The sequence below is a fragment of the Ignavibacteriales bacterium genome (genome assembly GCA_016709765.1).
In the GTDB taxonomy this organism is placed as follows: Bacteria; Bacteroidota; Ignavibacteria; order Ignavibacteriales; family Ignavibacteriaceae; genus IGN3.
The window spans coordinates 288,357-346,027 of sequence record JADJMD010000014.1; the positions used below are offsets into that span (position 1 = coordinate 288,357).

The following is a 57,671-nucleotide window of genomic DNA, read 5'->3' on the forward strand; positions in this document are numbered from 1 at the left end:
AATGTGAGCCTGGACGGTGCTACAGGAAAAACTGAAGTAAATACAGCAGGAGGAAACATTAGTCTTAGAAATGTTTCTGGTTCAATTGAAGCAAATACTGCAGGCGGAAACATAAATGCTGATTTAATTTCTGCAAGTAATTCAAAAAGTGAATTAAACACTGCGGGTGGAGATATTAATCTATCTATTCCAGCTGATTCTAAAGTGAATATAGTTGCAACAGTTTATGTGGGTAAACACGCCAGTGACCCGGATGTTGAAAAGATGATTAAATCGGACTTTGAACCAACAACTGTTGATAAAAGTTCAAAAAATCTTATTAAGAAATTTATACTTAATGGCGGTGGTTCGATGATTGAGTTGAATACTGCAAGTGGTAAAATCAAAATAAATAAGAAGTAATTAAAAATATTTTCCGCCTGGCGATGAATACTTAAAAATTGCCAGGCGACATCATTTATTATAAACCGTTCATCATTCATCATTACCACTTCTAAGAATTATCGGAATAAAAAACTTAGAATAAATTAATATTAGTTTGAACAAATAGATCAATTAACTGGTATATGATATTTCTAGAATAACTTAACCATTAAGTTCTCTGATAAGCCAAAGTCAAAATGTTAAACTAAAAATTGATAGAATTATGAAGTTTTTTACACTATTACTTTTTTTGTTAGTCTTTAATGCAACATATTTTGCTTCATCCAAAAACGATTCTACTAAAGCTCTTATTTCCTATAAGCTTGATGAACCGCTTATATTGGATGGAGTTTTAAGTGAGCCTGTTTATTCTAAGCAACCCATTACCGCATTTACACAAAAGGATCCTGATGAAGGCAAATTTGCTACAGAAAAATCAGAAGTTTGGATTTCCCATGATGCTGATAATATATATTTCAGCGGGAGATTTTATGATTCCAACCCTGATTCTATTGATGTAACATTGATGCGTCGTGATAATTTTATTGAGTCAGACTGGTTTTGGATTTATCTTGATCCTTACAACGATGATAGAACCGGATTTTATTTTGCTGTAAATCCCGGCGGTTCTATTGCCGATGGAACGCTGTTCAATGATGGCGGAATGGATGAATCATGGGATGGGATTTGGCAATCTAAAACTACCGTTGATGAGAGCGGATGGAATTTGGAAGTAAGAATTCCATTTACGCAATTAAGATTCAAAGATGCAGAAAAAATGATTTGGGGTGTTAATTTAAATCGTGATATAAAACGTAAACACGAAATGTCTTTTTATGTTTTAGTTCCCAAAAAAGAAAGCGGCTTCGTATCAAAGTTTGCAGATCTAATTGGATTGGATGGTATAAAAGCCAAACATCGATTTGAGATACTTCCCTACTTTGTACAAAAAGCGCAGTATTTAGTTCACGACGTAAACGACCCTTTCTATAAGTCAAATCAATACAAAACATCCGTAGGTGCGGATATTAAATTTAGCATAGGCAGTAACTTAAATGTAGATGCAACTATAAACCCTGATTTTGGGCAAGTAGAAGTTGATCCAGCGATAATAAATCTTTCCGAATTTGAAACTTTCTACAATGAAAAGAGACCCTTTTTTATCGAAGGAGGAAATATTTTTTCTTTTGGTTATGGTGGAGCAAATAATAATTGGGGATTTAATTTCGGTGTACCAGAATTAATTTATTCAAGAAGAATCGGAAGATCACCGCAGGGCAATGTTACAAAAAACGGTTATGTTGATTATCCAAACGAAACAAGAATTCTTGGCGCTGCAAAGCTAACCGGTAAAATCGATGAAACCTGGTCAATCGGGGCACTCAGTTCATTAACTGAACGAACATATGCAACTTTACGACAAGAAATAAGCGATACATCGATTGAAGTAGAACCGTTTACTCATTATGGCATCTTTAGAACTCAAAAAGAGTTTAACTCCGGTAAGCAAGCAATTGGTATAATATTCACTTCTGTAAACAGAGACCTTAGTAATGAGAATCTAAAAAATTTATTAAGTAATCAAGCTTATACTTTTGGTACAGATGGATGGACTTTTTTAGATGACGATGAAACTTATGTTGTAACTGGTTCAGTTATTGGTTCTTATACTTCCGGCACTAAAAAGTATCTAAAAAGATTGCAGGAGCAACCATACAGGTATATGCAACGACCAGATAAAACTTACATGCCAATTGATACTAATCGAACCTCAATTGCAGGATACTTTGCCCGCGTTTCCTTAAATAAACAAAAGGGAAATTTTTATGTTAACGCTGCAATTGGAATTATTTCACCCGGATTTGAATATAATGATCTTGGTTCGCAATGGTTTGCAGATAGAATTAACGGGCATCTTGTAACTGGTTACAGATGGTTTGATCCGGACGATATTTTCAGGAGAAAAAGTGTTTACCTTGCATATAACAGAACCTCTGATTTTGAAAATAATATTGAAAGAAGTGGATTCTACTTAACATCTTCTGCTCAATTTTTAAATTATTGGGGAATTAATGCCCAAGTTTCAAATAATTTTAAATCTGTTTCCAAATCATTAACGCGGGGCGGACCTAAACTTAATATCCCATCAAATTATTCCTTTAATATTAGTGCATACACTGATAGCCGTGAAAAAATAATCGTTTCACCCGGTATTGGTTATTGGCGAAATGAAATTGGCAGTAATGAGTTTGCTACCGAAATAGAGATCGAATGGAAACCAAGCTCTAGAATAAGTTTTTCTTTTGGCCCAGAATACGCAACTAACAATACTTCGTTTCAATGGGTTAGAGATATTTCAGATCAAACAGCTGTTCGCACGTATAACACTCGGTATGTTTTTGCAGATTTGGATCAAAAAACTTTTTCTGCCAACATAAGATTAAACTGGATTTTTACTCCAACTCTTAGTTTACAATTGTACATTCAACCACTTATCTCAGTTGGCGATTATGAAAATTTTAAAGAGATAATTAATCCACCAACCTTAGAAGTAAAACAATATGGTCTTGAAGGATCGCAGATCAGTTATGATACGGAATCAGAAAATTACTCAGTTGATCCAGATGCAGAAGGACCAGCTCCATCATTTGATTTTCATAATCCTGATTTTAATTTTAAATCCCTGCGAGGCAATTTAGTTTTAAGATGGGAAGCATTACCAGGATCAGTTTTTTATTTTGCTTGGACAAACAGCCGTATGAATTTTGAAAATCCCGGTGAGTTTAATTTTAAAAATGATTTTAGCAGTCTATTAAAATCAGAAACAGATAATATATTTTTGGTTAAGTTTTCTTATTGGATAGACATTTAGACAAATCAATTTTTAAGGATACCTAAAAGTAATTCTAATAATTGATTTTTTAAATATGGTTTTGAGATGTACTGATCAAATCCGGCTTCAAGAAACTTTTCTTTATCACCAAGCATTGCAAAAGCGGTAGCGGCAATAATGGGAATTGATTCGTACCCGGCAACCTTTCTTATTTTTTCCGCTACTTGAATTCCATTTATTCCAGAACCCAGATTTATATCCATAATAATTAAATCGTATTTAGAATCGCTAATAGCTTTAAGAGCTTTCTCACCATCTACTGCAAATGCAACATCATATATTTTTTTTATGAAAAGTTTTACTATATCGCGAGTAGTTGAATCATCTTCAACAACCAAAATTTTCTTTTTAATTTCATTTACTTCCGGCTCAGATTTTAGGTATTTGTTTTCTACTTCAATAGTTTCACCAACTACATTTTGGACCTTGTCAGAATTTTCAAAATTTTCTTTTAATATTTCTTCTGTGAATAAGGGAATTTGGAAAGTAAATTCTGATCCTTCTTTCAGTGTGCTTTTAACTGAAATCCGTCCATTCAATAACTCAACATACTTTTTACATATTGTTAATCCCAAACCTGTACCTTGAAAACCTCTTCCCAGTCCTTCAGACACTTGTCTGAACTCTTCGAATATCAAATCTAAACTCTCTTTGGGAATTCCAATTCCTGTATCTTTTATATTAATTATAAAATTTCTATGAAATACTTCAAGGGATATAAATACGCCGCCATCGTTTGTAAATTTTAGAGCATTGTTTATTAGATTGTTCATTACATCTCTTAACATTCTCGGATCGGTTTTTGCAATTACATCGTAAGACGGTAGTGCTACTTTCAAAAATAATTTTTTTCTGCCGGCAGCAGCTTCAAAATGAAACTTCACACTTTTAACAAGCTCATTAAGGTTTACAACCTGATAATCTATATTATGTTTATTGGCTTCTAATCTTGAAAGATCTAAAATTAGATTTAATGTATCGATTAATCTTTGCCCGCTATCGTGGATTGCCTTCGCCATTTTTTTATGATTATCTTTTTCAACTTCAGCAATCAATAGATCAGAGTATCCTAAAATCCCAATCATCGGAGTCCTTAGCTCGTGGCTCATATTAGCTAAGAATGTAGATTTGAGTTTATTTGATTCGTCAGCTTTTTCTTTTGCTTCAATCAGCTCTTTTTCTTTTAACTTTAATTCTGTTATATCTTCAGCAGAAAATAAAACTCCAGTGATATTTTCGTTTGCATCTCTTAGATAAGTGTTGTGAAAGATTAAAGTTCTAATTTCTTTACCCTTTGTTACCACTTCGCTTATAAAGTATTCAATGGGCGGCATCTTTCCTCTAAGAACATCATAGTGTAATTGTTTATTCTTTCTTTTTATGTTATCCGGAAAACAATTGTCAAACCAATTTTTGCCATTTAGTTCGCCTTGTAAATAACCAAGAACTTCATCGCCTTTTTTATTTATAAGCTGGATGTAACCATCAGAATCAATAAGTGCAATTAACGTACCTGCAATGTCAAGATATTGTTTTGTCTGGTCACGTTCTTTCTGAAGTTCAAGATTTGTAATTGCTAATTCCTCGGTTCTATCTTCAACACGTTTTTCAAGTTCATCATTTAATGTTTCAAGCTCTTCCTGAGTAATTTTTCTAACCTTAACTTCTTCTTCCAGATTTTTTTTCTGATCAAAAAATTCTTTAATAAGATTTGCAAAAACACCATACTCACTTTTTGTATTTATAAGTTTTTTTAATCGTTCAGGTTTGTTTAAAGTAAAACTTCCTATGATGTTAGAGATAGGTCTTACGATTTGTAGAAAAAGTGCCGTGGTAATAGAAAATGAGAGTATAAGGAAAATAAGTATTAGTGTGGAATACTCTTTTTTAGCATCATCGTATTTTTGTTTTAGTACAGTTGATTCTTTTTTTGCAAATAATACCTTTTGCGTTGTTCCGTTTTCATCTTTTAATTGAATAAATACGTAATTGATGTATGGTTTATCTAGAAGATAATTTATTAATAAGTCTGCTTCATCTAAATCGATAATTTTAATTTTGGTTCCTGTACTTAAAGAGATTTTTTCTAACTGATCACTATCTGGTAGAAATTGTGCGCCGCTTTTCTGGGCAGGTAAATTATTAATGATAGATGTTTTTAATGATAAGTTTCTCTCTTCAGATAGTGACTTAATTATATTATTCTCACTAACTTTTAAATAAATAATTGTTCCGGCAAATACTATTAGCACAAAAACAATAAGAATGATTAGACGATTTTCGATTTTATGAAACATATCTTTTAAGAGTCTTCATTTTGCAAGTTTGCGGATGAAAAAATACTCATTCACTTTTAATAAAATAAATATTGAATTGACCAATTGAGTGATGAAACCGGAAGTGAAATACGATATGCAGCAGAACTGAAATTAGCTTTCAACAATAAATAATCAATAATTCATTTAATCCGACAAACACAATTCAAATCAATCAATTGCACTCTTAATTATCGGAATAAAGCTAAAATACTTTATCTTTTTTGAAGCAAATCAGTTTAAATTCTTAAAAATAATATGCCTTAATTGCTTTTGATTAAAAGGTTTTGCCAAGAAGCCTGAAAACCCTTCTTTTAAGAATGTATCCTGATCCATAGAAGATGTGTAACCTGTTATTGCGATGATCGGGGTTTTACTGTAAGAATCTGTTTTTCTGATTTCTTTCATCAATTCTAATCCACCAATACTGTCTTTAAGGTTTATATCCATAAGAATAATATCATAAGAAGTCTGGCGAATTGCTGTTAGTGTGTCTTCGTAGTTTGTAGTATGATCCATAGTTGCAATATCATTAAGAAAATACCGCATAATATCAACGTTCATCAAGTAATCTTCAACAATAAGAATATTTGGACTTTTTGCCTTAGCACTTAATTCAACGTTTTCATCTAAATTAGTGTCCTCTTCCAATAAATCTGGATTTATTGGTTTATTCGGTAATGGCAATATAATTGCGAAAGAAGAACCAAGACCCTCTTTACTTTCAACCTCAAGTCTGCCATTTAAAAGTCTTACCATTTTTTGTGCAATTGTAAGACCCAACCCTGTACCTTCGTAACGGCGAGTAACACCTTCACTTATTTGTCGGAAAGCATCAAAGATTACATCAAGATTTTTTTGAGGTATTCCAATTCCAGTATCAATAATTTTTACAATACAGAATTTTCGATCCTCATCATCAATAAATTCATCAGCAATTATTTTTATTGCACCATTTTCAGTGTACTTAATAGCGTTATCTAGAAGATTTTTAAAAATCTGTTCTAATAGTTTTTCATCCGATGAAACTATTGTGTCTTCTTTTAAAATTTCAATCTCAAGAGAAAGCCCTTTTTCTGCGATGATGCTCTTGTAACTATAATCAAGGTATCTAACAAAGTGAGAAAGGTTGATATCTGTGTAATTAACTTTTATTCGTTCGGACTCAAGATCAGAAAGTTCTATTATAGAATTTAAAGTATTAAGCAGCCTGTAGCTAGACTTAATTATCTTATTAGACATTTCTACAACATTTTCATCTTCGGATTCCTCAATCATAATTTGAGAGAAACCAATAATAGAGTTCATCGGAGTTCTTATTTCGTGATTAAGATTGCCCAGCAAATGAGTTTTGAATATGTTGATTCCGTTTGCTTTAGTTAATGCTAATTTTAATTCTATCTCAAGCTCTTTTTGTTGTGTTACGTCCTGCTCGATAAAAAGGTAACGAACAATTTTTCCGTGTTCATTTTTAATTGGGGAGATGGATAATGATGCCCAGTAAGGAACGTGATTTTTTTTGACATTCATTACTTCGCCGCGCCAAACATTTCCTTTTTTTACCTCTTCCCAAATTTTATTAACATCTTTATTATCAATCGGTTTTATTTTTTGTGCTTCTTTACCTGCAATTTCTTCGTAAGTATATCCTGTAAGTTCGGTATATCTTGGATTGGCATATTCAATCAGATTTTTTGTATTGGTTAATAAAACAGAAGAAGGACTTTGCTTTACAATTTCAGATAAGATTCTTAGTTCATTTTCAGTATGTTTTCTAACTGTAATATTTCTATTAATTGAGATGATTGCTTTTTGTCCAAGGAAATCTGTCAGAGAAAAATTCATCTCAAAAAAGATAGAAGATCCATCCTTTCTAAAAGCCTCTATCTCAAATGTTGGAACATCTCTATTATCTGCAACTTCACTAACCATTTCTGTAGCAAATTGAAGATTTGCACAAAGATCAAAAAACGATTTACCTACTAGTTCTAGTTTATCATACCCAAAAGTTTCACAGGCTCTTAAGTTTGAGTTTAGTATTATTCCTCTTACCGGTTCAAAAATGATGATTGGATCATGTGCGTTATCAAAAAGATTTTTATACCCTTGTTCTGAACGTTTTAGTTTATTTTCAGTTAGAATTCTTTCTGATATATCTTCTGCAATACCAATAATATTAGCCTGCCCGGTAACACTATTGTTAGCATTTTTGATCGAAGAACTTATCCATCTTGTTCCTCCATCCGGTCTAACAATACGGTACTCAATCTTTCCTACAAAGTTTTTATTAGATTTTGCAGTTTGAATAGCTTCAAGTAATATTTTACGATCTTTTGGATAAATTGAATTTACCCAGAGAGAAGTATTCTCAATTACTTTCTTACTTTCAATTCCCCAAACCCTACTAAACGCTGGACTAACATATTTTAACTTTTCACCAGTTTCATCACTTGTTAAAGTAAACAACACAATATCAATATTGTCTGCAATTTGTTTTATTCTTTCTTCACTTGTATTAAGCGCTTCTTGTGTGGAAAGTAAATCGGTGACGTCATGGATCGATTCAATAACTTTTGTTACTCTTCCATATTCATCTTTAAGAGGTGAGAAAAGTACATCCACATAAATAGCTGCTCCGTTAGCATTATTGTGTATATGTCTTACAAGTTTTGAGTTCCCTTCTTCAAAAACATTTTTTAATGCGCACTCAGCTCCATTATCACAACACGGAACATCTGAATTATGTACAATTTTGTGGCACTTCTTTCCGATGATTTGGTTAGACCCTTGTCCCGTACGTTTTACTGCGGAATCATTAATATCAATTATGTTATAATCTCTATCGATAACAATAATATCTTCGTGCATGCTGTGTAATAAAGATTTAAAGTATGCTTCACTTTCACTAAGCGCAACATCAGCTAGAATTCTTTCCTTTTCAACCTCAATGCTATTAAGTGCAAAGGCAACGTCCTCAGCAAGTGTTTGAAGCAGTTCAGTTTCAACGGCGTCAAAGGAATATATGTTGTCAGAAAATATTATTAGATATCCATAAAATTTATTACGATACTGTATCGGACTAATAAATACAGATGGATTTTTTATTTTATGATTTTTTAAAACCCTATTAAAAAAATTTAACCCCTCTGTATCTCTAAGCACAATTGGTTTGTGATTTGATAAGTCTTTTTCTAATAAATTATTGATTTTACAGGAAAATATTTGATTATCAATTTGTTCATGACTAGAATTTTTAAATCCATTCGAAATTTCGATTGGACTACGAGCTGGATCATTTTCATTGCTAATCCATGCGGCAATGTAATCTTTAGAATTGATAAGGATATTGCAAGTTTCCGCTAAAAGTTTTTCCGGAATACTTTCTTTAATTATTAATTTATCAATGCTTCTAATTGCAAGTAACAATTGGTTCAAATGTTTAAGCGATCTATCGGTTGATGATTTATAAATTGCCGTTTCAATCATCGCACCTAACTCTTTATCTCTAACAGGCTTGGTTAAAAATCCGTAAGTATGGCTGTCTTTACTTCGTTCAATTGTTTCCTGATCAGCATAAGCTGTTAAATAAATTATAGGAATTTCAGAAGTGTTGTGAATCTTATCGGCAGTTTCAATTCCCGTTAACTCCCCTTTTAATTTTATATCCATTAGAATACAATTAGGTAATTCGCGCAAAGCTAAATCAATGGCTTCTTCACCAGTAGCAACAGGACCAACTGAAGTATAATCCATTTTATGCAATGTGCGTTGCAATTGAGAAGCGACAATCGCATCATCTTCAACAATAAGAATTGTATTTTGTGTTCTATTTGTCTTCATAATCAAAACAGATAGTATAGTTTGTACCCTTATGTCTATCTAGTTTAATCGATCCTGCTAATTGATATTTAACCCAAAAGTTTACAAGCTTTAAACCAAGTGAATCAGTGTTTTCCCAATCATAATTTGCTGGCAAACCTACTCCGTTATCCGAAATAGAAATTACAATTTTCTTTGTTTCATACTTTAAGGAAATAATAATTGTTGGAGTTTTTTCAAACCCATCAGTGAAAGCATATTTTAAAGAGTTAGTAAGAAGTTCGTTAACAATAAGTCCGCATGGCATTGCAGTCTCAACATCAAGTGAAACATTATGTGCATTTACATTAAAACTAATATCTTTATCCAATCCAAAAGTCTGAATAACATTTGAAGTTAGATTATTCAAATATCCATCCATATCAACTTTAGCCAGATAATCAGATTGATAAAGCTGCTCATAAACTAATGACATAGTTCTTGCTTGTTCTTGAAGCTCTCTTAAAAAAATTTGTACTTTTTCATCATCAAGTCTATCAATCTGCATTTCAATCAAATAGATCATTGCTTGCAAATTATTTTTTACACGATGATGAACTTCTCTGAGAAGAACGTTTTTTTCGGCAAGAGCGGCTTGCATTTTTTCTTCTTCTTTTTTTCGCTTTGTGATATCCTGAGAGTGAGCGATTAAAACTTTTTTGCCAAAGTATAAGCCGTTATAAACTTTTATATCTTTAAGTGAAATTGTTCCATCTTTTTTCTTGCCCCAAAATTCAAACTGCTGTGGAACTCCTTTAAAAGCATCTGATATTTTTTTGTTTATAATTTCAAAATTATTTTTATCAGGGGCAGAAAGAAATTCTGCGGTTTGTCCGATTATTTCTTCCTTTGTGTAGCCGTTAATAATTATTGCGCCATTATTAACATCAAGGAAAGTACCTGAATCATCCTGAATATAAATCGCATCTTCAATAGTGTTGAATAGATTTCTATAACTTAAATCACTTTCTACCAATGCTTTTTTAGTTTTTCTATTTTCATCAATATTCTGAAGAAACCCAATTATTTGTTGTGCCTGATTATCGGTACCACGTTTAAATATTGTTAACTTTATCTCAAACCAACAATAATTTCCATTCTTATCTATTAAGGGAATTTCAAAACTTTTTGGCGTGTCTTCATCAGAAGTGTTTAAGTCTATTACGGCATTTAATATAAAATCATAATCCGCCGCATTTAATAATTTTTTTGCTATTTCAAATACACTACCCTGTAACTCATTTGTTGAATATCCTAAAAATTCCTTTTTAGTAAAATTTGAATAAATGATTTGCTGTGTAGAAATATCTGAAACAAAAATTGTTACGGGTACAGTTTCAAGAATTTTTTCTGATAATAGACTCTTAATTTTAAGTTCAGCATCAGTAGATGTTTCTTTGTATATAGTAGTTTTAGTATCGATCATTTTATAAATTTTTGCCTTCAGTAAACAGATAATTTCTATAAATGCATAGTAAATAAGCCACTTTTATGCCAGTTTATATTCTATCCAACACATTTTTAATAATATTCGAAGAATAATTCAAAACAATCTTATAATGGTTTTCAGTTTGATTTTGTGATAAAAACCAACATTTATTTTTAATTATTGGCATTTACAAAAATTGTTTGAGATTACAATTTCAATAAATATGGATTGACTTTTTTTGATCAGGAAAATTTTTCCGCAGAATTAATATTTTTACACCCAACTTAAAGTACTTAGCTATTTTCCGTAGCTATAGCAGGAATTGTAAAGAAAAACTCTGAACCCTTGCCGGAAGCACTCTCAACCCAGATCTCTCCACCATGTTTTTCTACAAAATCTTTACACAAAATCATGCCTAAACCAGAACCTTTTTCATTTGTTGTTCCGGGTGTTGTAAAACTTTTGTTCATTCCAAACAGCATAGATTTTTGTTCATCAGCCATTCCAACACCATTATCTTTAACACAAAATCGAATCATCCTTCCAAACTGGCTTGCAGACAAAACAATTTGCCCGTTTCTATTAGTAAATTTGATAGCATTTGTAACCAGATTGTTAAAAATTGATTGCATCATATTTTCATCTGCATAAACAAAAGTTTCTTTATCAAGCTTGTTTAAGATTGTTATATTTTTTTGTTCTGAATTTGATCTAAGCAATGATACCGTATTTTCTGAAATTGAAAATACGTTAACAGGTTCAGGATTGAATTCTATTCTTCCCGTTTGCAATCGGCTCCACTCTAAAAGATTTGTTAATAACCCAATTGTTTGTTTTGAAATTTCAACAATACTTGATGCAAATTCTTTTACTTCTGATTTCTGAAGTTCATCAATATCATCTGCTAGAATTTCAGCATATCCAATTAACGCTATAATTGGTGTGCGAACATCATGTGCAATGATTGAAACAAACTTATCCTTCGTGTCATTTATCTGTTTAAGATCTTCTGCAATCTTTAGTATCTGTATTTCATTTTGCTTTTGATTGGTTACATCTCTTAACAGCATTAAAACTTCATTCTTATGACTTTTAACAATGCGTGCTTCATAATGTTTTTCTGCATCGTGATTTTGCATTTTAAAATCATAAGTTTTTAAATGCCCAGATGAGTATGATTCTCTTATCATCAATTGAAGCGGTTCGGCTATTGAATGTGGGAAAATATCCCAAATAGTTTTGCCAATAATGTAGGATGGAGAAATCGGAAACTCGGCATTGTTACCGGCTTTAAAGTCTGTAAACTTTCCATCTTCAGAAAGTATAAATAAAATATCGGGCAAAGCTTTTATGATGGCGTAATCACGACCTATAACATCACTAATAAGTTCATCAACTATTTTCTTTTCAGTTACATCTTCTGCAATGCAATCGTAATAAACAGAGCCATCAATATTATCATAACCTTTTTGAACAAACTCATTAACATAAACGGCTCGTCCGTTCCTGTTACGCCATTTAGATTCTACACCTTCTGTATTATTTATTTTAAAGAAGTGTTCTTGATATTTAACAACAGAAAAGTTTTCTCTAAAAGATTCTTCTTTCATATAAACTTCCATCAGTTCATCTAAAGAATTAAAACCGAGCATACGTAAAAAAGTTTGATTAGTATAAACCGGAGCTCCAGAATCTGAAATCCTGTAAAACGCAAAGTGCGGGCTTGCGTGAAAGTTTGAAGAAATATTTTCTTCCTTAATTAGATTTTCTGTTGTTTGCATCAGTTTATTAAATCAATTTTCTACAAAATAGCATGCTCCCTTTCCAACACTTTCAAAAATCGATTGGCTTATTTGATTTGACTCCACCTGAATCTGATATTTGAACTTGATATATTTTACAAGTTAAGTGCCAGCAAGAGAATTGAAAATTCTCAAAATGAATCCCATCCCACTACAATTTTTGACGCTAAAAGTGTTTGTTTAACCTTTAAATTCACATTTCGTTCTTGTATTGATAATACAGATGTGTAAAAAAATCCGATTGGTTAATATTGTGCAGCGATATCAAAACTAAAAAACAATTAACTCAATTTGCAAAATCAGAAAATAAAATTGTTACTGTTGGATTTTCATCACAGGAAAAATAAGTGTAACCTTGGTACCGGTTTGTTTACGACTAACAATTTCGAACAAGCCGCCCATCAATTTTGTTAGTTTGCTAGCGATTGCTAATCCCAATCCCGCGCCCTGATATTTTCTTGTATAGCCTTGCTCTTCTTGCGAAAATGGTTCAAGTAAAAACTTAATATCTTCCTGATTCATTCCTTCACCAGTATCGGTAATAGTTATGTAAGCAAATTGGCTAAACACAAAAGATCGTAAAACAACTTTACCATTAGTTGTGTATTTGATAGCGTTTTCTGTAATTGCAGAAACAATTTTTTCAAGTTTCATCCAGTCAGTTTTTATTACAACTTCCTGATCCGCAAGTTCAAGTACAAGTTCTATTCCTTTTTTGTTAGCTTTTTGATGAAGCTTATTATAAGCTGATTTTAGAACCTGATTACAATTAAGATAGACATAATCAAAAATCATTTCACTCGATTCAATTTCAGACATATCAATTATGTGGTCAAACAAATGTGATACTCTTGATAGAACCTCTTTTACAAGTACAACTAATTCAGAAACAGTTTTATAATCATTTGTTTTGATGCTTTCTTCTAAAATTTCTGCGTAACCGGAAATTGCATTAAACGGTGTTCTAATTTCGTGAGACATATTTTCTATGAATGAAGATTTTAGTTTGTTCAACTGAACTTCTTTTTCATAAGCCGCACTCATTTTATTTTGATAATTTTGTTGATCTGTCACATTGTTAAAATTTATCATTATAAAGGATTCATCTTCAGTGCTAATATCCATTAACGATACTTTACACTGGTAGTGAATCTGATTGTACTTTGCTTTAAACTCAACAAAAGGCAGAGAATCCTGCAAAAGTATTTCTGCGTTTTTAAGAACAAGTTTCAGAAGATCATTTGTAAAAACTAACTTTAAATCCACATCAGCAAGTTTTGTTTTATCCAAATCAAAAATTCTAAAAAAACCATTGTTGCCAGTTTCAAAAAACAGTTTATCTTTATTGCGTTTAATAATAAAAAGTGGATCGCGGATATTATTTATAATCGATTTTAATTTATTCTCAGATTCTTTAACAATGATATTTTTTTGAACATAATCAGTTATATCATGTGCAATCATCATAAAAGTATTTGATGATGTGCCGGCGTTTGAAAAAGGCGTAAGCTGTAATTCTTTAAATAATATTTTACCTTTATCTTTAAACGAAATAATCTTAACCCAGCTTTGCTTTAAAAAGAAAGCCCGCTCAGCAGTTAGCAAATCAGCTTTTGATAAGAAGTTTTCTAACGGAACACAAAAAAACTTTTCGTATAATTCATCAATTGTAAAACCAAGAATGTTTTCCATCGATCTGGATAGAAAAGAAATTTTACCGCTTGCATCAATAGTCATTACAGGAAGGTTGGCATATTCAATTGCTGCGTGAATTGAGTTTATTCTGTTTTCAAGAATAACTTCCCGTTCTGTTAGATGAAAAACTATAAAGAGATATTGTGTGTTATCTAATTCTATTTTTTCAATCTCAGCATCATACTCACCAAAAGATGATTCAGATAAATTTTTAATACGCAAGTTTATACTGATGTTGGAATAACTGCTCTCGTTAAAATCAGAAAGGAGTTCCGCAATATTTGCATCCGTTTGCATTCCGGAAATATTATTAATACTGTTTAATCCAAAAGCTATTTGTGCAGATTGGTTTGAATAGATTATTGAATTGTTTCTGTTTAAAACAATGATGGGTTTACATTCTACCGTGGCATTAATTGGAATGTTTTCCCCGTAATCAGAAATCTCTTCCTGTACTTCAAGTTCTTTATAACTTAACATTTATCTGCTGTATTCTGATTAATTTTTTATCTTCGGGATTATAAACACTAATTCTTAATTCTTTGCTAAATGTTTCGCCAACTATTTTTTCAACAAAGAAAATCACATTTCGATGTATAAGTGAAATTTCATATCGTAAATAATTCTGCGATTCATCAATCAAAAAATCATTAACCTCTGGGCTGTTAGAGTTTTTTGAAATTATGCTATCATAAGAATTGAATCTATCAAACAAACGATTTAGATATTGTGTATCTGTTGCAATAACAGGTTCAGTGTATACTTCAGAATCAAAATCAAAAGAAAGAAGAATTTGATATTTGCGTGTTGATGAGCTTATGAATCCTTCATTGATGATTTTATAAACAATGTTATTTGATCGGCAATCGTGTATGTTTACTTTTGTTTGAAATAAAAAATTGTCGATACCAAATTCTATCAAGAACTCCTCATTCACACTGTGTTCTAAGGATTTTAAATTCCATTTAAGTTGAGATAGATATTTGAAGGCATTTGAAAAACTTAACGAATCAGAAATACTTGATTTGCCACTGGAGATTCCGGGTAAAGTATGTAACCCACCCACAAAACGTGAATTGTTTTTAAATTCCGAAGCGGATGCGATATTTTCGATTTTTTTTAGCATTTTCCCAGTTCTCCACTCTATTATCGAAAATAAAAGAGAATAATTGAGACTGAAAAAAGAAAATTAATCCAATTTTAGCATATTACTATCATCAGAATAATTGATGATTTGGGGGTTTTCTAGGTGTGTTAATTGTTGTACAAAAGTCTGGATTCTTTCAATTGCCTGCTTCATTATTTCAAAATCTTCTTCAGTTTGATCAGAAGATTTGATAGCTGAGGATTCAATTAAGTTATTCATTGCAATTTTAAGGCTGCTTAGAGGATTATTAATTTTATGCCCAATAGTGCATGCAAGTTCTATAACGGCTTTTGAGTGTTCGATGTTTTTGAGTTCTCTTTGCAGATTAAAAATTCTAATTCCAGATCTAATTCTTGCAACAAGTTCCTGGTTTTCAATTGGCTTCATTAAAAAGTCATCCGCGCCAACATCCAACCCTGTAACGCGATCTCTTAACGAAGTACGAGCTGTGAGAATAATGTAATAAATAATTTTTAACTTTTCATTTTGTTTAATCTGATTACACAATTCCAGACCATCCATAATAGGCATAGTCCAGTCAGCAAGAATAACTTTTGGTGTAAATGTTTCAAGAAGTTTAAGAGCTTCTTGTCCATTATTAGCCGTAATAACTTCAAAATTATTTTTGGTTAAAAGTTTTTCAAGAATAAAGCGTGTGTCGCGCTCATCTTCTACAACTAATATTTTATCTTTTTCAATCAACTTGCTAAGTAGTTATTTATTTTTGTTAAAAATCGATTATAATCTAAAATTGGTTTAGTAACTATTTCTTCAGCATTTGTTTCACTTAAAAAATGCCTTAACTGGCTTGATAGCGAAGACGCAGTTACTAAAACTAAAGGTATATTTTTTGTACGTTCATCAGATTTAATTATCTGTGATAATTTAATACCATCAATTTTTTCACCATTAAGATAAGTATTACTTAGGTTTATATCCATAAGAATAAGACCGACCTCTTGCGTTAATAAAGTATCAAATATTTTATCACCATTATCGGTAATTACAGTATCATATCCATTTTTATTAAAGAACATTGAATAAAACTGCTGAGTGATCTTATCGTCTTCAACTACAATTAATTTTTTCACTTTGGCTCCTCTGTAGCAAATTTTATTATTACACTTATTCTTCGGTTTACAAGATTATACGGATCATTCTTATCTGATAATCTTGTATCTGCGTATCCACGCACTTCATCAATTCTTCTGGAATCAAGCCCGCCAGATACAAGAATTCTTCGAGCTGAGTTTGCTCTTTCTGAGCTTAATTCAAAATTTGTGTAACCAATTCCATCGTTGGAATATGGTCTGGAATCTGTGTGTCCTTCGATTATTAATTTATTTGGAATTACAATTAAATTTTTTCCGATTTCTTTTAATAATTTTTGTGCTTCAGGTCGTAACTCAGATGTACCGATTTCAAAAAAAGCATCGTCGTTGGATTCCACCATTTCGATTTTTAATCCCTCATTCACAATTTCCATTTTCACTTGGTCCATCAAGTTTGTGAATTCACCACTTGCAGAAAGATCACTAACTATTGAGTCTTTCATCGCATTAAGTTTTTCAACTTCCAGTTCTCTTTGTTTTATTTTATCAAGCATACTTGTTGCACTATCTGTAGGAAGTTGCATCATTCCATCAAGCACAGAAATAGCTTTCATCTTTTCAGAAAATCCTACAGGGTCTTTAAAATAACCTGCAACGCTTTGAACGATTTTTTCATCTTGTCCTAAAATCCATAACACAATAAAAAGCGCCATCATGGCTGTAACAAAATCAGCATAAGCAACTTTCCAGGCGCCGCCATGGTGCCCGCCGTGCTTATTGATTTTCTTTACAACAATTATATTTTCTTCGCCGCCTTTCATTTATTCTGTTTTGCCTCTCATAAAATTCTCCAATTCACTAAAGGTTGGTCTCTCTTCAGAAAAAATTGTTCGCCTTGCAATTTCAACAGCAATAATTGGTGGATTGCCTTTTGCATAAGCTACAACGCAGGCTTTAATTGTTTCAAGGTATCTCATTTTTTCTTCGAGTCCGACTTCCAAATTTGTAGCTAACGGACCAACAAATCCGTACGCTATTAAAACACCGAGAAAAGTTCCAACCAAAGCGGCAGCAACGTGATGTCCGACTGTTGCGGCACCTTCGTCAATTGAGCCCATTGTTATAATAATGCCTAATACAGCGGCTACAATTCCAAGACCCGGAAAAGCATCGCCCATTTTTGTGATTGCATTTATTGCCGGTTTTGTTTCTGCTTCAAGTGTTCCTATTTCAGCATCGATTAAATTTTCTAATTCGTGAGGTGGTACGCCACCGGAGAGCATTACTTTCATCGTGTCACAGAAAAAGTTTTTTGCTAACTCATTGTGTAAAAATCTTGGGCTTTTTGATAGGATATCACTTTCTTCAGGATTTTCTATATGTTTTTCTATTGCAAGTAATCCATCTCTTTGAGCTAGAAGAAAAAGATCATTAAACGCTTTTAACAGTTCAAGATATTCTTCTTTAGAATATGCGTGTGATTTGAAAACGCCGGGAATTGTTTTTATGATTTTTTTAATAACACCTATTGGCGCAGAAATCAGTAAACTGCCCACAGCGGCACCAACAATTACAATAAACTCTGCGGGTTGAATAAGAAGCACAACATCACCGCCGGCAAACATAAAGCCGCCAACAACCGATACTGTAACAACAACTATTCCTATAATAACAAACATTTTATTTCTCCACGTTTAACTCAAATTGAGTTTTTGGTACAAGGGAAAACAATTTTTCACATTGAGTTATAATAAAGTTCCAATCAACTCTATCGGAAGCGAGGTTAAACTCTAAGTTTCTGCAAATATCGCTTACCATTGGCAAACCAACTGTTTTTCCCACCCCTTTTATTTGGTGAAAGATTACTCTTAATTTATTTCTATCTCTTAAACTCACAGAATCAACAATAATTTTTTTTTGTGATGGAAATGATTCTATAAAAATCTTCTGAAGGTCGTTTACAACTTCATCATGAAAATCAATTGATTGAATTTCAGCATTAATTTTTCTTTCTAATTCAAAGCCAATCAGTTCGTTAACAGCATTAATCAGATCATCTATATTAAAAGGCTTGATAATAACTTTATCAGCTCCATTTTCCATAGCCGCAAGCATATTGCTTTTGTTTACGTTGCCGCTTAGAATGATTACGGGAATATTCTTTAATTCATCAATAACTTTTTTTATCTGTAGGGTTTTTATTCCATCAAGATTTGGCATAAGAATATCAAGAATAATAATATCAGGTTTATGAGAAAGCGCTTTTTGAATACCAAACAAACCATCTTCAGAACTTTCAGTTTTGCAGATGTATTCATCAAACAATCTTGTTAAAGAAGTTCTTGTTAAATCAGAATCATCAATAATTAAAATCAGTGGGTTTTTATTTCTGATCATACATTAATCAATCTTTTTGATTTTGAGTTTTGTTAAATCCGCAGGTATCTCTTTAATGGATTTTATTGCTTTTACAGAACTTTCTTTTACTTTATCGTAAAGCTCAGTTCTAACAATTTGTATATTCTGAGGAGCGTCGATTCCAATCTTAACGGTATTGTCTGATAATGAAATAATCTTTACAGTTATACCGCTGCCGATTTTAATTTCTTCGTTTAATTTTCTGGTTAGTATTAACATTTTTTTAACTTTGATTTTCTTCAACAAAAAGATTGTAGTCAATAGGGTATTTATCGCTATCTATAATTTTTTGAAATCCGCTCTTTGCATCCTGATTAATGTAAACGGGAGCTTTAAGATTTACTTTAACATCAGCTGGATTTTTACTCATAACTACAATTCCAAATGCTTCGTTATCATCTAACACAGGAAATTTTTTATCAATTATTCTTAGCCCGATTAAAGGGAAAGCTATTTCGGGCTCTTCAATAGAGTTGAGCCAGTAGAAAATATCGTCCTCTGGTTTGATAAAAAGATATTTGTGAAGGTTTTCCAATCCGAAAAGGCCTTCTGCAAAACTGATAACCAAATCTTCAGTGTATTCAATTTCGCCAAAATGATATGTCTTTATTTTCATATTCCTAATTTTATTTTATGATTATAATATCTACTCTTCTGTTTGTGGCTCTGCCGTATACTGATTCATTTGAGTCTAAAGGTTTGTACTCCGAAAATCCTACGATGGAAAGTTTTTCCGGATCCAAACCCTGTTCAGTCATCAAATAATAAGCCGTACTTAAAGCACGCGCCACAGATAAATGCCAGTTAGATGGAAACTGTGATGTATTAATTGGGATATTATCTGTATGTCCTTCAATTCTAACATCATTTGGCAATTTCTTAATAATTGCTGCAAGTTGCTGCAAAACAATTTTTGAACTTTTCTTTAATTCTGCACTTCCCGAAGGAAAAACAATATCTTCAAGAATGTGAATTGTAACTCCCCGCGAATTTTCTTCAAGTTTTATTGAACTTGTGTAATTATTTTTTTCTATCAAACTATTTATGTCTGATTTCAAATTTCCCAGTGGCGGTGCAATCGGTACTTCTGAATCTGGAATAACTTTAATAGTTTGAGTTGGTCCACCGAAAACATTACCGATAGCATTTACCATTTTCTCGTACTTTTGTACGTCAAGATTTGACGCTGTATATAGTAAAATAAACAGCCCGAGCAACAGAGTTATAAGATCTGCATACGTAATAAGGTAACGGTCTTTCTCTCCACCTTCAGAAAAAGGTGATTCTTCAAACTCATCTACCTGAATCTTTTTTCGAACTCTCTTTGAGGAAGCATGCTCTCTTGTTCTTTTTGGGATAGCATGCTTACCAATCTTGACTTCACCAAAGCCGGGACTTCCCCACTCTGTAATGCCAAGACCCCCTGTAATGAGAGTTCCATCATTTGTTTCTCTTCTTGATGACATTTTTTTAATTTATCTGCAATTGGTAACCAAATTAAGTTTGCACTAAAAACACCCCAAAGTGTTGCGATGAATGCAGTGGCAATACTTTTAATTAATGAATTGGGATCAGCACCAGCGTGTGAAAGTGCCATTATCAATCCCATAACAGTTCCAAGAATTCCCATTGTCGGCGCGTATCCGCCCATTTTTGTAAAAATAAAAATATTAGAGTAATGTCTTTCCTGCACAGATTTAATTTCAAGTTCAGCTAGATCTTGCAAAGAGTCCGGATCCGTTCCATCAACAGCATTGCGTAATAATTTTTTAGCAAAAAAGTAATCAACTTTATTTATATCTCTATCAAGTGCAAGCAAACCTTCTTTTCTTGCTTTATACGAAAACTGAACAATCGAATTTATTACTCTTTTAGGTTCAAACTTTTGAGGAAAGTACGCAAGCCTCATCAATCTGAACATGTTTACAAAATTTTCATATCCAAAACCGATTATTACCGCTGCAAATGTTCCTCCGAAAACAATAATAATTGGTGGAATTAAGAACAGAGCATTTACAGATCCACCCTCGAGCACAAAAGCCCCAAAGATGGATAGAACTCCTAAAATTAATCCGTTAAATGCGCTGTATTTTTTTATCATATGTAATCAAGTAACGTCTTTTGTAAAATCATTGAACCAAGTTTTTGTGATATTTGTAATAAGTAATCTTGGTTTTGTAAATCAACCACAGCTTTTGCGATATCAACACCATTTTCATTCTGAGCCAATTCCATCAAATTATATGTTTGCTGTTCTAACATACTTTGCAAAGTTGAAATCTGATTTATTGTATTACCAACCTGCGATTGTTTAGATGTAAGACGTGAATTAAAATTTTCAACAGCGGCAATTTGCTCGTTGCTTGGAACAATTCCGTTTCTTAAATCATTGCTAAGCTGTTTAAGTGTGTTAAAAATATTTGTTGGTTGATTTGCACTTAAACTTATACTTGTTGCTGAACTATTTTCTGAAAGTGTTTTAAGATTCATTGTAAACTGAATTCTGTTTGCCGGAACTTCCACTGCAAAAGATAAATCTGAAGTTGATCCATCCACAGAAACTAAGTTTCCGTTTAAGTTGTTAAACACAAGTGTTTTAGCTCCCGGTGGAGCTGTAAATACGGTGGCACCGCCGCCATCAACAATATCATAAGTCATTTGATAAGTATTAGCTGCTGTTTTTTGATAGTTAGTTTGCAGTTGATATTCATTTCCCAAATCATCGTGAATCGTAGAATTAACATTTGTAACCGTTCCGACTACGTCTGCTGTGTTAAAAAATCCTTTTGAGGAAACTATAGTCCCAAATAAATCTAATCCGGGCATATTTATACTTTGCACAACACTTTGTGAAAACTTAACATTTATTTTACCACTCGTATCTGTATTTGATTGATATGATTGATTGTCAGATGAAATTCCATAAGGTTCGCTTGAATAGTCCGTTCCGCCAAAAATATATTTTCCATCGGATTTTGAGTTTGAAGTTTCTAACATAATCTTTAATGAGTTGTCAATCATATCAGCATAAACTTCTAAGTTGGTTTGATTGATTGGGTTTTGAAGTTCAGTTAATTTGCCAACAATACTCATAGCTTCTGATTGCATTGATTCCATTGCAAAAATTGTTTCATCCAAAAATGACAAACTGTTCTGAATATTTTTTTTATAAGTTTCAGTTTGACCCATCTGATCTGAAATCCGGAAAAGTCTGGAAGTACCAACAGGTGAATCGGATGGTTTCTCAATTTTATTTCCACTCATTATTTGTTTATTTAGAGTAGAAATTCTGTCTTTTATTTTGTTTGTATTTCCAATGTAATTATTAGAAATTATTAAATCACTTATGCGCATTTTACACCATATTTAAAATTGTTTGTAACATGTCATCAGCAATTGTGATGAGTTTAGCAGATGCCTCATACGTTCGTTGAAACTTCAATACATTTGTCATTTCTTCATCAACAGAAACACCGGATTGCGAAGCTCTTAATTGACCAAGCTCATCCAGAACCATCTGGTTGGCTTGTGTATAATTATTTTGCAGCATTCCGTCATTGCCAAGTCCGTTAATCATTGAGGCGTAACTTTCCTGTAAGGTGTTACCGTTCAATAATTTTGAATCTGTAAGTTGCGCGATACGTATTGCAATTTCTCCATTACCTTCAGTTCCATCCAATGAAATTGCAATTTTATTTGGATCATCAATAAGTTCAGAATTAATTATCAGTTCGCCGTTTACATAACCTTCAAAGAAATTAAGTCCTGTTTCCTGCGGATCAGAAATTGTGTAACCATTAACGTGTTCGCCGTTTACAGCTTCAACAAGCTTGGCAATTACACCATCAAGTTTTTGCTGGTAGGCCGGAATCTTTTTTGAATAGACTTGGGAGAGTGCATTAAGTTCACCACCGGTTAATACAATCGGGTAAGTCCCATCTTTTACTTTTAAATTTATTTTGCCATTCACCTCTTCAGCAACAAATTCTGCTGAATGCATTCTATCAACAGCAAGAGCTCCACCGATTGAAATTACTGCTGAGTTTGTGTTATCGTAAACCACATTAATATTTACAAGATTACTTAGTTCATCAACCAGAGCATCACGTTTATCCAATAGATCATTAACAGGAACACCATTATAAGCGTTTGAAAATTGCTCGTAATTAATTTGATGTATCTGATCTAAAATCGTATTTACAGAATTTACTTTTTGCTGAAACTCTTGTTTAATATCGCCTTTTAGAGTATTTAATGATTGATTTATAGAAGTTACTTTTGCTGAAAGATTATTTGCAGCATTTAAAACATTCGTTCTTAAAGGTGATGAATTTGGAGTAACAGCAAGTTCATTAAAACTGCTAAAAAAGGTTGTCATCAAATTTGATATGCCAAGATCTGAAGGTTCGGAAAATATTTTCTCTACATCGCCTACTAATTGGCTTTGCCTGTTGCTGTCTGAAAATTTTTGATTTGTACCGATAATATGGGCGTCAACTAACCGATCTCTTACACGCGAAACATCTGCAATCTTTACACCGTTGCCCCAAACTAATCCTGCAGTAAGATTTGAGGTTTCCGTTGCAAGCATAATTCGCTGGCGTGAATAATTGGGATTTGCAGAGTTAACAATATTATGCGACGTCACTTCCAGCGCTCTTCTGTAAACGGCTAAGCTTCGTGAAGATATGTCAAATATTTTTGTTAATGCCATTGTGTTGCTCTAAATTTTTCTATCAAAAAAATTTTCTTTTTTTGTACCAAGAATATTTTTGATTAAGTCGCGTATGAACTGTCTTGAATTACTAATGATTATTTCATTCTGTGAATTCAGTAAAAGAACTTCTTTAACCTTTTCTAATAAAATGGTTCTAACCTGGTTAAACTCTTCAGAAACTTCAGGATCAATCGCTAATAAAACATCGGCTAACTTATCCATGCCTTCATTTTTATCAACTTCAATTTTATAATGCTTTAAAGCCATCGTAACTGCATTAGATCTTCGTTCTTCACAGTCTTTAACGCGATTAAGAATTTTTTCTTCCTTATCAATTGCAATTTCAATATCATCAAGTTCGCTATTAACTATTGATCTTTGCAATAACTTTAACGTATTAATAAAATCACTTAATAAAGTAATTTGTTCATAAGTTAGTTTTAAAATTTCGTCATAGTACATTTTTCGGCTCCTCAAAATTCTTAAGATATCCAATTACACGCTTTACATATGTTTGAGTTTCTGTAAAAGGTGGAATTCCATTGTATTTATCAACATTTCCAGGTCCTGCGTTATATCCGGCTAAAGCAAACTTTAGGTCTCCATTGTATTTTCGAAGAAGTTGGGACAAATATTTAGCCCCGCCCATAATATTTTCTTTTGGATCAAAAACATTGTTAATTCCCAAGTATTGTGCGGTCGAATCAATAATCTGCATCAAGCCTTTTGCGCTTGCAGTTGAAACTGCATTTTCTTTAGCGGAAGATTCTGCAAGTATTACAGATTTAATGATATTTTTATCAACTCCGTAAGTTTCTGAGGCTTGATTAATAATTTCATCATATTTACTTAATCTTGTTAAAGATTGGTTTGATGGTTCAACAACAGGAATTTCTGTACTGCTGCTTGTTACTTCAATCTTTGGTTGATTTTTTAGCGGAGTTAATTTTGGATTTAAAACTTCAGTTGATAAAGTTTCACCTGTTAATCTTTTATAAATTTCATCAGCTACTCCAAGCCCTGTTCCTTTAGAAATCTTATCAGCAATTTCAAACTGAAAAATGGAATCAAAAAAATCTCCGCCAAAATTACTTTCACCAAACATTCCGCCGCTTGTAGTTTGATTCATACTTTTTAGCATCATTGATGTTAATAAACTTTCAAACTGTTTAGAAACATCCGCCATTCTTTGTTTTTCAGAAAGCGAAAGATTTTTTGCTTCCGGTGTAAATGGAATGTGTTTCTGTTCGTTAGTTATTTTTAAACTTAAATCGTTCATTTTAGATGATAACTAATTCTGCTATTAGAGCGCCCGCTTCTTTAAGTGCTTGAAAAATTGCAATAATTTCTTTTGGCGTAACTTTTAATGAATTAAGAGCGCTTGCAACTTCCTGTACATTAGATGCGCCGGAGATTGCAATTGTGTTTGTTGAATCCTGTGTTGCATAAGGCACTAAATTGTTTACCACAGCCGTATTACCGTTTGAAAAAGCACCAGGCTGAGAAACAATTGGATAATTTTCAATAGTAATATTTAAACTGCCGTGTGTAATTGATACAGGTTTTATTTGAACATTTGTACCCGCAACTACAGTTCCTGTTCTTTCATTTAGAACTACCTTTGCAGCATAATCAGTTTCAACATTTAAAACTTCAAGCTCAGCAAGAAAACCTACAATATTAGTTTGCCTGTCTTTTGGGATAGTAACACGAATTTCCGATGCATCAATTGAAGTTGCGGCACTATCGCCAAATGTTGCATTAATAGAATTAGCAACATTGTTAGATGTTGTTAAATCAGGCATTCTTAAATAAACACTTATTTGTTTGTCGATAACAATTTCATTCTCAAGTGTTTCCTTCAAAATGCCGCCTTGCGGAACTCTGCCGGCAAGTGAATGATTTTTTGCAACTCTATTCCCGCTTGAGGTGTTATAATCATATCCGCCAATAGAAATCGAGCCTTGTGCAAAGGCGTAAACTTCACCCGCAATTCCGGAAAGTGGAGTCATCAAAAGAGTCCCACCAAGTAAACTTGTTGCATCGCCCATTGAAGAAACTGTAACATCAAACTTTGCACCTGGTTTGTAATTAGAATTTAGATTTGCGGTTACCATTACTGCGGCAACGTTTCTGGTCTTTACATCTGTTTGCGGAACTGTTATTCCAAATCTTTTTAACATACTTGTTATAGATTGCATAGTAAACTGAGTACGATAGCTATCGCCTGTTCCTGCTAATCCAACAACCAAACCATAGCCAATCACCTGTTCAGAATTATTGCCGGAAATTGTCGCAATATCTTTTATTCTTTGTGAATAGGCTAGTGACGACAAGACAATAAATACTAATATTAAAAGACTAAATCTTTTCATACTTCACCTTAAAAAATCCAATGGAAGAACTTTGTTAACCAGCCTGGCGATTGTGCATCATCTATAAGTCCGCTTCCTTCAAAACTTATTTCAGCATCAGAAATATTATAAGATAGAACGGAGTTGTCGGCTCTAACATCTGTTGCCCTAACAACTCCTTTAATATTTACTAATTGTTCTTCGCCGTTGATAGTAATTTTTTTACTGCCACTTATCAGCATATTTCCATTTTCAAGAACTGATTCAATTGTTGCACTAATTTTTGTTTGAATCATACCGGATGATTCTGTTGATCCGGAACCGCTAAAATCATTGTTGGAACCAACGCCTACATTTACTTCCGGAACATCAGTTGAGCTTACTTTCCCCGCGAGATTAAATCCAAGATCACTTTCTCTTGAGCTATTAGTTCTTGCTTTATTAGTTGCAAGTGAAGATTCCACAACTATAATTGTTATCGCATCGCCTATATTAGATGCTTTTTGATCGGAGAATAATGAGTAGTAAGAGTTTTTTCTCATATTCTGTGGGAATACTGCTGCGATTAGTAAAACAGAAATTAAAATTGCTTTTTTCATTTTATCACTCAACTATTACCTTGGTTGCGTCAATAATTCTTGCTTTAAATATTTTATTACCTGACGATACAAACTCAATTAAATCACCAGCACCGCCGTGTTGCCTTGCAAAAGCTTCCGTCGTCACAGTTACATTTCCATTTCTAACTTCTGCAAATACTTTATCACCTGAACTTATTAAAGGAATTTTTTCAATCTTTTCTTCAAAAAGGATTTCTCCTTTCTTAATAAAAGTTTTTGCACGATAATCTGTTAATGCACAATCAACACTTAATGGATTTCCATTAATTCTAGTTACGTCTAAAACTTTTTCTTCAAATCCTGAATTATGCAACAAATCTTTTCTTTCAAAATCTTTATTAGCCACTAAAAGTTTTTTTAACAATTGAACCTTAACTGAAACAATAGACGCAGAAGTTTTTTTTCCTTTTGTTGCAATAACCGGTATGTATGCAATACCCTTACCAAGGTTAATATTTCGCGTATAGTCAATTTCAATTTCATCATCAGATGAAAAATTTTGCTGAAGTCGTATCTCAATCTTTTGATACTCTGGGAACTCTTTCTGAAGGTATTGAAGAACTTTCTCTTCAAAAGTTTGAGAAAAAACTTGAACACTAAACAATATGAATATTAACAATCTCACTGCTTCTTATCTTTTAAGATTATTAGCCATTGTCATCATTTCTTCAACTGTCTTTACTGTTTTACTGCTTAGCTCGTAAGCACGTTGTGCAGTTATCATAGCAATCATTTCATCAACAACATCAACGTTTGAAGATTCCAGATAGCCTTGATGAAGTTCACCAAAACCATCAAAGCCAGGATTGCCAAGTATTGGTCTTCCGCTTTCAGGTGATTCTGAATATAGATTATCACCAAGCGCTAACAATCCCCCGGGATTTAAAAATCTTACCAATTGAATATTACCTACAGGAACTCTATTTCCATCGGATTGCTGCAGCTCAACGTTGCCATCCCTACTAATTACAACTCCAACAGAATTATCATCAAGAGAAATATCTGGGTCAAGCAAATAGCCTCCTGAAGTACAAAGATTTCCATCAGAGTTTAATTTGAATGAGCCATCACGCGTGTAAACTAGTGTTCCATCAACTTTTCTTACTTGAAAAAAACCTTCACCTTGTATTGCAACATCTAGAGGAGTATTGGTTGCAGTTATATCACCCTGCAAAAAAGATTTTTGTGTTGATGAGGGTTTTACTCCGTTTCCAACTTGCACAGTTCCTGTTCCGGAAGTTGAATTGCCGGGTGTGTTTGAGTTCACAGTATTTACCACAACTTCTTGATACATCAAATCCTGAAACTCAGCTTTACTTTTTTTAAATGCTGTTGTGTTCATGTTTGCCATATTATTCGAGATCACTTCTATATTGATCTGCTGTGCATACATTCCTGAAGCCGCTGTTCTTAATGCTCTGTTGCTCATACTAACCTCTTGTTACTATTTTAAATTCTTCCAAGATCATTTGCTTTTTCTAATGAACTATCTAAGTAATTAACCATCTTATATGCTGTCTCGTAATCTTTCGAAAGGTTAATCATGTTTTCTAATTCAATCATCGGGTTAACGTTTGATTCTTCTAAGTAACCCTGTCTTACTTCAAATTCTGATTCTAGAGCAAAATCCTGAATGTCTTGAGTTGTGTTAAAATTTAATCCCGTTTTTCGTTTTTCATAATCATCAATTTTTACTATAAGCAAATCTGCAACGTGTGTTTCGTTAATGCTAAGCGCACCGCTGTGAGAAATTTTAATATCTGTTTGCGCACCATTCATATATTCTATAAGACTTATTTCTCCGCCCTTGCCCATTACTTTATTCCCTTGTTCATTTACGAGAAATCCATCATCAGATACTTTAAAATTTCCTTTGCGCGTAAATTCATATCCGTTTTGTGATTGGATTGTGAACATTCCTTCACCAACTAATGCAAGATCCATTGGATTTGAGGTTTCAAAAATCTCACCTTGAGTAGTATCAACTGAGCTTCTTATCTGTGAATTTCCTTCGGCTTTTAAAATCTCAGAAAATAGGCCTTCACGTTTAAATCCAACAGTATTAATATTTGCTAAGTTTCCGGAAATCTTTTCCATGTTTTTATTTGCAGCCAAAAGGCTTCTAGCAGATTGATAAATTCCTTTAATCATTTTTGTTCACCGTTAATTAATTACTATTTACTACACATCTGTATTTTTGCGGCTAATAGAATTTCACCCGCTGGCATTTTTAATTTTTTTGATGTATTGATTAGCTGCTTTTGATTAACGTCATCAATATGTTTTGCTTTTTTCAAAAGCTGTTGTCTTTTCTTTTGTAACTTTTTATCGGAATGGATTAATAATTTTTCTTCGCGAAGTAGCCCGACATTGTGTTTAAACTGTGAATCTATATTTCTTTTCGATCCATTTCTCATAAAGAGAACATATGCAATTACAATAAGTAGAATTATAATTGCAGCTACTTTAATTATTAATAATCCTGTAATCATTTTTATTCTCTCATCTTCCTTTTTAATGGGAAAGAAAATATCAAGTTTGTACCGGTTCCGGATTCACTAATAAATCTCATTTCACCTTCGTGTTTATCCATAAGATGTTTTAAAATATTAATTCCAAACTCTTTGTCCTCTTTGGCTAACCCATCAATAGTATCTGTAAAAAGCATTTTAATAATAATTGTTTCGCTGCTGTAACGGCTTTGAATAATAATTCCCCCACCGGTTCCGCGTAATGGGTTTATCAAACTGAATGAATTAATCAATATCTGTTTTAAGCTGTTATAATTACTTAGAATTGATGGAATGTTTTCTTCAAGATCCAGAACGCACTCACACGAATCTGCGCGCAAACTGTGCTCGATAACTTTATAAAAATCATTAATAGCTGTGTTGATTGAACATGAATATAATTTAGGTTTGCTATCACTGTTGTTTATAAAGTTGCCTAAGCGATCGAGAATTTCTTTTATTGTGTGAACCTGGTTCCTGATAAAATCAGTTGCATCTGAATCAAGATCAGGGTTTTCTTTTTGAAGCAAATCGGAATAACTCATAATAACCTGCAGCGGTGAACCAATTTCTTCAATACTCTTGCTTGTTAGTTCGCCAATTGCTGCAAATTTAAAGTCATTAAAAAGTTTTGATTGAAGAATTTGATATTCTGAATATGTTTTATTTAGTTCATCTCTTAATCGAACAAATTCTAATTTTGCAAATGTTTGATTTAATATTGTTAGAAGTGTTCTATACTCAAATGAATCTTCACTTAAATATTTTAGATTTGTAAGCGAAGCCAAAACTCCTGAAAATCTGTTGTTACTAAATATCGGAACAACAAAACAAGTTAACCCTGAATTAACGGCCGCATTATCAACTTCCCAGGGTAAGAATTTTGCATTTTTAGATTCCGCAACCCAATCTAGAATTCCATTTTTTAAGAAGTTTTTTACGTAGTAATAAAGTTTTTGATTACAAGTTTTGTCAATTGGTTTACATTCGCTTGTTTTATCATCAAGAGAAAATATTTCTGCATCCATAAAAAATGAAAGTTTACTTATCTCATCTTTAAATGCAGCAATAATTTGTTCTGATTGATAAAGTGAATTTAGTTTTTCGGAAAACGCTAATAAATCTATCTGAACATTTCCGCCGGAAATTACACTTACCTGTTCACACGCTAGCGGCAAATTTGTTCTTTTCTTTAATTTGTATTTGCCGTCGCTTGCTTTTTCCAGTTGTTCAACCGAATTTAAAAATGGTAAATACGCCCGCCTGTTTTCTTTTAACAATCTCAATTTAAAAACCTTACAAATTCAATTTGATTCCAGAAAATATCTTTGTAACCATCTATAAATCTTTCAACATCAAGTTCTCGCTCAAGATTAAACTTTTGCATTGCAAACGGACTTAGAGTTACATCATTATCCCAAGGGGCGCTTGTAAGTTTTAATCTATTTGTAATGTAATCTGCAAGATTAACTACAGCACTTAAAACCGGACTTGAATTTGTTCCATCGGGTGAGTGATGAGTAAGTATTGGGTCCGATATTTCTTTGGGAAAGTTCCAGCGATCAAGTAAGAAATACCCAACTTGTTCGTGTGTCATTCCAAGTACATCCAATTCAGCTTCTCTGAAACTCATTCCTTTTGTTTCAACAAGTTCTGTAACATTAATAAAACTTGAATGTAAGTATCTATGTATAATTGATATTCCGATATCGTGTAAGAATCCTGCAATAAATGCTTCGCCGGAATTGTTAAAGCCAATATCCGAAGCAAGTTTTTTGCAAGCTGTTCCCGTTAGATAAGAGTGAAGCATAAATTCTTTTGAGTTGAGATATTTGTCTGTTTTATTTCTAAATGCTTCAGCAACAGAAAGAGCAGAGATGATATTTTTTAACTCACGATAACCAAGAACTAAAATTGCATACTCAATAGTTGTTACTTTTCTTTGCAGCCCGTATAAAGGCGAGTTTGCAATCGTTAAAATCTTTGTTAACAAAGCCTGATCTTTAGAAATAACCTTATTAAGCTCACCGGCTGTCGTGTATTTATTATCCAGAAGTTTAATTGTTTCAAACATTACTTTTGGAATTACCGGAAGGTTTACAACACTCGTCAGAACTTTTTCAGTTCTTTCTTTTTTCTGTAGAATGTCTTGAGTATCTGCTATCATTGTCTCCTCGTTAGAATTTAATTGAATCAATCTGAACACGGAATAATTGTTCATAACTTTGAATAAAACTTTCTAAATAACTTTCATCACCAAGATTTAGGATATCTATTATTGCAAGATCAAGCTCATAATTTTCATCCCAGTTCAAATCACCCATTGTAAAACGCTGAGTCATATAATCCGCAAGATGAATTATTGCAGCCATTTCTCTTTCATTTTCTGCTTCGGAAGGTTTATGATGAAAAAGAATTGCATCACCCAGAGAACTTGGCAAATTCCATTTTTCTATTAAAAACTTTCCAATTTCTTCGTGTGAAATTCCTAAAACTTTTTGTTCAGCATTTGTATATCGCATTTGCTGATCATTAACTAAAGCGCAAATCTCTTTAAATCCCTCAAAGAAATATCTTTGAATAACCGAGATTCCAAGATCGTGAAGAAGACCGCAAGTAAATGCTTCTCCGGATTTTCTGTAGCCAAGATCATCAGCAATTCTTTTTGCTGCGCTTGCTGTGATAAGTGAGTGAAGCCAAAAAGCTCTGCGGTTCCAGTTTTTATCTTCTTTACTTTTAAAAGCTTCCATCATAGAAAGAGCAATTACAATATTTTTTATATGATCAAATCCTAAGATTACAATAGCGAATTCTATTGTAGAAACTCTGCGGGGTAACCCGTATAATGGCGAGTTTGCAACACTTAATATCTTTGCAACCATCGCCTGATCTTTACTTATAAGTTTTCCCAAATCCGATGCACCGGTTCTTGGGTTATCCAACATCTTAGAAACTTCTACCATTATGAATGGAACTGAAGGAAGATTTCTGATACCAGTTAGTAATCGCTTATTTCTTTCGCGAATAACTTCTGTATTTTCTAAATAATTAGTCATTTAAAACCAATAATTTTGATTTTAGATCTTTCATAATTCTTGAGTGTATTTGTGAAACTCTTGATACAGTAATTTTCATCAACTCAGCAATTTCTTTGTAGTTTAAATTTTCAAAGTAATACAAACTCAAAAGCAATCTGTCTCTTTCCTGCAGATCTTTTATTGCGCTCATTAAATATTCTTTCATCTCAGTTTTTTCAACAGTAGTTGCGGCTGATTCTGTATCATTGGCGATAACTTCGCCCAACGTGTAACCGTCTTCATCTTCAGGTGATCTGCTAAGTGATACGTTTGTATAGAATGATTCAATTGATGATTCGTTTGAATCATTTTTAAATTTGCTTTGAAGTTTTCTTAATTCATCAATTATTTTTCCGCGTATTCTCTGTATTGCATAAGTTTCAAACTTAGTTCCGTAATCAGGATCAAACCTGTCAATCGCTTCATTCAATCCTTCTATTCCATATTGAAAGTAATCTCTTTCATCAAGAATACTGTTAATTGCAAATTTGGAATGATGAATTACATAATGAACAAGGTTGACGTAATTAAGAATAATCTGTTTCTTTAAGATTGGCGATTGATTTTGTTTGAACTGCTGCCAGAGTTCTGCGTTATTCTTTTGCATTATTCTTTACTCACTTTTTTTTGAATCAACTGGTGAAAGAGTTTCATTTTTATTTATCATCTTAAAAACAGAAAGCACCACTACGCTTAACACGATTGTTAGTGAAATAAAAACTATAAAAGATTTCAGAACAACATCCTGAAGCGGCATTCCTCTTTGACTGAAAAAAATCAGTGAAAAGCAGAAGATTAATAAACCAAATTGTATTAGTACTTTATTCATTTTTTTTACCTTTGCTTAGGTTAGGCAAACCCTGTACCATTAACGTCGGCTAATTAAATGTAAATTTGTTGTGATTAGAAGCTGTTTTTGAAGCTTATTGATGAGTCTTTAATGTCGAGTTGGTTAATATTAAACACTTGATGAATTTTGCTAATCTTACTAACTGAAGTATTTATTGAGCTGATAACTTTGTTGGATTGGCTGATTTCTGCAAAAAGTTTTTGGTCAATTATTGATTTTCTAACTTCAGCCGATTCAGGAATTTCTGTTAAAAATTTTATTTTTGTTTTTAAAAAATGATCAACTGCAGCTTTTAAATTTTGAAATGCCTGTGCTCCGTCTGATTCTTCTCTACATCTATTTATAGCGATGTAAACTCCATCTTCAGTTTTATTATTTTTTAAAAGTTTAATAATCACATACGCATCCATCAATGCTGTTGGTTCAGGGTTTGTGATTATAATTTTTGTTTTTGCTTTTGACAGTACATGGAGATTTTCATCGCTTATTCCTGCGCCCAAATCAAAAACAATCAAATCATACTCAGATGAAATATTATTTATCTCCTTAAATAACCTGTTTATTTGGTTGAAAGAAGGTTTGTCTAAACTTAATGATCCGGCATCACCAAAAATTATATCTAAGTTTGAATTATATTTTGTAATGATTTCATTAAACACAGCGTTGGATTCAAAAAAAGCATTTAATGTTTTTTGTGGATTTGCATTTAGAAGTAAATGCAGATTGGATAAATTAAAATCCGCATCAATCAATAACACTCTGTACGATTTAGAATACTGATAAGAAAAGTTAGCGGCAAAAAATGATTTGCCTGTTCCACCTTTGCCAGAGGTAACAACGACTATTTTTTCAGAAATAGTATTTTCTTCTGAGCTAAATAATTTTTCAAGTTCGCGTATTCTATCAAGCTGTCCCGTCATGATCTAAGTTGACCAGTATAAATTAAATTAGCGATGTAATCTTTGTCAGCCGAGATAATATCATCCGGAATTGTTTGACCGTTAGTTAAAAACGCAATCGGGTTTCCGGTTTTTGTAGTGAGATTAATAATATTTCCGTGAACGACTGCTTCATCAATCTTACTCATAATAAACGCATTATAATCAAATATTTTAAACTTCTTAGCAATCTCAACTAAGTTTCTTGTTGAACTTGTTGCAGATAAAACAAGAAAGGTTTCATCAACTTTTACGGACGAAAGGAAATCAAGGTTAGATTTTAGCTGTGAATCGTTTTTATGATTTCTACCAACAGTATCAATAAAAACAATGTCCTTCTTTGAAAATTTTTTCATTAAGACAGGCATTTCACTTGGCTCATAAGCAACAAGAAAATCAGTATGACTAACATCCGCAAAACTTTTTAACTGATCTATGGCACCAAGCCTGTATGTATCAATAGATATTAACCCAACATCAAGTTTGTGGATAATTTTTGCAATCAAAGCAAGCTTTGCGATTGTTGTTGTTTTACCAACCCCTGTTGGACCAACAAGTGCAATAACTTTATTTTGCTTTTTAACATTTAAATCCAACGTTTTTGTTTGAATTAAAGAACCAAGGCAGGTTTGCACATAATTATCAAGGTTATCCTTTGATAAAAAATTCTTATACTTTTTAAGTTGTTCCATTATAGAAAGCACAACCGATTTTTGAACTTCTTTTTCAGAAAGATTTTTTATGATTTCCTTCATTTGATTATCTTTAACCGGTTTCACATCAACTGGGTTTGTATTCATACTAGCAATTTTATTTTCATCTTTTGGCTCTACTCCATAAACTTGGCTAATCTTTTGTTTTTGATTTTGATTCTGCTGATAAATTCTTGCAGTCATATTTTTCATTTCCTCTGCGAAAGAATTTGTTTGACTAAGATTTTGTTTTATAACCTTCGTTTTAGTTTCTTCTGCTATCTCAAATTTATCCGCACCAGCTGTGATTTCATATAATTTCAATCTGTTGTCGTTTTCATCAGCGACTACTTTAGTACCTAATATCAAGGCTTCAGAGCCTAATTCTAACTTCATTAATTCTGCGGCTTCTTTAAGCGATGTTGCTCTGTATTTTTTAATGTGCATTTGATATCTCCAGATTATCAATAAATTCTATTTCAATTTGTGATGGAAGTTCTGTGTAAGAAAGTACAGTTACATTTTGGAACGATGAATTAATCAATCTATAAAAATAAGGTCTTATTGTTGCCGAGGTTATAAAAACTGGTTTGTACCCAAGGGCATCAAACTTATCTACAATAATTTGCATTTTAGTTTTTAGTTCACTCAGCATTACAGGATTTAAACCTAATGTTTGAACTGCATCTTTTTGATTTTGAAATGAAGCCGTTATAAACGCTTCAAGTTTTTCACTAATTGCCGCAGCGTGAATAATTCCGTTTCCATCTTTGTAAAGATTTGCAATCGTATTGTTTAATGAATGTCGAACATATTCTGTAAGCACATCAATATTCTTTGTAACTTTTGAATAATCAATCAATGCTTCAATTATCTGCACAAGATCTTTTATTGGAATTAATTCTTTAAGTAAATTCTGTAATACTTTTTGTATTGTGCCAAGCGGCAATACATCAACGGAAATATCATCAATAACAGCAGGATAATCTTTTTTAAGGTTTTCAAGTAGTTGTTTTACTGCTTGCCTGCTTAATATTTTATCAAAATTGGTTTTTAATGTCTCCTGTAAATGTGTTGATAAAACTGAAATCGCATCAACAACAGTAAAGTTTAAAAGTTCAGCTCTGTCTTTTTCTTCACGAGTTACCCAGAAACTTTGTAATCCAAAAGCAGGGTCTTTTGTAGGTATTCCGTCCATCTGTTCTTCAACTCCGCCCGGATTCATTGCTAAAAATCTATCCGGATGGATTTCGAATGATGAAACAATATTTCCTTTAATTTTAATTATGTATTCATTCGGAGAAAGTTGTAAGTTATCTCTAACTCTAACTGGCGGAATTAGTACCCCAAACTCAAGCGCAATAAATTTTCTTGTTGTAGATATTTTATTAAATAGGTTCCCACCTTGGGATTCATCTACCAAACTTATTAAACCATAGCCAATTTCAATTTCAATGGGATCGACCTGCAAATATTGTTCAACAACTTCTTCACCTTTTTCATTGCTAATAATTTCTTCTTCAATAACTGTTGCCTGATTTGCATCACTTCTCTTTTTCATAAAAGATGTAACGCCTAAAACTGCACCAATAAACACAAACGGAATCGTTGGCATTCCTGGTAAGAAAGAAAATATTACTACAGTAGTTGCTACAATAGCAAGCACTCTTGGATTAGCAAGCAACTGAGTTTTGATTTGTAAATCCAATGCGGTGCCGGCTGCACTTCTTGTTACAACCATACCTGCTGCGGTAGAAATAAGTAGCGCAGGAATCTGGGAAACAAGTCCATCGCCAATTGTAAGAATTGTGTATTGCTGAAGCGCTTCCGTAATTGATAAATCTCTTTGCCCAATTCCAATAACAAATCCAGCAACGATATTAATTACATTAATAATCAATCCTGCAATTGCATCTCCTTTAACAAATTTTCCTGCTCCATCCATAGCACCATAAAATTCTGCTTCACGGGAAATATTATCACGACGTTTTCTTGCATCAGCTTCAGTGATTAATCCTGTATTTAAATCAGCATCAATAGCCATTTGTTTACCTGGCATTGCATCAAGTGTAAATCTTGCTGCAACTTCAGAAATACGTCCGGATCCTTTTACAATAACCATAAACTGCACGATAAGTAGAATGATGAACACAATAAATCCAACAACATAATTACCGCTAACCACAAACTGTCCAAATGTTTCAATAACTTTTCCGGCATAACCATCAATAAGGATTAGCCTTGTAGAACTTATGTTTAATGATAATCTAAAAAGAGTAGAGATTAAGAGTAAACCGGGGAAAATTGAAATATCTAAAGGTGATTGAATGAAAAGAGATACAACAAATATTAATATTGAAACTGTAATGCTTAATGCAAGAAAAAAATCTAAAAATCCTGCTGGCAATGGAATTAACATTAATCCCAGCATAAAAATCAAAGCAAAAGCTAAAAGGATATCTGTATTTCGACCAAACATTTTCATCACAGTCTACACAATACTTTTCTTTTTAGATTTTTTAAGATTGAAAACATAAGCCAGTACTTGTGCCACAGCTTTAAATAATGACGCAGGAATTTTATCTCCAACCTCACACATTTTATAAAGTGCGCGTGCAAGTTCCCTGTTTTCTTGAATAGGTATGTTATGCTGTTTTGCAACTTCTTTTATTTTTAACGCAAGATTATCAACACCCTTTGCAATAACTTGAGGTGCGGCATCTTTTTGCATATCATATTTAATTGCAACCGCGTAATGAGTTGGGTTTGTAATTACAACATCCGCCTTTGGCAAATCTTGCATCATCCTTCGTTTGGAGGCTTCCATCATTAATTTTTTAATTCTGGATTTTACCTGAGGATCACCTTCAGTCTGTTTCCATTCTTCTTTTACTTCTTCTTTAGTCATCATCATATCTTTATTGAACTTATATTTTTCCCATACAAAATCTGCGGCAGCAATTGCTAGATATACAAGTCCAATTTTCCAGATTAAAGCAAAAGCAGAATCAAGCATAAAAACTAAAATTTCATTTATGCTAAATGATTCTAATTCAGTTGATGATGCGATAAGATCATCAAGCACGAAGTAAGTGAATAATCCCACTAAAATCAATTTAAATAAAGATTTTAAAAGTTCGGCAAATGATTTAGTTGATATTAAATTTTTAATTCCTTTAAAAACATTTAGTTTATCAAACTTTAAAGACATTGCTTCCGGGCTTAGTTTTATTCCTACTTGCCCTATGTTGGATGCAAATACCATGATTATAAGGCCAATCATCACAGGAGCTAAAGTTATAGCAAAAAAAACTGACCAATCCATCATAAAGCTACTGATCATAGAAAGGCGATTTGGAAAAGTATCTAAGGAGTTAAATATTGAGATAGCAAAGTCACTAATTCTACTTCCAATAAAATTTTGGAAGACATAAAGCATAATAAATCCGGTTCCAAAAACAGCGACTGAATTTACCTCACGGCTTCTTGCAACCTGACCTTTGTTACGCGCATCGTCTAATTTTTTCCCGGTCGGTTGTTCGGTTTTTTCTTTGCCGTCTTGTTCTGCCATTCTAAATACCCATTGCTTCTATAAGAGTGTAAAGTTTGCTTTCATAATCCTGCAAAAGATTTTTTATTACATAAAGATATAATGGCGTTGTTGAGGCAAGCATTAAAAGTCCTATACCAATTTTTAACGGTTGCGTTACAAAGAAAACTTGCATCTGTGGAATGATTCTGGAAACGATACCTTCTGCAATATGAATAAGAAAAAAAGAAACCATTATTGGCGAAGCAATCTTAACAGCAATTACAAATATTGAAGAAGCGTAAATAACAATTAAATCATACACCGGTTTTGTTAATGTAAATTTACCAAGTGGTATAACGGAAAAAGAAAACTTGAGTGAACTTATTATGTAGTGATGCCCGTTAATTATAAAAAATATCATCAACGCACCGTAATAGAGAAATTCACCAATTATATTATTGCTTGCATCAGCACTTGGATTAAAAACTTCTGCCATAGTTAATCCCATATCAAATCCAACCAATGTTCCCGCGTATGAAACGCCCCAGAAAACAAACTGAAGCATAAACCCAATAATCAATCCTGTTATTGCCTCTTTGATTGATAGAATAATAATCATATATCCTGTTGGAACTGTAGTGATTACGTTTCTATCAATGGTTAAAAAAACTATGTATGCCAAAACCACTGAAAGAAATAATTTTGGAAGTGTTGGAACTACTTTGCTGCCGAAAATTGGAGATGTAATTAGTGCAGTAGAAATCCTTATGAAAATTAGAATAACTATTATAAAATCTACTATACCAAACATCTTCATCTTACCAGTGTGATAAACATTGTAAAATATTTTTCAGTAAACGTTACCAGCGTGTCTATTATCCATGGTAAAAGAATAACAATTGTTAGAACAGTAAAAAATATTTTTGGTACGAAAGTTAAGGTCATTTCTTGTATTGATGTGGCGGCTTGAAATATCGAGACTACAATTCCAACAAACATTGCAACCGCTAGAATTGGAAGTAGAATTAAAAACGCGGTACTAAATGCGTCTTTCAAAATTTCAACAAGTAGTTCTTCTGTCATTTAAGCAAAACTCCTTACAACAGAACCGATTATTAGATTCCATCCATCAACAAGAATAAAAAGCAATATTTTAAATGGAAGTGAAACAAGCATCGGCGGAAGCATCATCATACCCATAGACATTAGAATACTTGAGATGATCATATCAACCATTAGAAACGGAATGAACAAAAAGAATCCTATTATAAATCCAGTTCGTAATTCGCTTATAACAAAAGCAGGGATTACAATATAAGTTGGAAGTTCATTTCGATTCTTGGGTCTTGTCATATTAGCTAGTGAAATAAAAAGTCCAAGATCTTCATCTCTTACATTTCTAAACATAAATTCTCTTATTGGCTCAATACCTTTATTATAGGCTTCCTCAGTTGTTATCTTTTCATCCATCAAAGGTTTAAGTGCTTCTTCGTTAACTTTATTCCAGGTTGGCGCCATCACAAAAAAAGTAATAAAAAGTGCAACACCGGCTAATAGCTGTCCTGGTGGCATTTGCTGGGTACCGAGTGCACTTTTTAAAAAATGGAAAACAATGATTATTCTTAAATATGCAGTTGTCATAATCATTATAGATGGCGCCAACGCAAGAATGGTCATCAACAACAAAATTTGTAGTGTTACAGAAACATCCTGCGGATTGTCAGAACTTCCAACCTGAACATCAAGTTTAGGTAAGGGAAAGGATAGGCTTTGTGTTTGTTGCGCAAATGAGTTCGCAGCAAATAAAAAAATAAATGTTAAAACTATATAAAGGTTTTTGTTTTTCATCTGGGAAGAAATTTTTTAAAAACATCTGCAAAGTTTTGCGAGGGCAGATTTGCTGAATCGTTTATAATATCTGTTTCATCAGCATCAATTTCTTTTAATAAAGAAATATTGTTTTCGCTAACACCGAGAATTAATAATTTATCTTTTACTTTTACAACCGATAAGAATTTTTTTGGCATTATCATCTGGTTGTTGATAACCTTTATATCAAGTAAAGTATTCCCACCGCGTTTAAATGAATATCGTTTGACAAATACAAGTAGTCCGTAAAGCATTCCACAGATAAGCAGCAGCGGAAAAATTAGTTTTACTATTTCAAAGAATGACATAATCAGATTGCCTTTAGGCGATTTGAAACATCAACAAGATTTACTATTCTGATTCCGAAGTGCTTATCTATAACCACAACTTCGCCTTCAGCAATTTTCTTGTTGTTAACAAAAATATCCACCGGTTCACTTGCTAATTTATCAAGCTCAATTACATAACCGCGTTCTAGTTCAAGTATTTCTTTAATTTGCATTTGAGTTCTACCGAGCTCAATGTAAATACTTAATTGCAAGTCTTTCAGAAAGCTTAACTTTTCCATCGAGTCATTTCCACTGAATCTTGATTCTTCAAACTCTGGTAGCTCTGCTTCATTTATGGATTTTACTTTTCCGTTACCGTTTCTACCGTCTTTATTTGAGCTTTCATAATCTTTCAACGATTCTTCCCCTTGTTTTAATACTTCTTCCATCGCAGACTTTCCTTAGTATGAATTATTGTTTAATAAATTTTTTGTAATCTTAATTGCTTTATGATTGTTTGAAATTCCGGGATGACCATAAAACAAAACTTTGTTGTAAACTCTTACAATGTGCTCATCTTGTATCTTGTTATCCAAAACTATCACATCACCTTTTTTAAGGTCAGAAAAATCTTTAATTGAAATTGATGATTTCCCCAGTTCGACAGTTAGCGGCACATAGGTATGATTTAAATGTTTACTTAATATATCTTTAGTTGTTTTGCCTTGGTTTTTATTCGGTCTAGATGAAGATAGTTTTTGTGAAGACATTTTTGCAAGAATAGAATCAAATGCAAATGTTGCAAAACATAAGTTCATCAGATATGTTTCTTCACCAAAAGAAAATTCAAACGAGATCAGCAGTACTGATTCGTTTGGGGAGGTAAGCTGAACAAAATCAATATCCGGCTCAAAGTGATCCACCACGAAATCCATATTATCTATTATCTGCCAGGTTTTTTTTAGATCATGCATAACCTTTTCAACTATTGAACTTAAAACTTTTTGCTCAATTAGTGTAATGTTGTTGCTTTGTTTTTTACTGGAACCATTACCGCCAAGCAGCCTATCCACAAGGGTTAACGCAAGATCGGCATTAAGTTCTAATATTCCTTTTATGTCTGTGTTTTTTATCTGGAAAGTATAAAGACAAGCAGGATTGGGAACAGAAAGCACATACTCTGAATAATAAATCTGATCAATTGTATTAACTTTTATATTTACAACTGTCTGAAGTTTTGTAACAAGAAAAGAACTTAAGCTTTCTGCAAAGTTTTCGTGGATGTTTCTTATTGTACGCAGTTGAGTTTTAGAAATTCTGTTTGGCAATCTAAAATCATAAGGAATTACTTCATCCTCAACTTGCACTTGCGGAACAGATTCTCCCCCGCTTTGTAACAGCGCATCTATTTCTGATTGTGATAATACTTCTGACATAATTTTAGATTGATTACTGAATAATAAATTTGCTGAAATAAATATTATTTACTTTTGATCCGGGCATCTGAACAGCAAGATTTTTTAGAATCTCTGTTTTTAAAGTATCCCTGTAAGTTGAACTGCCAAGCTGAGTTGTATTTTTACTTGATAGGACACTTATGATTGCGTCTTTAACAATGACTTGTTTTTCTTCCAATGTTTTTTTGGCTTCTTCAGTTTCAACCGAAAGACCAAGACTTGCCAGCAGAAGCATTTTGCCATTTGTTTGTGCGGGGTTTACAATCATATCATCAACAGAAAAAATTAAACCACCTGTGTTACCTTCAGCATTTTTATTTTCTGCCTCACCTGAGTGACCATTGTTGGATTCTTCTTTTGTTTCTCCTGTTTTGTCTGCTTCTTTTTGAGCAATTGTATGACCTCCTGTTAAAAGAACATTTGCAGTTATAAAGTAAACCGCTACCAATTGCACAATAAAGATGGGTAATCCAATCATTAAAATTTTTGGATTGAACATAGACGATTTAGTTTTCGCCTGAATGATTTCCGGGGGTGTATTTGTATTTTCTTCTGCCATAATGGTAAGTCAGTTGCAACCGATATGCCATTAAAGATTTGGGTGGAAATTGAGAAAAGAAGCAAATAAGAAAAGATTTTGTGGTTAATATTATGCAGATGGGTAAAAAGGATTAAATTGTAGGACGATTAAAGTCCTAGCAAAAAGTATAATGAAAATTCATAGATGCTGATACCCAGCCTGGCTTTACCCATTAAAAAAATAACATAAAAATACATTGATTATAAATGAACGTTTACTACATTAATACCAGCTTATAAATTGTTTTTCTTATAATCTAAGGGGATTTTATGAAATCAATAGTTTTATTTGCAATTGCTCTTATCGCCTTAATTACTTTAAGTTCTTGTGAATACAATCCCGTCGAACCTTACGATTTAACACCCAAGGTGTCAATTGTACGTCCCATTAATAACTCTTCAGTGTCTGATTCTATTACGGTTCAAATTCTTGTTAATAATATTGATGCAAAACGAGTTGAGCTATTCTTTGATCATTATGTAATAGATAATGCTGTTTTTCAAAAACCTCCTTATGAATATTTTATTGATTGTAGATGGTATGAGGAAGGAAGCCAGCATATTCTACAAGCAAAGGCTTATAATCAATCCGGTAAAGTTATTGAATCGGATTACACTATTTTTAATATTTATAGGTTTATGCCGAGTAGTCTGAATGCACTTTTAACTTCCGATACAACTATTTCTCTTAGCTGGTCAGACAATTGCAAATTTGAAACAGGATTTGAACTTGAACAAGCGATAGATGATTCTAATTTTATTAAGATTGCTTTACTTGATTCAAATGTTACAACTTACACTATCCATGGAAATTTTGAAACGGAAAAAAAATATTTCTTTCGGGTTAGAGCTTTAACTGAAAATCAATTTAGTGGTTACTCTAATATCACCCAAGCCTCTATACAATTATTTACTCCCGTTAATCTACGCGCTTCTTCAATTACTGATACCTCTATAGTTTTAAATTGGGATGACAATAATACTTTTGAAAAGGGATATGCTATTTCCGAATTTTCAAATGGAACGTATAATGTTATAAGAATACTACCTGCCGGAACTAACTCTTTTATTTATTATAAACAGTTTTATATTTATAATCAATATAAGTTTGCAATTCACGCTATAAGGGACAATTATTTCTCTGATAAAGGATATTTTCAACCAGTTCTAATTTCATTCCTCCCACCAACTGAACTGACTTTCGAACACAATTCCCAATCGTCAGTAAAATTAAAATGGAATTATAATACTACTTTTGAAAAAGGTTTTATCATTTATCGTACGGACGATCAGAATGTTTTTTCAGAAATCGGAAGAGTGGGTAAGAACTTTATTGAGTATGTTAGCAGTAACTTGGACACTAGTAAATCTTATCTGTATAAAGTATCTGCATATACAGATGGTAATACTTCGGGTTCGACAAATGTCATCAAAGTATTTTTTGGGAAAACCATTTCATTAAATAAAAAAATTCAAGTCCCTTATGGAATTTCTGAAGCTGTTGTAAGTAATGATTTTTCAATTGCGGCTTTTGGTGGATATATTTCTAACGGGGTTTGTATTAGAATAATAAAAGTATCTGATGGAAGTATTATTAGAACTTTTTTAGGTGACAGTACTGATCAGATATTTGAACGGCTTACAATAAGTCCAGATAATAGGTTCGTGGCAGGCATTGGTAATTATCATACTTTATTGGTTTTTGATATCTCAACTGGTCTTTTAGTTAAAAAATTAGATCTTATTACTTCTCCAAATTATATTAAATATAGTAGTGATGGTAAATTTTTAATTATGGAAAGAAATAACAAATTAAGATTCTACAATACTACAACCTGGTCATGGGAAGATCGTATGATTTTCAATGACGACTCATATTGCTTGACGATTGATAATATCGATCAATATGTTGCAGCAGGATTTTATAATTCTGATGCTAAGATATATAACTATCAGACCGGTGCTTATGTGCATGATATTTCAGAATCTTTCAGAACATTTGCTCTCAAATATAATCTTAATAATAAGAAACTATTCTTTTCAGCATATGGTTCTCTAAAAATCTTAGATATTAATTCTAACACTATCACTAGACAACTAGACAACATAGGGGCTGTAAATAATTTTGATGTTACAGATGATGAAGATTTAGTAGTCTTTACCGGCGGTGACGGAATCTCTTTCTGGAATACGCAAAAAAATAAACATTATAGAGTACCTTTTGACAACGATACATTTCGTGAAGTTTATATAAGCCCTGATAATAATACATTGTTTGCAAGAGAATTTTTTAAAAGTTATGTTTTATGTGATTTAGAATATAAATGGCTATTGGATACTAACTAGTAACAAACTGAGTTAGAAAATATTATGGATATAATTTTAAATCCTTTAACAAAAAAAGGGAGCTTATTAAGCTCCCTTTATTAACTACTATTTAAGAAATATTATCTAACTAAGTTTGTTATTTCCTGAAGTAATGTATCTGATACAGTTACAATTCTTGCACTTGATTGGAATCCACGTTGTGCTACAATCATTCTGGTAAACTCTTCTGATAAGTCCACATTAGATTGTTCAAGAGCGCCTGATTGAATTGTTGTTCCAGTTGATTCCCCTGGTGCACCAATTAACGGATCACCTGTGTTTGCAGAAACCGTAAACATGTTGTCACCAACACTAATCATTCCGTTTAAATTCGGAAACGTTGCAACCAAGATCTGTGCAAGTTGTCTTGATTGACCATTAGAGAACACTCCAACTATGTATCCGTATTGATCAATATTTATATTTGATAATGAAGCAGCTGAAGATCCGTTTTGTGTTAGTGCAGAGACAACTGAACTTGAAGAAGTTTGTGTTACACCTGTGAAATTATCACCTAGACTAAGGACGATATTCTGTGAACTTGCACCACCTGTTGGTGTAAAAGTAACAACTGGTGGGTTTGGAGATATTGCGTTGATTGAACCATCAGGATTAAATGAAATTGTTCCTGTATTTCCTGACAATGTACCATCAGCAGAAGGAACACTCGAACTCCAGTTCCAGTTATTATTAGATGTTTTTGTAAACTTTAATGTTAAAGTATGTGCAGAACCCAATGAGTCAAATATTGTTACAGACCCTGTTACAATAGTTGGATCACGATTATCATCAACATTAGATGCTAATGAATTTGAATTTGCTGTTTGTGTAACGGCAACAGGGTCATACGAAAAATTAATTCCTAATGTTGCATTCGTAATGCCTATTGGTGTGGGGGCACCACCATTCATTGTAAGCATGTCACCTGTAGCTGGATCAAAAACTACCACAGCTGTTGTTGGCGCAACAACTGCAGCACCGGAAGAATTTAACAATTGATATGTCATATCATATGTATCGGCAGCAGTTTTTGTATATGTAACTTCAAATGTATAAGCGTTACCATTTTCATCATAAATTGTATTCTGATCTGTGACGGAATCGCCAACCAATAAAGCAGAGTTAATATTACCAGTTTGTAAGTATTCTTCAGATCCTGTAAGACTTGACGAACTATCTAAATTGCCCCCCCAGGAAATATCTGTGGTTGCAACTGCTGGTAATCTTAAATTAGAATCGATTATAATATCTTCAAGATAGTTTCCGGGAGGTACACTTCCTTCGGTATTTGCAACTTTACCCTGTACAATGGCACCATTAGATGAGTTTACTAATCTGCCTTCTGCATCAAAAATAAATGCACCGGCTCTGGAATAAAATCTTTCGCCGTTATTATCCAGAACAAATAGTCCTTTACCTTGCAGTGCTAGATCTGTGGTTGTGCCTGTTCCTTCGAATGTACCTTGAGTCCAGTTACGATCAATTGAATTCATTTTCATTCCAAGGCCGATCTGGAATGTATTAGTTCCACCACCGGTTTCTGTTGGGTTAGAACCATAGCGGACAACTTTGTTAAAAGTATCACTAAAAGTAATTCGTGATCCTTTATAACCAATTGTATTTACGTTAGCAATATTGTTGCTAATTACGTCCATCATTGCTTGATGGTTGCGAAGACCGGAAACACCGGAGAAAAGAGAATTTATAAGAGACATTTTAACCTCCTAAGGTTTTTAGTTCTAATCGTTCAACTTCAGTCAGTCAGTTGAACTGGGCGTCCTTAAAAGGTCCCGCCCGTAGTTAATTAATATTTTTTAAGTTGCAAAAACTACGCTGTCGATATTTGTAAAAACATTTTCCTTACTATCTGCAATCGACATAGCAGTAATAACTGTTTTATTTGGAATGTTTACAATAAACGCTGTTGCGTTCATCATTACAAGTGAATCTTTTGATCCTTTCAATTCTGCTCTTTCAACAGCAGTATTGATTTTTAACATTTCTTCATCACTTAGTTCAATATTTCTTTCTTCCAATCTTTTAAGAGCATGCGACGAGAATTTTACTTTCTCCAGCTCTTTCTGAAAGATTGATTCAAAACTATCACCTGGACTTTTTATCCTGGGATTGCTTCCGTTGTAATCACCAATGGGAACAAACGGAACGCTTATTCCATTAATTTCCGGCATTTGTTTTATCCTTCATCATCTGAGTTATAAATTTCCATTATATCCGAAAGATTATATTGAGCTCCGTTTACAACCAGCATTGTACCGTTTTCTGTAAACTTAACTCCATCAATTTTTCCAAGAACATAAGTTGAATAAGACATCAGGTTACTATCAGCATCTTTCGGTTCAACTTTAAAAGTGTATCTCCCCTGAGGTACACTATTACCATCATTATCGGAAAAATCCCAAATAAGTTTATTATCTCCAGAATTTTTAGGAGCGTTTTCTATAGTTTTTACTAATTGTCCACTTTCATTATAAATTTTAACTGTTACACTGCTTGCCATCGTGCTTAAGTCGTAACCAAGTGTTGTGTTTTCCTGTCCGTTATTCTGGAATGTATTTCCGCTGAGTTTCACCTCTTTACCAATAAGTGTTGCAGCAAGCGTGTTGTTTATCGATTGTGACAAATAATAGTTTGCATTTATGCTTGTATCCATCGAGTCATTAAGATTCATTAACTGTTCTAACGATGTAAACTGGGCTAATTGTGATGCAAACTCTGTCCCTTCCATTGGACTCATTGGGTCTTGATTTTGTAGTTGCGCAAGCATCAGTTTTAAAAAATCCTCTTTCCCCATTGCTGTACCATTAGTTAAACCGCCGGATGCGTAACCACTTGTTATATTTGATAATCCATTAACCATTTTTTCTCCTATGCCAAATATTCATAAGTATTATAGCCCATTTTTTTAGCTATAATTGATTCATCAATGTCTTCAGTTTCAATGCTTTGCTCATAAACAGAATTTTTTCTTTTATGATTATTAAACCCGTGTTGTTTCTGATCAGAGTTGTGATATGAAATGTTAATTGAATTTAAATGTACACCGCTTTGTAAAAGATTTTGCTTAAGTTGATCAACATTATTTCTTACAATTTGTCCAACTGTTTCATTTTCAACTTCAACTTTTGCGTTAAGTACGTTATCAATTGTATCAAGCATTACCTTAACAGAGCCCAATTCTTTTGGTACAAGTCTTAATACGATTGATTGCTTATCGCCGCTTTCAAATATTTTATTTACTTCTCGTATCATTTCACCAGCAGAAATAACTTTAACTTTTTCAATCATCTCTGAAGTGCGTGAACTAAATTTTGTTTCTTCAGAATGTACTACTGATTTAAATCCGGTGTTTTCTATTTTGAATTCTGTCTTTAGGTTAGCAGTTAAATCTTGCTGAGGAGCAGTTGTATGATTTTGTGTAGCATTTTTCACTTCAGTGTTTTGAGAAGCTTCAATAGACAAGGCTTGAGTTTTTGATTTGGAATAATCCCGATGATCTTTTTCCGAAAAATGGTTCTGCTCAGAATTATTTTTCATCCCATCATTATTTGTATCAATAGTAATCTTATTTGGTTGCTGTGATGATTTTTTAATATCAGCTATAACTTCGTTATTATTTTTTTCTAAACTTACTTTTACCCAAACTTGCTTTTCATTTTTAGGTTTTAGCTCAACCTGATTTGGTACTGATTTTACAGTTTCATCGATGTTTAAAATATTTTCGCTTTTGTTTAATTCACTATTTACAATAGAATTCTTAATACTCACAGTTTTAGATTCTTCAGCAATTACTTCAAGAGGCGGTATATGGGAGTAAACCCTGCGTTGCATAAAATCAACTTTAGTGTTTTTGTTCTCAAATAGATTTTGATCTTTATTTACACTTTCTTGTTTTACTTGATCGTTTGCAAATTCTTTAAGTCCTGATCGCAAAGTTTCTATTATGCTTTTATCTTTTACGTTAAATGCTTTTTCAGAATTATAAGTAGAGCTTGGTTCGGTTTTACTATTCAATTTAGTAGTTGTATTTGTTGTCTCGCCAGAGTTAATCTTAACGGAAATATTTTCTTTAACGCTTTTATCATTTAGAGCATTCTTATTGCTTTTATCAATAATTTTTGATGTTGATTTAGGATCACTATTCTTCTGATCAACCTTAACTTCTGCAGTTAAATCCTTTTTGCTTATTTCAATAACAGCTTCTTTAATATTTCCTTTTGTTGATTCTTTAAAGTTGTTTTCATCACCTAGTTCTGCTTTTTCAACTTCAATTACTTGATCTTTTTTAATAGCATCAACAGTCTTTAGTTCACTTTTAAGTTCCGGTAGAATTATTTTTTTTGTAATCGGATTTATATTTTCTTCAAGTTTTACTTTAGTAGTTTCAATCTCTTCAGTTTTATTTTGCCTTAAACTATTCTTCTCAGATATGATTTTATCATCAGTTTTAGCAAAAATATTTTCTATGAAATTTTTCTGATCAATATTAACTATTTTAATTGGTGCAGATTTTTGTGATACAGTTTGTTCATTATCAACTAAATCAGCATCAACAAAAAACTCTTGCTGAGCCTGTATTTTAGGAGTGTTATTCACATTACTTGTATCAGAAACTTTACTCAGTATATCTGTTTTGATATTTGCAGAAACTTCCTTGATAATGTTTGTTGTAATTTTTTCTGAGTTAACATTATCTGTATTAAAATTCTTACTAGCTGTTTGCTGTTTCAATTCTGGCTTGGATGAAAGTACTTTTTTCAATTCGCTATTTATTATTGGCGATTGGCTTTGGGCAGTGTTCAATTTTCCAATTTTAACAGAAGGGTTTGCTTCAGTTTGAATTTTTTGTACTGTATTGTTAAATGTTTTTGATAATTTCTGAACATCAACTTTAATTTCCTTAACATTTGTTGTTTCAAGCAGCTCATTTAAAACTACTTTTTCTTTAAGATCATTTTTATTTGATGAAATTGATGTAAACTTTTGATTTGATGTAACTTTAATTTTGGTTTCAGATTTACCTAGTTCTTTAATATTTATTTCTTTGTTTGACTTAACATTTTCATCTTTTGATGTAACTATATCTGATAAAGGATTATTTGTTTTTGCTTCTGAATTAAGATTTTTAATTTTAGTGTTTGATATCTTAACAGAGTTATCATCTTTTTGAATTGAATTTCTATAGTTACTTAACGTTTTTTCTATTGGATTTTCTAATCCTGTTTTTACATTAACTTTATTTTGAGGTTGTAGATTAATACTCTTTTCAATTTTAGGATTAGAAGTGGGAATGCTTTTTTCAAAAACTTTATCTCTTTTTAACTGAACAGTTTTTAATTCATTATTCGACTGTGCTATTGTAGTTGCCTTTAACTCAGAGACCAACTCCGGTTTTATATTGCTATGGGTTATACCGGAAGTATTTAAATCAGTAGTTAGTTTTATTCCAGAATCACAATCCGTTTTTATATTACCTTTTACATCATTAAAAATTTGTTTCTGAGTTGTTGTGTTCTCAATCTTTTCACCCACTGGTTTCAAATTACCGACTGTAGAGCTCAGCGCTTCTAATGGCTGCTGAGATGGACTTTGTTCATTTGATAAGGTTTTTATAACGGTATTATTATCAACTGCATTTTTAGTTATTACTGCCTTTGTGTTTGGTTCAACTTCGGCTTCTTCTGTTTCAGAAATAATTTGGATTGGATTTGTAAATTTAGTTGTTTCAGTATTTATTGGTTCAACATCAACAGCTATTTTTTGTGTTCCACTTTTTACGAGTATTTCAAAATCATTTTTTGTTCTTAATTGATCTCCAATCCAGTTTTTTATCTCATTAACATTAGTTGTTAATGGGTTAATTTGAATTGATTGTCCGTTTGCAATCAGAGAAATCTCAACTTTTTCTAAATTCTTTGAATCCCCTTTTTTCAGAGTTTCAATAATGTTTTTTATTTCACCAATAAGTTCATTTTTATTTAAAGAAAAATATTTTGGAATGTTTTCACTAATCGTGGTTTTATCGTTGTTTGTTAAAACTTTAGTAGTTGTCTTTGGATTTAGTTTTTCAAGAAAACCCGAAATAATACTAGAAATGTTTTGATTATTGAGAACAATTTTACTTTCTGACAGGAGAGAAACATTTAATAATTGGGTTTGTGTTTCTGCAGTTATTTCTGTTGATAATCCCTCCAATTGAAGAGGTAAGGCACCTGTATTTTCATCCTTTACAATCCTAAAAACATTGGAAAATAAATGTGAAAAATTACCAATCTTACCAGCAATACCTTCCGGCATTGTTTGATCTGGCGCAATTTTTGGCAAAAAAATTGAATTAATGAACATTATTCAAACCTAAAAATTCTATTTGCTGTTTCCGGGTTAAATTCAGAGACAACCTTCGCTGCTGTCTTCTTATTCATATTATATAAAATATCTCTTGCTACATTATCGGAATAAGTTTGAATTATTTTAGCCGCCTTCTTCGGCTCCATTGAAGAATAAATACTTGTTATCTTTTGAATCCATTCTGTGTACTCTTTACCATGCGGTTCATTTTGGGTTACTGGGTTATCTACTTGTGGCTGAGTTACAGTTTGTTCCTGATTAGAATTTTTTAAATTAATTTTTTCTTTCCCATTATTAAGATCCTGCTTATCAGCCATTTTTTTAATGTTTACAGAATCTACTTTATCATTTTTAGTCGTATCATTAGTCTCTATGCCGCCGAAGGATGAAAATAAAATGCTATCCTTCACTTCCGTTGTATCTGGTTCTGAAATCAAATTGGAATTATCTGCAATGTTTAAAGAATCAGTTTTTGTTGAATCAGACAATTGCACAACTGATTTTGGCGAAAAGTTAAACTCAAAAATATTTTCGTATGATGAGTTGAGATAGATTAACAAACCTGTTACAACTACAAACGCAAAAAGAAAAGTTCCTCCGTAAATTATTCCCTGCTTCATTTTTTAGCCTTATTAAAATTTTGCACTGCTATCTCATCAAAGTTTTTAAGTTCTGCCATGTTTATATCTTTATAAAAAGTTTCCCGATAAGATTCTTCAAGCTGGTTTAATATTTTTTTCTCTTTAGTTTTGATTACAACTTCCTCAATTTTTTTCTCGCGCTTTTTTTCGAGCTGGTTTATAACTTCTGATTGCATTTCAAGCTGTTGTTTAAGCACTGTATCGTATCCACCTATAAATTGTAATTCAGAAATATTCATTTTCTTTTTGTAAGCCGAGTTTCGCAAATCATTTATTTCATCTACAAGTTTTTGTTTTAAATCCTGGTGCTTAGCAATAATCAAATCTAACTGGGCTAGTTCTTTCTGTGCTTTCTTTTCAAAAGCTTCTTTAACTCTTTTTACCGATTCAAATTTGAATCTGAATTTTGACATTGTTTACTTTGCTCCTGTTTGAACTTACAATTCTATAATTTCATTTAATCTGTCTAATGTTGAGTTATATTCTGAAGACTCAAAAATATCCTGTTTAAGAAAGGATCTGAGATAACCAATTTTATTTAAAGCATGATCAATCTGAGGGTTACTTCCTTTAACATAAGCTCCAATATTTATAAGATCTTCTGCTTCGCGATACGTGGATAAAATTTCATTAAAAATAATTGTCCTATCGCGATGCTGTTTTGTAACAATATCTGGCATAACTCGGCTAACACTTTGCAAAGGATCAACTGCAGGAAACTGCCCGCTGTTTGCAAGCTTTCTTGAAAGCACAATATGCCCATCAAGTATTGATCTTACTGCATCAGCGATTGGTTCTGTCATGTCATCACCGTCAACAAGCACATTATATAAGCCTGTAATAGAACCGGAATCCGTTGTACCTGCTCGTTCTAAAAGTTTCGGAAGCGCTGCAAATACAGATGGTGTATAACCTTTTGTTGTCGGTGGTTCACCAATTGTTAGTCCAATTTCTCTCTGTGCCATAGCAAATCGTGTAACTGAATCCATCATCAGTAAAACATCCATTCCAAGATCACGAAAATATTCGGCAATCGTTGTTCCTATATATGCACCTTTCATTCTAACCAAAGCAGATTTATCACTAGTCGCAACAACAACAACAGATTTCTTTAACCCATCTTCCCCTAAATCTTTTTCAATAAACTCTCTAACTTCTCTGCCTCGTTCACCAATCAAAGTAATTACATTTACATCAGCATCTGTGTTTCTTGCAATCATTCCGAGCGTTACACTTTTTCCAACTCCGCTACCTGCAAAAATTCCAACTCGTTGTCCGCGACCCACAGTAAGCAATCCATCAATTGCCCTTACACCGGTTTGTAGAACAGAATTAATTCTTTTTCTTTCTAGTGGATTTGGTGGCTCTCTATATAAAGAACGATAAGATGAAACTTTTATTTCACCTTTACCATCAATTGGATTCCCAAGTCCATCAATAACTCTTCCCAACAATTCTTTCCCAACACCGATTGTAAACATTTTACCACCGGCGATTATTTCACACTTTGGAGAAATCTCATGTACTTCACCGAGTGCAATGGATAAAACTTTCCCATCGCGAAATCCAACAACTTCACACTTGCAAACTTCTTGTCCTGTTTTATTAACAATCGTACAAACTTCTCCAAGAGATACGTTTGGACCAACAGAAACAATAACCAGACCGATTACATCAGTTACTTTACCGTTTAGTTTTATCAGATCAACACTGTTGATTCGGCTTAAATATTTATCTATGTATTGGTATTTCAAATCCATTTTGTTATTATTTGTTAGTAAAACCGGCGTCTAATTTTCTTTTTAATTCATTCAGTTGTGATGAAATTCTTCCATCCGCATTTCCAATTTCACTTTCGATAAAACATCCGCCTAATTCTATTCTGTCATCCTTTTCAAATTTAATTTTAGAGAATGAATCTTTCATTTGAAATGATTTACCATCAACCACAATTGATTCATAGTCTTTTGGATGCAAGCGCACAATAATTTCATTTGCACCTAATACTTTTCTAAGCGATTCATCAAGTACATCTTTAAATATTGACTCACGTTCAATTTCTCTTTTAAGAATTGAGCCCGCTACTACAAATCCAACTTCCATTACTAACTGCTCAAATTGTAAATTCATTTCCACTGATTTATCATTTAAATCAGATATCAGATTATTAAGCTCGGAATATTTTTTTAACAACCTTTCATTAAACTCACGTTCACTTTTTTCTCTTGCAGCTGCCTGCCCCTCTTCAAAACCTTTTGTGTACTGGTTATGCAACGCAAGTTGAATATTATCTTTTTCCTGTTCTTGGCTTGATTGAAAAGTAACAGCGGCCTCCGAATAAGCAGAAATATTTGTAGGTCTCTTGCTAATTTTAATTACATCAGACATAAACTTCCTCTTTGCCGCCTTGCAAGTTCAAGGAAATTTCCCCTGTTTCTTCAAGACTTTTTACAACATCAATGATTTTTGCTTGTGCTATTTCAACTTCTTTTAATTTTACCATGCCCATAAACTGTAACTCTTCTTTAAGAAGATCCGCTGCACGTTCAGACATATTTGCAAAGATTTTATCTTTAAGTTTTTCGTCAGTTACTTTTAGTGATAATGCAAGATCTTTTCGATCAACTTCTTTAAGAATTTTTTGAATGTCTTTATCCTGAATGTTTATAATATCTTCAAACAAGAACATCAATCTTTTAATCTCAAGCGCTACTTCACTATCGCGCCCATCCATTTTATCTAGAATATCTTTACTCATAGATACATTCAATCGATTAAGAATTGTTGCAAGCGTTTTTGTTCCACCGACTTTACTTACAGATTGACTCATTGTAGAGCCAGCCATTTCATCAACAACACGCTCAATTTGTTTTAATGTGTGTGGTGAAACTTTTCCAAGCGTTGCAATTCTGTAAGCAACATCGGATCTAAAAGGTTCAGGCAATTCCTTTAGTGCTTCCGCTGTTTGATCCGGACTTAAATGACAAAGTATTAATGCAATTGTCTGTGGGTGTTCTTTACTTAAAAAATTTACAAGCTGAGTAGATTCAGCTTTTTTAAGAACATCAAAACCTTTTAAAGTAGTAAGAGTTCTTACTCGTTCAATTATTTCAACGGCCTTGGAAGGTCCAAATGATTTTTCTAAAACAGCTTGAGCATATTCCAATCCGCCTTCAAGTACATACTCGCGCGCGGTAACCATATCGTAAAAATCCTGCATCACCCTATCAACAGTTGTTGAGGGAATATTTTTTACTCGTGATATTTCTGCCGAAATTTTTTCGACCTGTTCAGGATCAAGATATTTAAAAACTGTTGACGCAGTTTCAATATTCAAGGCTATCAAAAGTAAGGCTGCTTTTTGGACACCCGCTATTTCTGAAAGTTGAACTGTTTCTTGCTTTATTGGATTATTCATCTTCGTGTAACCATGCGTTTATAAGTTTTGCAGCTTCAGTAGGATTTTTTGTAACATAATTACTAATTTTTTCCTGTCTGTTTTTCTTATTAATTGCTTCATCAGAAATTTCATCTTCAATGTCGCCAACAGGTAAAAGCTCTTTCTTTTTCCGCATATCGTTTAATACTTGTGGCACTTTATTACTGCCTTTCATGCTTGATGGCATCGCTGGCTGTAGTGCATATTCCTGATTTACATTACCAACAAAAATTTGTTCGTTTTTAAGTTTGGACATTATTCCACGCAGCAAAAAGATTGCACCAGCTATTGCAATAATTACAAGCAGCAAATTTGAAATTCCATCAGCGTCCTCAAACCAGGTTGTATTTTGTTCAACAAATTCAGTTGCTGGAGTAGTTTGAAATGGAAGGTTTACAATTGATATCTGATCATTTCTATCTTCATCTAGACCAACAGCGTTTTTAATCAACTCTTCCAATTTTTTTATTTGATCAGGGGAACGAGGTACAAAAACTGTTTCAGTAACATCTCCTTTTTTAACTTCTTTTGGTATATCATTTATAACTGCGGCAATACTTAAACGCGTAATGTTGCCGCTGCCCTGTACAACTCGTTCAATAGTTTTTCCAATTTCATAATTCGTTGTACTGCTTTGATTATTTTGTGCTGTTGTATCACTAACGCTTTTACCTGCATTGTTTGAAACCATTGTCTGTTCACTTACAACTACTTGCTGATCAGGATCATAAGTTTCCATTGTTTTTTCAACCTGATCAAAATTCAAATCAGCATTAACCTGAACCATTGAATTTCCAAAACCAAGAATATTATCCAAAAGTGTCTGTGCTTTTTGAACTAAATAACTTTCAACGGAGTTTTTAATTTCGTACTGCTTATTGCTGGAAAATGAAATTGAGCTTTCACTATCTTCTTTCCACAGAAGCTTGCCTTTGGTATCGATAAGTGTAATGGCGTTTGTTGATAAGCCTTCAACGGCACTTGCTACCAGATTTACAATCGACATTGAACTTGAACGTTGTAAAACAACGTTGTCTTTTAATTTTAAAACAATTGAAGCTGTAGGCTGTTTTTGCTCATCACGAAAAATTGTTCTTTCAGGAAAAACTATATGAACTCTTACACCATCAATCCCCGTAATACCAAGAATTGTTCTTGCAAGTTCACCTTCAAGAGATCTTTTATAATTAAGCTTCTGCATAAATTCAGACATACCCATCGTACTTTTATCAAACAATTCATATCCAATTGTACCAGAAGTTGGAATCCCTTTGCCGGCAAGATTTAATCTTGTTTCATACAACTTATCTTTAGGAACTTGAATTGTTTTTCCGTTGTCTTCAATCTTATAAGGAACTTTTTGTGTGTTTAAAAACTCAATTACTTTTGAAGCATCATCAGAAGTAAGATCTGAATAAAGAGGTGAGTACGTTGGTTCATTAAGAAAAGTTAAAAGTACTATTAAAAGTATTGTTGTTAAAACTGCTGATCCGCCAATTAGCACTTTCTGTTGTAGTGAAAGTTGATTCAGCAGCGACATTACTGCATCAGTAGGTTTTTTACTCATAGTGGTTATACAGACATTCTGGTTAATTCACGATACATATCAACTGTTTTGTTTCTTATTTCCATCAACAGTTCTAAACTTGTTTTAGCTTTTTCTCCGGCAATCATTACATCGTGTATCTCAATTGAATCACCGTTAATAAAACTTTGTGCTGATTTTGAAGCATCAATTTGAGCCTTGTTTACATCACCAATAAAATCGGTTAATAAATTTCCAAACTCTGCGCCCGGAGCCTTTTTTAAATCTTGCTTAATTAATAATGAAGGCAGATTACCGCTAATTGATTCTATTGCCATTTTATCCTCTCCTATCGATGTTTGTTCCTACAGAAATACCGTTCATTCTACCTGATTTTTCATAATAGTAATATTCCATAATTTCATTTTGCTTTGCCGGATACATTTCTGCAAAAAACTTTTTCTCATCCGGATTTATATTTTCGCTCAATTCCATTGCGGCATTATTAAGATTTGCTTTACTGCTTTTGGCATTATTTAATCCATAAGCCGAATAGTTTCCAATTGAGTTCAAGTTAACAGCCATAGTTTATCTCCTATATCTCCAATGAATCTTTTGCCATTTGTTTTGATGAATTGAATGCAGTAAGATTTGCTTCGTAACTTCTAGTAGCCGCAATCATATCAATCATTTCAGTAATTGTATTGATGTTTGAAAGTTGAACATAACCATCTTGATTAGCATCCGGATGTTCAGGCATATAAACAATATCGCCCTGTGTGGAGTCATCTTTAATATCAAACTCTAATCCGTTCTTTTGTGGTGAATTAATTTCAA

Annotated in this window: 56 protein-coding genes and 1 pseudogene (2 of these 57 cut by a window edge); 3 read left to right on the forward strand and 54 right to left on the reverse strand. The window is 32.7% G+C overall.

Annotation, left to right across the window (positions count from 1 at the left end; all coding sequences use genetic code 11):
• Positions 1-402, forward strand: the end of a protein-coding gene (locus tag IPJ23_16825) for a DUF4097 family beta strand repeat protein (protein ID MBK7632333.1). Its footprint begins 675 nt before the window's first position; 402 of the gene's 1,077 nt are visible here — the last part of the coding sequence; its start codon lies off the left edge, out of view; it ends in the stop codon at positions 400-402.
• Between the two features lie 244 nt (positions 403-646).
• Positions 647-3,295 carry a carbohydrate binding family 9 domain-containing protein gene (locus IPJ23_16830; protein ID MBK7632334.1) on the forward strand — a complete coding sequence of 883 codons (2,649 nt, stop codon included), beginning with the start codon at positions 647-649 and terminating at the stop codon, positions 3,293-3,295.
• Positions 3,296-3,300: 5 nt separating this feature from the next.
• Here IPJ23_16830 and IPJ23_16835 read toward each other — a convergent pair whose 3' ends face one another.
• From IPJ23_16835 to IPJ23_17035, 41 genes and pseudogenes are all read right to left on the reverse strand, one after another.
• Entirely contained in the window at positions 3,301-5,613 is a 2,313-nt protein-coding gene (locus IPJ23_16835; protein MBK7632335.1) for a response regulator, read from the reverse strand.
• 252 nt (positions 5,614-5,865) lie between these two features.
• Positions 5,866-9,471, reverse strand: coding sequence for a PAS domain S-box protein (locus IPJ23_16840; GenBank protein MBK7632336.1), 3,606 nt, complete (start codon positions 9,469-9,471; stop codon positions 5,866-5,868).
• Positions 9,458-10,915, reverse strand: a complete 1,458-nt coding sequence (locus tag IPJ23_16845; GenBank protein ID MBK7632337.1) for a PAS domain S-box protein — start codon at positions 10,913-10,915, stop codon at positions 9,458-9,460. The genes IPJ23_16840 and IPJ23_16845 overlap by 14 nt, the downstream gene beginning before the upstream one ends.
• A 296-nt stretch (positions 10,916-11,211) precedes the next feature.
• Entirely contained in the window at positions 11,212-12,699 is a 1,488-nt protein-coding gene (locus tag IPJ23_16850; GenBank protein MBK7632338.1) for a PAS domain-containing sensor histidine kinase, read from the reverse strand.
• 336 nt (positions 12,700-13,035) lie between these two features.
• Positions 13,036-14,895, reverse strand: a complete 1,860-nt coding sequence (locus tag IPJ23_16855) for a PAS domain S-box protein (protein MBK7632339.1) — start codon at positions 14,893-14,895, stop codon at positions 13,036-13,038.
• A complete protein-coding gene (locus tag IPJ23_16860) occupies positions 14,882-15,541 on the reverse strand; it encodes a hypothetical protein (protein ID MBK7632340.1) in 660 nt (219 codons plus the stop codon). The genes IPJ23_16855 and IPJ23_16860 overlap by 14 nt, the downstream gene beginning before the upstream one ends.
• A 63-nt stretch (positions 15,542-15,604) precedes the next feature.
• Complete coding sequence (locus IPJ23_16865) at positions 15,605-16,264, reverse strand: response regulator (protein MBK7632341.1); 660 nt, start codon at positions 16,262-16,264, stop codon at positions 15,605-15,607.
• On the reverse strand, positions 16,261-16,653 hold the full coding sequence (locus tag IPJ23_16870) for a response regulator (protein MBK7632342.1): 393 nt from the start codon (positions 16,651-16,653) through the stop codon (positions 16,261-16,263). The genes IPJ23_16865 and IPJ23_16870 overlap by 4 nt, the downstream gene beginning before the upstream one ends.
• Positions 16,650-17,435 carry an OmpA family protein gene (locus IPJ23_16875; protein ID MBK7632343.1) on the reverse strand — a complete coding sequence of 262 codons (786 nt, stop codon included), beginning with the start codon at positions 17,433-17,435 and terminating at the stop codon, positions 16,650-16,652. Before IPJ23_16875 ends, IPJ23_16870 begins: the two co-directional genes overlap by 4 nt.
• The gene (gene motA / locus IPJ23_16880) at positions 17,436-18,293 is read right to left on the reverse strand and encodes a flagellar motor stator protein MotA (GenBank protein ID MBK7632344.1); all 858 of its coding nucleotides are present in this window, start codon (positions 18,291-18,293) and stop codon (positions 17,436-17,438) included.
• 1 nt (position 18,294) lies between these two features.
• Positions 18,295-19,011, reverse strand: coding sequence for a response regulator (locus IPJ23_16885; protein ID MBK7632345.1), 717 nt, complete (start codon positions 19,009-19,011; stop codon positions 18,295-18,297).
• Between the two features lie 3 nt (positions 19,012-19,014).
• The gene (gene csrA, locus IPJ23_16890) at positions 19,015-19,251 is read right to left on the reverse strand and encodes a carbon storage regulator CsrA (GenBank protein MBK7632346.1); all 237 of its coding nucleotides are present in this window, start codon (positions 19,249-19,251) and stop codon (positions 19,015-19,017) included.
• Between the two features lie 4 nt (positions 19,252-19,255).
• Entirely contained in the window at positions 19,256-19,648 is a 393-nt protein-coding gene (gene fliW / locus IPJ23_16895) for a flagellar assembly protein FliW (GenBank protein MBK7632347.1), read from the reverse strand.
• A gap of 10 nt (positions 19,649-19,658) precedes the next feature.
• A pseudogene (locus tag IPJ23_16900) lies at positions 19,659-20,246 on the reverse strand (OmpA family protein).
• 83 nt (positions 20,247-20,329) lie between these two features.
• Positions 20,330-21,133, reverse strand: coding sequence for a MotA/TolQ/ExbB proton channel family protein (locus IPJ23_16905; GenBank protein ID MBK7632348.1), 804 nt, complete (start codon positions 21,131-21,133; stop codon positions 20,330-20,332).
• Complete coding sequence (gene flgL, locus IPJ23_16910) at positions 21,130-22,386, reverse strand: flagellar hook-associated protein FlgL (GenBank protein ID MBK7632349.1); 1,257 nt, start codon at positions 22,384-22,386, stop codon at positions 21,130-21,132. Before flgL ends, IPJ23_16905 begins: the two co-directional genes overlap by 4 nt.
• A gap of 1 nt (position 22,387) precedes the next feature.
• Positions 22,388-23,746 (reverse strand): flagellar hook-associated protein FlgK, encoded by a 1,359-nt coding sequence (gene flgK / locus IPJ23_16915; GenBank protein MBK7632350.1) that lies wholly within the window; start codon positions 23,744-23,746, stop codon positions 22,388-22,390.
• A 9-nt stretch (positions 23,747-23,755) separates the two neighbouring features.
• Entirely contained in the window at positions 23,756-24,211 is a 456-nt protein-coding gene (gene flgN, locus IPJ23_16920) for a flagellar export chaperone FlgN (protein MBK7632351.1), read from the reverse strand.
• Complete coding sequence (locus tag IPJ23_16925; protein ID MBK7632352.1) at positions 24,201-25,028, reverse strand: transglycosylase SLT domain-containing protein; 828 nt, start codon at positions 25,026-25,028, stop codon at positions 24,201-24,203. Before IPJ23_16925 ends, flgN begins: the two co-directional genes overlap by 11 nt.
• Before the next feature lies 1 nt (position 25,029).
• Complete coding sequence (locus IPJ23_16930) at positions 25,030-26,124, reverse strand: flagellar basal body P-ring protein FlgI (GenBank protein MBK7632353.1); 1,095 nt, start codon at positions 26,122-26,124, stop codon at positions 25,030-25,032.
• An 8-nt stretch (positions 26,125-26,132) separates the two neighbouring features.
• The gene (locus tag IPJ23_16935; GenBank protein ID MBK7632354.1) at positions 26,133-26,702 is read right to left on the reverse strand and encodes a flagellar basal body L-ring protein FlgH; all 570 of its coding nucleotides are present in this window, start codon (positions 26,700-26,702) and stop codon (positions 26,133-26,135) included.
• 4 nt (positions 26,703-26,706) lie between these two features.
• The gene (gene flgA, locus IPJ23_16940; protein MBK7632355.1) at positions 26,707-27,342 is read right to left on the reverse strand and encodes a flagellar basal body P-ring formation protein FlgA; all 636 of its coding nucleotides are present in this window, start codon (positions 27,340-27,342) and stop codon (positions 26,707-26,709) included.
• Positions 27,343-27,354: 12 nt separating this feature from the next.
• A complete protein-coding gene (gene flgG, locus IPJ23_16945) occupies positions 27,355-28,152 on the reverse strand; it encodes a flagellar basal-body rod protein FlgG (GenBank protein MBK7632356.1) in 798 nt (265 codons plus the stop codon).
• 20 nt (positions 28,153-28,172) lie between these two features.
• Positions 28,173-28,874, reverse strand: a complete 702-nt coding sequence (locus IPJ23_16950) for a flagellar hook basal-body protein (protein MBK7632357.1) — start codon at positions 28,872-28,874, stop codon at positions 28,173-28,175.
• A gap of 23 nt (positions 28,875-28,897) precedes the next feature.
• The gene (locus tag IPJ23_16955; protein ID MBK7632358.1) at positions 28,898-29,215 is read right to left on the reverse strand and encodes a hypothetical protein; all 318 of its coding nucleotides are present in this window, start codon (positions 29,213-29,215) and stop codon (positions 28,898-28,900) included.
• 2 nt (positions 29,216-29,217) lie between these two features.
• Positions 29,218-30,519, reverse strand: a complete 1,302-nt coding sequence (locus IPJ23_16960) for a HAMP domain-containing histidine kinase (protein ID MBK7632359.1) — start codon at positions 30,517-30,519, stop codon at positions 29,218-29,220.
• Positions 30,516-31,400 (reverse strand): HDOD domain-containing protein, encoded by an 885-nt coding sequence (locus tag IPJ23_16965; GenBank protein ID MBK7632360.1) that lies wholly within the window; start codon positions 31,398-31,400, stop codon positions 30,516-30,518. Before IPJ23_16965 ends, IPJ23_16960 begins: the two co-directional genes overlap by 4 nt.
• Before the next feature lie 10 nt (positions 31,401-31,410).
• Positions 31,411-32,289 carry an HDOD domain-containing protein gene (locus IPJ23_16970; GenBank protein ID MBK7632361.1) on the reverse strand — a complete coding sequence of 293 codons (879 nt, stop codon included), beginning with the start codon at positions 32,287-32,289 and terminating at the stop codon, positions 31,411-31,413.
• Positions 32,282-32,917 (reverse strand): sigma-70 family RNA polymerase sigma factor, encoded by a 636-nt coding sequence (locus tag IPJ23_16975; protein MBK7632362.1) that lies wholly within the window; start codon positions 32,915-32,917, stop codon positions 32,282-32,284. The genes IPJ23_16970 and IPJ23_16975 overlap by 8 nt, the downstream gene beginning before the upstream one ends.
• A gap of 6 nt (positions 32,918-32,923) precedes the next feature.
• Positions 32,924-33,139 (reverse strand): hypothetical protein, encoded by a 216-nt coding sequence (locus IPJ23_16980; GenBank protein ID MBK7632363.1) that lies wholly within the window; start codon positions 33,137-33,139, stop codon positions 32,924-32,926.
• A gap of 74 nt (positions 33,140-33,213) precedes the next feature.
• The gene (locus IPJ23_16985) at positions 33,214-34,080 is read right to left on the reverse strand and encodes a P-loop NTPase (protein ID MBK7632364.1); all 867 of its coding nucleotides are present in this window, start codon (positions 34,078-34,080) and stop codon (positions 33,214-33,216) included.
• Positions 34,077-35,237 carry a flagellar biosynthesis protein FlhF gene (gene flhF, locus IPJ23_16990; protein MBK7632365.1) on the reverse strand — a complete coding sequence of 387 codons (1,161 nt, stop codon included), beginning with the start codon at positions 35,235-35,237 and terminating at the stop codon, positions 34,077-34,079. Before flhF ends, IPJ23_16985 begins: the two co-directional genes overlap by 4 nt.
• Positions 35,227-37,275 carry a flagellar biosynthesis protein FlhA gene (gene flhA, locus IPJ23_16995; protein ID MBK7632366.1) on the reverse strand — a complete coding sequence of 683 codons (2,049 nt, stop codon included), beginning with the start codon at positions 37,273-37,275 and terminating at the stop codon, positions 35,227-35,229. Before flhA ends, flhF begins: the two co-directional genes overlap by 11 nt.
• A 6-nt stretch (positions 37,276-37,281) precedes the next feature.
• Positions 37,282-38,361 (reverse strand): flagellar biosynthesis protein FlhB, encoded by a 1,080-nt coding sequence (gene flhB / locus IPJ23_17000; GenBank protein ID MBK7632367.1) that lies wholly within the window; start codon positions 38,359-38,361, stop codon positions 37,282-37,284.
• 1 nt (position 38,362) lies between these two features.
• Positions 38,363-39,133: a flagellar biosynthetic protein FliR gene (fliR, locus tag IPJ23_17005; GenBank protein MBK7632368.1), complete on the reverse strand. Its 771-nt coding sequence runs from the start codon at positions 39,131-39,133 to the stop codon at positions 38,363-38,365.
• 2 nt (positions 39,134-39,135) lie between these two features.
• On the reverse strand, positions 39,136-39,405 hold the full coding sequence (locus tag IPJ23_17010) for a flagellar biosynthetic protein FliQ (protein ID MBK7632369.1): 270 nt from the start codon (positions 39,403-39,405) through the stop codon (positions 39,136-39,138).
• Positions 39,406-40,170: a flagellar type III secretion system pore protein FliP gene (gene fliP / locus IPJ23_17015; GenBank protein MBK7632370.1), complete on the reverse strand. Its 765-nt coding sequence runs from the start codon at positions 40,168-40,170 to the stop codon at positions 39,406-39,408. It lies immediately after the preceding gene.
• Positions 40,167-40,499 carry a flagellar biosynthetic protein FliO gene (locus tag IPJ23_17020; GenBank protein MBK7632371.1) on the reverse strand — a complete coding sequence of 111 codons (333 nt, stop codon included), beginning with the start codon at positions 40,497-40,499 and terminating at the stop codon, positions 40,167-40,169. Before IPJ23_17020 ends, fliP begins: the two co-directional genes overlap by 4 nt.
• Before the next feature lie 2 nt (positions 40,500-40,501).
• Positions 40,502-40,909, reverse strand: a complete 408-nt coding sequence (gene fliN, locus IPJ23_17025) for a flagellar motor switch protein FliN (GenBank protein MBK7632372.1) — start codon at positions 40,907-40,909, stop codon at positions 40,502-40,504.
• A 12-nt stretch (positions 40,910-40,921) separates the two neighbouring features.
• Positions 40,922-41,896, reverse strand: coding sequence for a flagellar motor switch protein FliM (fliM, locus tag IPJ23_17030; GenBank protein ID MBK7632373.1), 975 nt, complete (start codon positions 41,894-41,896; stop codon positions 40,922-40,924).
• Between the two features lie 13 nt (positions 41,897-41,909).
• Complete coding sequence (locus tag IPJ23_17035) at positions 41,910-42,476, reverse strand: flagellar basal body-associated FliL family protein (GenBank protein MBK7632374.1); 567 nt, start codon at positions 42,474-42,476, stop codon at positions 41,910-41,912.
• A gap of 290 nt (positions 42,477-42,766) precedes the next feature.
• On the opposite strand from IPJ23_17035, the gene IPJ23_17040 reads away from it, so the two are divergent.
• Positions 42,767-44,842: a hypothetical protein gene (locus IPJ23_17040; protein MBK7632375.1), complete on the forward strand. Its 2,076-nt coding sequence runs from the start codon at positions 42,767-42,769 to the stop codon at positions 44,840-44,842.
• Positions 44,843-44,943: 101 nt separating this feature from the next.
• On the opposite strand, the gene IPJ23_17045 is transcribed toward IPJ23_17040, so the two are convergent.
• From IPJ23_17045 to flgC, 13 genes are all read right to left on the reverse strand, one after another.
• A complete protein-coding gene (locus tag IPJ23_17045; GenBank protein ID MBK7632376.1) occupies positions 44,944-46,578 on the reverse strand; it encodes a flagellar hook-basal body complex protein in 1,635 nt (544 codons plus the stop codon).
• 99 nt (positions 46,579-46,677) lie between these two features.
• A complete protein-coding gene (locus IPJ23_17050; protein ID MBK7632377.1) occupies positions 46,678-47,052 on the reverse strand; it encodes a flagellar protein in 375 nt (124 codons plus the stop codon).
• A gap of 5 nt (positions 47,053-47,057) precedes the next feature.
• Positions 47,058-47,741, reverse strand: coding sequence for a flagellar hook capping protein (locus IPJ23_17055; protein MBK7632378.1), 684 nt, complete (start codon positions 47,739-47,741; stop codon positions 47,058-47,060).
• An 8-nt stretch (positions 47,742-47,749) separates the two neighbouring features.
• Positions 47,750-51,226 (reverse strand): flagellar hook-length control protein FliK, encoded by a 3,477-nt coding sequence (locus tag IPJ23_17060; protein MBK7632379.1) that lies wholly within the window; start codon positions 51,224-51,226, stop codon positions 47,750-47,752.
• Entirely contained in the window at positions 51,226-51,849 is a 624-nt protein-coding gene (locus IPJ23_17065; protein MBK7632380.1) for a hypothetical protein, read from the reverse strand. Before IPJ23_17065 ends, IPJ23_17060 begins: the two co-directional genes overlap by 1 nt.
• Positions 51,846-52,283 (reverse strand): flagellar FliJ family protein, encoded by a 438-nt coding sequence (locus IPJ23_17070; GenBank protein ID MBK7632381.1) that lies wholly within the window; start codon positions 52,281-52,283, stop codon positions 51,846-51,848. The genes IPJ23_17065 and IPJ23_17070 overlap by 4 nt, the downstream gene beginning before the upstream one ends.
• Before the next feature lie 24 nt (positions 52,284-52,307).
• Positions 52,308-53,630: a flagellar protein export ATPase FliI gene (gene fliI / locus IPJ23_17075; GenBank protein ID MBK7632382.1), complete on the reverse strand. Its 1,323-nt coding sequence runs from the start codon at positions 53,628-53,630 to the stop codon at positions 52,308-52,310.
• Positions 53,631-53,637: 7 nt separating this feature from the next.
• Positions 53,638-54,258 carry a hypothetical protein gene (locus tag IPJ23_17080; GenBank protein MBK7632383.1) on the reverse strand — a complete coding sequence of 207 codons (621 nt, stop codon included), beginning with the start codon at positions 54,256-54,258 and terminating at the stop codon, positions 53,638-53,640.
• Positions 54,251-55,288, reverse strand: a complete 1,038-nt coding sequence (gene fliG, locus IPJ23_17085) for a flagellar motor switch protein FliG (GenBank protein ID MBK7632384.1) — start codon at positions 55,286-55,288, stop codon at positions 54,251-54,253. Before fliG ends, IPJ23_17080 begins: the two co-directional genes overlap by 8 nt.
• On the reverse strand, positions 55,281-56,876 hold the full coding sequence (fliF, locus tag IPJ23_17090) for a flagellar M-ring protein FliF (GenBank protein MBK7632385.1): 1,596 nt from the start codon (positions 56,874-56,876) through the stop codon (positions 55,281-55,283). Before fliF ends, fliG begins: the two co-directional genes overlap by 8 nt.
• A gap of 5 nt (positions 56,877-56,881) precedes the next feature.
• Entirely contained in the window at positions 56,882-57,172 is a 291-nt protein-coding gene (fliE, locus tag IPJ23_17095; GenBank protein ID MBK7632386.1) for a flagellar hook-basal body complex protein FliE, read from the reverse strand.
• A 1-nt stretch (position 57,173) separates the two neighbouring features.
• On the reverse strand, positions 57,174-57,419 hold the full coding sequence (locus IPJ23_17100) for a hypothetical protein (GenBank protein ID MBK7632387.1): 246 nt from the start codon (positions 57,417-57,419) through the stop codon (positions 57,174-57,176).
• 10 nt (positions 57,420-57,429) lie between these two features.
• A protein-coding gene (flgC, locus tag IPJ23_17105; protein ID MBK7632388.1) for a flagellar basal body rod protein FlgC crosses the window boundary here: on the reverse strand, positions 57,430-57,671 show its 3' end. The gene runs 256 nt beyond the window's last position; the window shows 242 of its 498 coding nt (coding positions 257-498); its start codon lies off the right edge, out of view; it ends in the stop codon at positions 57,430-57,432.

Bases quoted from the DNA above. Each gene is read 5' to 3' on its own strand.
- IPJ23_17080 (MBK7632383.1), bottom strand. From the start codon at position 54,258: ATGTCTGATGTAATTAAAATTAGCAAGAGACCTACAAATATTTCTGCT.
- IPJ23_17050 (MBK7632377.1), bottom strand. From the start codon at position 47,052: ATGCCGGAAATTAATGGAATAAGCGTTCCGTTTGTTCCCATTGGTGAT.
- IPJ23_16905 (MBK7632348.1), bottom strand. From the start codon at position 21,133: ATGATAAAAAAATACAGCGCATTTAACGGATTAATTTTAGGAGTTCTA.
- fliN (MBK7632372.1), bottom strand. From the start codon at position 40,909: ATGGAAGAAGTATTAAAACAAGGGGAAGAATCGTTGAAAGATTATGAA.
- IPJ23_16955 (MBK7632358.1), bottom strand. From the start codon at position 29,215: ATGATTACAGGATTATTAATAATTAAAGTAGCTGCAATTATAATTCTA.
- IPJ23_16985 (MBK7632364.1), bottom strand. From the start codon at position 34,080: ATGACGGGACAGCTTGATAGAATACGCGAACTTGAAAAATTATTTAGC.
- IPJ23_16860 (MBK7632340.1), bottom strand. From the start codon at position 15,541: ATGCTAAAAAAAATCGAAAATATCGCATCCGCTTCGGAATTTAAAAAC.
- fliR (MBK7632368.1), bottom strand. From the start codon at position 39,133: ATGTTTGGTATAGTAGATTTTATAATAGTTATTCTAATTTTCATAAGG.
- IPJ23_16845 (MBK7632337.1), bottom strand. From the start codon at position 10,915: ATGATCGATACTAAAACTACTATATACAAAGAAACATCTACTGATGCT.
- fliE (MBK7632386.1), bottom strand. From the start codon at position 57,172: ATGGCAATAGAATCAATTAGCGGTAATCTGCCTTCATTATTAATTAAG.
- IPJ23_17070 (MBK7632381.1), bottom strand. From the start codon at position 52,283: ATGTCAAAATTCAGATTCAAATTTGAATCGGTAAAAAGAGTTAAAGAA.
- IPJ23_16830 (MBK7632334.1), top strand. From the start codon at position 647: ATGAAGTTTTTTACACTATTACTTTTTTTGTTAGTCTTTAATGCAACA.
- flhB (MBK7632367.1), bottom strand. From the start codon at position 38,361: ATGGCAGAACAAGACGGCAAAGAAAAAACCGAACAACCGACCGGGAAA.
- IPJ23_16935 (MBK7632354.1), bottom strand. From the start codon at position 26,702: ATGAAAAAAGCAATTTTAATTTCTGTTTTACTAATCGCAGCAGTATTC.
- IPJ23_16885 (MBK7632345.1), bottom strand. From the start codon at position 19,011: ATGATCAGAAATAAAAACCCACTGATTTTAATTATTGATGATTCTGAT.
- fliM (MBK7632373.1), bottom strand. From the start codon at position 41,896: ATGTCAGAAGTATTATCACAATCAGAAATAGATGCGCTGTTACAAAGC.
- flgK (MBK7632350.1), bottom strand. From the start codon at position 23,746: ATGGCATTAACAAAAATATTTGACATATCTTCACGAAGCTTAGCCGTT.
- motA (MBK7632344.1), bottom strand. From the start codon at position 18,293: ATGTTTGTTATTATAGGAATAGTTGTTGTTACAGTATCGGTTGTTGGC.
- IPJ23_17020 (MBK7632371.1), bottom strand. From the start codon at position 40,499: ATGTCATTCTTTGAAATAGTAAAACTAATTTTTCCGCTGCTGCTTATC.
- IPJ23_17055 (MBK7632378.1), bottom strand. From the start codon at position 47,741: ATGGTTAATGGATTATCAAATATAACAAGTGGTTACGCATCCGGCGGT.
- IPJ23_16980 (MBK7632363.1), bottom strand. From the start codon at position 33,139: ATGAATAAAGTACTAATACAATTTGGTTTATTAATCTTCTGCTTTTCA.
- flgN (MBK7632351.1), bottom strand. From the start codon at position 24,211: ATGTACTATGACGAAATTTTAAAACTAACTTATGAACAAATTACTTTA.
- IPJ23_17040 (MBK7632375.1), top strand. From the start codon at position 42,767: ATGAAATCAATAGTTTTATTTGCAATTGCTCTTATCGCCTTAATTACT.
- fliF (MBK7632385.1), bottom strand. From the start codon at position 56,876: ATGAGTAAAAAACCTACTGATGCAGTAATGTCGCTGCTGAATCAACTT.
- flgG (MBK7632356.1), bottom strand. From the start codon at position 28,152: ATGAGCAACAGAGCATTAAGAACAGCGGCTTCAGGAATGTATGCACAG.
- IPJ23_16965 (MBK7632360.1), bottom strand. From the start codon at position 31,400: ATGATAGCAGATACTCAAGACATTCTACAGAAAAAAGAAAGAACTGAA.
- fliG (MBK7632384.1), bottom strand. From the start codon at position 55,288: ATGAATAATCCAATAAAGCAAGAAACAGTTCAACTTTCAGAAATAGCG.
- IPJ23_16850 (MBK7632338.1), bottom strand. From the start codon at position 12,699: ATGCAAACAACAGAAAATCTAATTAAGGAAGAAAATATTTCTTCAAAC.
- IPJ23_17065 (MBK7632380.1), bottom strand. From the start codon at position 51,849: ATGAAGCAGGGAATAATTTACGGAGGAACTTTTCTTTTTGCGTTTGTA.
- IPJ23_16840 (MBK7632336.1), bottom strand. From the start codon at position 9,471: ATGAAGACAAATAGAACACAAAATACAATTCTTATTGTTGAAGATGAT.
- IPJ23_17010 (MBK7632369.1), bottom strand. From the start codon at position 39,405: ATGACAGAAGAACTACTTGTTGAAATTTTGAAAGACGCATTTAGTACC.
- IPJ23_17035 (MBK7632374.1), bottom strand. From the start codon at position 42,476: ATGGCAGAAGAAAATACAAATACACCCCCGGAAATCATTCAGGCGAAA.
- IPJ23_17045 (MBK7632376.1), bottom strand. From the start codon at position 46,578: ATGTCTCTTATAAATTCTCTTTTCTCCGGTGTTTCCGGTCTTCGCAAC.
- IPJ23_16930 (MBK7632353.1), bottom strand. From the start codon at position 26,124: ATGAAAAGATTTAGTCTTTTAATATTAGTATTTATTGTCTTGTCGTCA.
- fliI (MBK7632382.1), bottom strand. From the start codon at position 53,630: ATGGATTTGAAATACCAATACATAGATAAATATTTAAGCCGAATCAAC.
- fliW (MBK7632347.1), bottom strand. From the start codon at position 19,648: ATGAAAATAAAGACATATCATTTTGGCGAAATTGAATACACTGAAGAT.
- flhF (MBK7632365.1), bottom strand. From the start codon at position 35,237: ATGCACATTAAAAAATACAGAGCAACATCGCTTAAAGAAGCCGCAGAA.
- flgL (MBK7632349.1), bottom strand. From the start codon at position 22,386: ATGCGCATAAGTGATTTAATAATTTCTAATAATTACATTGGAAATACA.
- IPJ23_16835 (MBK7632335.1), bottom strand. From the start codon at position 5,613: ATGTTTCATAAAATCGAAAATCGTCTAATCATTCTTATTGTTTTTGTG.
- IPJ23_17060 (MBK7632379.1), bottom strand. From the start codon at position 51,226: ATGTTCATTAATTCAATTTTTTTGCCAAAAATTGCGCCAGATCAAACA.
- IPJ23_16970 (MBK7632361.1), bottom strand. From the start codon at position 32,289: ATGACTAATTATTTAGAAAATACAGAAGTTATTCGCGAAAGAAATAAG.
- IPJ23_16975 (MBK7632362.1), bottom strand. From the start codon at position 32,917: ATGCAAAAGAATAACGCAGAACTCTGGCAGCAGTTCAAACAAAATCAA.
- IPJ23_16875 (MBK7632343.1), bottom strand. From the start codon at position 17,435: ATGAAAGGCGGCGAAGAAAATATAATTGTTGTAAAGAAAATCAATAAG.
- IPJ23_16950 (MBK7632357.1), bottom strand. From the start codon at position 28,874: ATGATTAAAGGAATTTATCAATCTGCTAGAAGCCTTTTGGCTGCAAAT.
- IPJ23_16855 (MBK7632339.1), bottom strand. From the start codon at position 14,895: ATGTTAAGTTATAAAGAACTTGAAGTACAGGAAGAGATTTCTGATTAC.
- IPJ23_16925 (MBK7632352.1), bottom strand. From the start codon at position 25,028: ATGAACGATTTAAGTTTAAAAATAACTAACGAACAGAAACACATTCCA.
- fliP (MBK7632370.1), bottom strand. From the start codon at position 40,170: ATGAAAAACAAAAACCTTTATATAGTTTTAACATTTATTTTTTTATTT.
- flhA (MBK7632366.1), bottom strand. From the start codon at position 37,275: ATGAAAATGTTTGGTCGAAATACAGATATCCTTTTAGCTTTTGCTTTG.
- IPJ23_17100 (MBK7632387.1), bottom strand. From the start codon at position 57,419: ATGGCTGTTAACTTGAACTCAATTGGAAACTATTCGGCTTATGGATTA.
- csrA (MBK7632346.1), bottom strand. From the start codon at position 19,251: ATGTTAATACTAACCAGAAAATTAAACGAAGAAATTAAAATCGGCAGC.